This window comes from Moraxella porci DSM 25326, assembly GCF_002014855.1.
GTDB classification, from domain to species: domain Bacteria; phylum Pseudomonadota; class Gammaproteobacteria; order Pseudomonadales; family Moraxellaceae; genus Moraxella; species Moraxella porci.
This window is the reverse complement of record NZ_MUYV01000001.1, coordinates 57,672-115,342: the sequence shown is the minus strand read 5'-3', so window position 1 is coordinate 115,342 and position 57,671 is coordinate 57,672. Positions and strand designations below refer to the sequence as shown.

Here is a 57,671-nt window from a genome sequence, read left to right as displayed (position 1 = left end):
TGTGGCTGCACTGCTGCTGGGCGCTCGCCAAGTGCTTGCGGTGGATATCGACCCACAGGCTGTGCTTGCCACTCGTCAAAATGCCGCATTAAATGGCGTCGAAGATAAGCTTATTGCCTTCTTGCCTGATGAGTTTATCGCGTATCGTCAAGATCATCCTGAACTATGTGACACCATCACCGCCAATATTCTTGCCAAGCCATTGATTCACTTTGCCCCAATCTTTAGCGAGTTACTTAAGCAAGATGGTACGATTGTGCTGGCAGGTCTGATCCAAAACCAAACTCAAGATGTCATCGATGCCTACACCTCATATTTTGATATCGATGCACCATATGCCTATGACAATACCGAAGATCATCACTGGCATCGCCTAAGCGGCCATAAGCGCGCAAGCTAAATCACACCCATCACAAGCCCACATCAGGCAGACTTAAGACTTAAGTCTGCCTGATTCATTCATCATTTACAAAGTCACTACATGCCATAACATAACGGCAATGGCGAGATTTGTCATCGTTTGGTAAGATTTGGCCATATTTTGAGGTTGATATCGATAAGCGGTGCCATCTGACAGTCCCATATTGAGATCAACCACCCAAATTCAACCCTATCATTATAAGTCGCACTGCACCAACAGGTGTTCTATTTGTGCTCGTTTGTGGATTTATATACATGCACACCACCTCTTACATCGATGCCGACCCAAGCCTTCACGATTCTATGGATGCAGCCATCGAGACCAATGACAAAGATTCAATGCCGCTGCATGTGCATGTCGAGCTTGCGGTGCAGCGCTATTTTGATGCATTGGGCGATGAAGACGCCAGCAATTTATATAATCTTTTTTTGGCAGAATTTGAAAAGCCACTTTTGATGGCGACATTGCAGCACACCCGAGGCAATCAATCCAAAACCGCACAAATTCTTGGGCTTAACCGCGGCACCCTACGCACCAAGCTTAAAAGTTATGGACTACTCTGACTCCATCCTACGCCACCTCACCCAAGGCTGATCGCTTTGGGTTTTGTTTACCAATGCAGAAAATTTTGGATAAATGTACAATTTGACTTTATAAAAATCGCCATCAATGGTATCATTTTGTTTTTAAATTGTCGGTCGAGCATTGCTCGATTGTCATTGCCAATTTTATCCATTGTTAAGGGTGATTTATGAGTTCTAAGCGTTTTGCTTTATTGTCCGTATCTGACAAAGCAGGTATCGTTGAGTTTGCCAAAGGCCTAGTTGATGCAGGCTTTGGTATTTTGTCAACTGGTGGTACTTTTAAGCTATTGACCGACAGCGGTATCGATGCCATCGAAGTCTCAGCACACACAGGCTTTAGCGAGATGATGGACGGCCGCGTCAAGACCCTACACCCAAAAATTCATGGTGGCATCCTAGGTCGTCGTGGCGTGGATGATGCCATCATGGCAGAACATGGCATCGACCGCATCGACATCGTCGCAGTGAATCTATATCCATTTGCCGCGACCGTCGCCAAGCCTGATGTAACTATGGGTGATGCCATCGAAAATATCGACATCGGCGGCCCTGCGATGGTACGCTCAGCTGCCAAAAACCACGCCCATGTGGGTATCGTAACCAACCCTGCCGACTATGAACGTGTCCTTTCTGAGCTAAAAGCCGGTGGTGTACTGAGCTTTGCGACCCGTTTTGATTTGGCGGTCAAAGCCTTTGAACACACAGCTGCCTATGATGGTATGATCGCAAGCTGGCTGGGTGCTCGTCTGCCTGCAGACAGCGATGCACAGCCAACGGACGACGCTACTGCAAATACCCAATTCCCACGCACTTTTAATAGTCAATTCATCAAAGCCCAAGACCTACGCTATGGCGAGAACCCGCACCAATCAGCGGCGTTTTATGTTGAAAGCACTGCCCGTGAAGCATCTGTCTCAACTGCCAAACAGCTGCAAGGCAAAGAGCTGTCATACAACAACATCGCCGATACGGATGCTGCACTTGAATGTGTCAAATCATTCGCCAAGCCTGCTTGCGTCATCGTCAAGCACGCCAACCCATGCGGTGTCGCTGTCTCACTAGATGGTATCTTGGATGCGTACAATCTTGCCTACGCTACCGATCCTGAATCAGCCTTTGGTGGTATCATCGCCTTCAACCGTGAGCTGGATGTCGAGACCGCCAAAGCCATCGTTGAGCGTCAGTTCGTCGAAGTCATCATTGCACCAAGTGTCGCTGATGGTGTGCTTGAAGTCACCGGCGCCAAGAAAAATGTCCGCGTCCTAGTCTGCGGCGAACTGCCTACCATCGATGAGCGTGCTAGCCAGTTTGACTTCAAGCGTGTCAATGGCGGCCTGCTTGTCCAAGACCAAGACCTAGGCATGATTACCAAAGACGACCTAAAAGTCGTCACCAACAAAGCACCAACAGAAGCTGAGCTTGACGATTTGATTTTTGCTTGGAAAGTTGCCAAATACGTCAAATCAAACGCCATCGTCTATGCCAAAAACCGCCAAACCATCGGCGTGGGCGCAGGTCAGATGAGCCGAGTCAACTCTGCTCGTATCGCCGCCATCAAGGCTGAACACGCAGGTCTGGCGGTCGAAGGTGCTGTGATGGCATCGGATGCGTTCTTCCCATTCCGTGACGGTATCGACAATGCCGCTGCCGCTGGCATCAAGTGCATCATCCAGCCAGGTGGCTCAATGCGTGATGATGAAGTCATCGCTGCTGCCAATGAGCATGGTATTGCGATGGTATTTACTGGTATGCGTCATTTCCGTCATTGATTTTTGATTTTATGATAAGCACAGCCTTAGGGTTGTGCTTATTTTTTTACATCGGATAAGCCGATAAATTAAACCAAATTTTATATAAATAATAATTATAATAACCAAAAGTTAATAATTTGAACGGGATTTGAACCATTTTTCATTTGACGCTGTGGTCGGATTTACCTAATATAAAAACAGACACACAATAAGGACATTGTATGACCAACTATCACGCCCATACGCCAGATGCGTCAGGATTTATCAGCTATAGCGATGATAAACACGCCATTTGGCATGACTTATTTGTCCGTCAAAAGTTGAGTATCATTGGCAAGGCTTGCCAAGATTATCTTGATGGACTGGATAAGCTTGCACTGCCAACCACACAGATTCCACAACTTGCCGATATTGACCGAGTATTACAGCAGACGACAGGCTTTGCTACAGCTGCAGTGCCTGCATTGATTTCATTTTCCAAATTCTTTGGGCTACTTGCTGACCAAAAATTTCCTGTGGCGACCTTTATCCGCACTCGTGAAGATTTTGACTACATCCAAGAGCCTGATATTTTTCATGAAATTGTCGGTCATTGTCCGCTATTAACCCACCCTGCCTTTGCCAAATTCACCCACACCTATGGCAAGCTTGGGCTAAAGTCAGATAAGGCGACACGGGTATTTTTGGCACGCTTGTATTGGTTCACGATGGAATTTGGATTGATTGATACCACAGAAGGACTGCGTATCTATGGTGGCGGCATCCTAAGCTCGCCAGCCGAGACCGAATACGCGCTATCGGGCAAGCCTGAATATCGACCATTTAATCTCAATGATATTTTGCGCACACCCTATCGCATTGATAAGATTCAGCCAATTTATTATGTGATTGAGTCGCCTGATGTGCTATTCAGCCTAGATGAAGATACCCTACTATCCGCCATCAGCCAAGCCCAAAGTGATGGACTGTATGAGATGCACCCAAGTTTATTAGATAAATAATAGGAGATAACCATGGAAACCCCACTCAAAGACCAAACCTGTGAAGTCTGCCGCCTAGATGCACCCCTGTTGTGCGATGACCAACTGCCCGTATTGCTCGAGCAAATCCCTACTTGGCAGATGATCGAAGTGGATGGCATCAAGCGACTGACCAAGGTATTTAAGTTCAAAAATTATAAACAAGCACTGGCCTTTACCAACCAAGTCAGTGAGATCGCTGAGTCTGCCGGTCATCATCCTGCCATCTTACTTGAATGGGGCAAAGCGACGGTATCCTGGTGGTCGCACGAGGCCGGCGGACTACATAAGAATGACTTTATCTTGGCAGCGCGGACGGATGCATTGGTTCATGATTGAAATGTAAAAAAATACCCCAAAAAACAAAGCTTTGGGGTATTTTTATCAATCAAATCAGCGCTGAGCTTTTAGCGCGTCTTCGTTAATGATGACCTCTGAAGTGTCACGCAGATAGCGGACATAGTCCTCTAACTGATCGGCGCCGACATTATCACGGATGACTGCTACAGCTTGCGCGCGATCAGCGGCTGACAGCTGTGATTCTTGTGTTTTTTGGACTGGACCGCCAACGATGACGCTCGCGCCCTCTTCGGTCTGCACTGCCCAAACATCGTGATCGCCACTTTGATGCAAGAATAAGCTTGCTTTTTCTAGGGCGCTCAAGAGCGGAGTTGCGCGCGTGACCATGCCCAAATTGGCATTCGGCACTCTAAGTGCTGCTGAATCTGATGCCGCTGCTTTTTGAGCATCTGCCAGCGCAAGCTTGATGGCTTGTTCTTTTGCTAGAGTTTGGCGGATTTGTTCTTTGGCTTCCTCAAAAGTCAGAGGGCGCGATGCTTGGTAATTGCTAGGCTGCACCCAGACATTCTTATTACCCAAAGACACATTCGGACTTACCCCTTGATCTTGAATGGTAAAGTCATCAAAAGCCGCTGCGATCACTGCAGGCTGTGCCAATGCAGTGGTATTATTCACCTGCGGATAAGCATTAATCTGCTGTACAGTCAGACCAGTTTCTTTGGCAATATCAGCCACACCCATGCCATCGGTGGCCATGGTGTTAATGCGTGCTGACAGATCCTCAAAAGCTTGGCTGCGCTTAAATGCCGCTGCTCGATCCATCATCTGGTCGCGCATCGAGGCTAGATTTGGTGCATCATCACTGATTGAGGTGACCTTAAACAGATGCAAGCCAAAACCCGTCTGCACAGGCTGACTCACCTGACCCACGCCCACGCCTGCCAAGGTCTCTTCGACTTTGGCAGCGTCTTGGCCAAATACCGCAGGATTAAAGCTGCCGATGGCACCGCCGTTGCTGCCACTTGGATCATCAGAGTACTGTGCCGCCAAGCTTTCAAAAGACTCGCCAGCGGAGAGCTTTGTCTGAATCTCAGCTGCGCGCGCTTCAGCATCAGCACCTGTCAGCAGAATCTGTGCAAGCTGTCTGCCATCGCTGATGCCATTTTCGCGCATATAGGCCGTCTGCTGCGCGCTGATCTCTGCCTCAGTCGGCGCCTCGATCTTCAGTGCCATAGGATCCAGCTCGATATAGCTTAGATCCACTGTGGCAGGTTTAATCAGTGTATCTTTATTGGCATCAAAATAGGCTTGGATTTGTGCATCTGTGATTTGTACTTGATCGACATAATCCTGCCAGTGATAGCGCTGCACCCACACTTCGCGCGACTCCAGCTGCAAATCGATCAGATGGCCAATTTGGCTATTTGGATAGATCGCTGTGCCTACGATGCTGTTAATCAGCTGTCTTAGGCTTAGGCGCAAACGCTCAATACCAAACAACACATCTTTGGTCAAACCATTTTGCTGCAAATACGCAGCAAAGAGATCATTAGAAAACTGCCCATTGTCCTGAAACACTTCGTACTGCTGCAAAAGCTGTGTGATCATCTCATCAGAGACGGTCATGCCCAGACTCAATGCCTGATTTTCCAATAGCGCGCGGTCAGTTAAGCGCTTTAAGGTCATCTCAAACAAAGCCGATTCATTGATCAAACTGGCATCGATGCCACGCTCAATCAATGCATTGCGCTCAGCGTTCATTTCGGCTTGAAAGGTGCTGACATCGACGACCTGATCACCAACTTTGATCAGTTCATTGGGCTGAATGTTTGGGCCGCCAAATGTCCCCACGCCCAAAAAAGCCATGGGAATCAAAGTACCTATCAAAACCAACCGACCTGGCCAGCTTTTTAAGAAATTGCGCATGTTTTCCATTATTTTGTACTCTTATTCGTGTGCCAAAATTGAGGTGCCATGGGTGCAAAACGCAAAAAAGCGATGATGACTGCTTGGCTCAATGTTGGCTAAAACTAAAACCCTACTATGATACGCTAGTTTTGGTAAATTCTCAAAATACTTTTTGTAATTTGCCATAAATTTCCTAGCGATTAAAATCAGCACAAAACAAAAAAGCCGCTCAATGAGCGACTTATCGATTCGATAATTGATTTATCAAAAGTAACAATCAGTTTACAGAATCTTTTAGGCCTTTACCTGCTTTGAAGCTAGGTACTTTGCTGGCAGCGATTTGGATTTCTTCGCCAGTCTTAGGGTTGCGGCCAGTACGAGCTGCACGCTCTTTGACACTGAATGTACCAAAACCAACCAATACAACGTCATCACCACGTTGTAGTGCGCCTTGTACGCTTTCGGTGAATGCATTGACTGCTTTTGCAGCTTGCTCTTTGGTAAGGCCAGCGCTTTGTGCGATGCTATCTACCAATTCTGACTTATTCATAACTGATCCTCTTTACAATGGAACAATGGATGGAAAATTTCCAAAATGGGTTTGCTAGTGTTATAGCAGCTTTAATAAGGATGCATTTTAAAAGCATCATCGCGGTTTTACAAGTGCTAAATACAAAATTTTGCACAAAAATTGCAAAATTTTGTAGTTTTATGCTTAAAACTCACACAAATTTTAAAAATAACGCCAAAACACCGCAAACAATATCTACCTTTATAACAAGTGGCGCAACAATAAGCAAGTAAAATTACATATTTTTATGTAAAAGCTGCAAAAAACCGCTATTTTTCTTATCAAAGATACAGTAAGATGACAAGCATGCGTTAATGTGTCGGTGCAGGTCGCTGTCATACCCCTGAGAGCCATGCTGTTAAAGCCGTGCTATGTTTGCCTACTGGCAAAATTGTTGCAGATGTGCTATTTTATGACTGCTAGACGATGGTTTATGCGTTGGCATATTGGACAGTTAAATTACCATCAAGACCATACAGACAGCCATTAAGCGCTTAGAATAAAGTGATCGCTATGATCAAACAGATTGTGGATAATATCGATTAAAATAACTTTAGGAAAATTCAATGATTCAAGACAACTCCAATTCAGCACAAAACCAAGCACCAAAGCCTGCAGCTGAGAGCCATTCTGGTGGTGTCATCTCAAAAAGCCTGCTTAGCATTGTGCTGATTTTTATCGAATCGGCGCTGACTTTGATGCTGCGATTTGACCCAAAGCTGCGCCAACTGGCCTACCCATTGGCCAAAGCAGGTACTGTCGTTTGCATTCGCTCTTATTTGCCACATGTCACTGTGTATGCCACTTTCGGCTATCGCGGCGTGTTACTGGACAATGAATTGCCCCAAGACAAGCAAGCAGCAGATATCACCGTCAATGCTTACAGCTTTCAGCTGATCAATGCTTTGATCAACCACAATCCTGATCACATCGAAGCGTTGCAGATTCGAGGTGAAGCTGCTCAAGTTGAGAATCTCAAAGGCTTTTTGGTGCGCGTCGGTGTCGGTGGCGCGATTCAAAATGTCTTAGCCAAGTTTACAGGCGGCGACAAACAAAAACCAACGCCCGAAGAACGCGCCGAAAAAATCGCCAATTATCAAATCAAGATCAATGAACAAGCCGAACGCATCGATACTTTGACAATGGAAAATCAGCGTCTCGCCACCCAACTTATCGAAGCCAAAAGCAAACAAAAATCTGCGATCATTGCAGCCATCGTCGCTGCCGTCATCGCTTTGGTGAGCATTGTTTTGCATTTTGTGATCTAAGTCATCGTCGCATCACGCTTGGCCAGCACATCCAGCAGTGATGATCAGCTTGGCGTGATGAGCCATTGAGCAGCTGATCTGGCATTGACATTGCATTGATAATATTAATCCATCGAATTGAAAATTCTGATGGATTTTTTTATGCAAATAATCTTGACCTATTTACTCGGAATTATTATAATATGCGACATTATGAATAAGCCAAGTGATTGGCAAATTATTTATTTACCTAGGTTTGACTTGTTCAAACTCGGCAATATTTGGGATTTCGTATGCGTTTAACCACTCGTGGACGGTATGCCGTCACTGCCTTGCTTGATCTGGCTGTCCAAGAGAACCGCCATCAAGGTGCGGTGTCGTTATCAGACATTGCAAAACGCCAATCCATCTCCATATCTTACCTAGAGCAGCTATTTTCAAAGCTTCGCAAAAAAGGCTTGGTCAATAGCACACGGGGTGCATCAGGCGGTTATCATCTTGCCAAGCCACTTTCCGAAATTGACATCATGAGTATCATCACCGCTGTCGATGAGAGCATCAATGCGACTCAGTGCGGTGGCAAAGGCGACTGTCATGACGGCTCGATGTGCTTGACACATGATTTATGGCATGATTTATCTGCACACATCGAATCATACCTAAAAAATGTCACCCTAGCACAGTTATTAGAAACTAAAAACACACAAGCCATCGCCGACCGTCAAGAACATCGCGTCTGCGGGGCAAAAAAAGACTCACAAATCACAACAATCAATTTAATTGGAAATCTAGCATGAGCCAGACATCACTGATTTATCTCGACTACGCAGCCACCACCCCAGTCGCCAAAGAAGTGGCGGATAAGATGGTGCAATACCTCACTTTTGATGGTATCTTTGGTAACCCTGCTTCTCGCTCGCATGGCTTTGGCTGGCAAGCAGAAGAAGCGGTGGAAACCGCCCGTGACCAAATCGCCCAAACTGTCGGTGCCGACCCTCGTGAAATCGTCTTCACCAGCGGTGCGACCGAGTCGGATAACCTTGCCCTAAAAGGCGTGGCACATTTTTATCACAGCAAAGGCAAACACATCATCACCTCCAAGATTGAGCATAAGGCCATTTTGGACACTTGCCGTCAGCTTGAAGAAGAAGGCTTTGAGATTACTTATCTTGAGCCAGAGCAAGGCACAGGTCTGATTACTCCAGCTCAAGTCGAAGCAGCACTGCGTGATGATACCATCTTGGTTAGCCTAATGGCGGTGAATAACGAGCTTGGTACTGTCACAGACATCGCTGCGATTGGTGAGATTACTCGCGCCAAAGGCGTACTGTTCCATGTCGATGCCGCTCAAGCAGTCGGCAAAATCAAAATCAACCTAGCTGAACTAAAAGTTGATTTGATGAGTTTCTCAGCACACAAAATCTATGGCCCAAAAGGCATTGGTGCACTTTATGTCAGTCGCAAGCCTCGCGTACGCATCAAAGCAGAACAGCATGGTGGCGGTCATGAGCGTGGTATGCGTTCAGGTACCCTAGCGACACATCAGATCGTCGGCATGGGTGAAGCATTTGCCCTATCGGTTCAGCGTTTTGATGAAGATCATGCACATATCAAAGCATTGCGTGACAAGCTCTGGAATGGCCTACAAGACATCGAAGAAGTTTATCTAAACGGTAGCCTTGAGCATGGTATTCCAAATATCATCAATGTCAGCTTCAACTTCGTCGAAGGCGAAAGTCTGATGATGAGCCTAAAAGATTTGGCAGTATCATCAGGTTCGGCGTGTACTTCAGCGACACTTGAGCCATCGTATGTACTGCGTGCGATTGGTCGTCCTGATGAGCTTGCACATTCATCGATTCGCTTTAGTATCGGTCGCTACACCACCGAAGAAGATATCGACCGTGTACTTGCCCAAATTCATGAAGCGGTGGACAAACTGCGTGAACTGTCACCATTATGGGATATGTTCAAAGAAGGGATTGATTTATCCACCGTTGAATGGCAAGAACACTAAATCGTTATTTCTAGGGGCTGTTGCGTCGTTGGGCTTCGCTCAATGTACACAAGTACACCATCGCTCGCCCGCCTAGCACCAGCCGCCTATAAATAAACGATTACAAAGCGATACCTGCCTATCACTAGGCGATAACCACTTTGATAATGGCCGTTTTATAGGACTGATGCTCAATGTACACAAGTACACCATCGCTTACCCGCCTAGCACCAGCCGCCTATAAATAGCCGATTGCAATACAGATAAAAATTTAGTAGAAAATTTGGCAAATCCAGCCAACGCACGATTTGTCAATTCACCAAACTTAAAAGAGATACAGTTATGGCATATTCAGATAAAGTCATCGATCATTATGAAAATCCACGCAATGTGGGCAACCTAGACAAAAACGCCAAAAATGTCGGCACTGGCATGGTTGGTGCACCTGCTTGTGGTGATGTGATGCGCCTACAAATCCAAGTCAGCGATGATGGTATCATTGAAGATGCCAAATTCAAAACTTATGGCTGCGGCTCTGCCATCGCATCAAGCTCGCTCGTTACCGAATGGCTAAAAGGCAAAACCCTAGATCAAGCCGCTGCCATCAAAAATAAAGACATCGCAGAAGAGCTGGCACTACCGCCAGTCAAGGTACACTGCTCAGTACTTGCTGAAGATGCCATCAAAGCGGCGATTGAAGATTATCAAACCAAAGCACAAGCTTAATTTGACTACAATTCATCGTATCAATTAAATAAGCCAATCTTTAGAGAATTTTAAGGAATTGTCATGATTACCCTAACTGCCCGTGCTGCACAGCATGTCAAAGATTTCTTGGAGAACCGTGGAAGCGGCGAAGGTATCCGTGTCGGCGTGCGTACAGCTGGCTGCTCGGGATTGGCTTATGTGCTTGAGTTCGTCGATGAGCCGAACGATACCGATGAGAAGTTCTCAAGCGGTGGCGTAAATGTCTTTGTTGACCCAAAAAGCCTTGTGTACCTAAACGGTCTTGAGATGGATTATGTCACCGAAGGGCTAAATTCAGGGTTCAAATTCACCAATCCCAACCAAAAAGGTGAATGTGGCTGCGGTGAGTCTTTCACCGTCTAAGGCGTACCGATGAACGAGAATCATTTTTTTGCATTATTTGGTCTGCCGATCAGCTTTCGGATTGATGCAGATCAGCTCAAGGCGCGTCTGCTGGATCTCCAAAAAACACATCATCCCGACCGTCAAGACGGCGACAGTATCGCCATCACCCAAAACGCATCATTGATTAACCATGCTTATGATACCCTAAAGCGAGATGACAGCCGTGCCGCTTATTTGCTCAGTCTAAATGGCGAAGATATTGATTTGGATAAATCGATCAGCGATTGGGATTTTTTGGGTGAGATGATGGAAATTCGCATCACGCTTGATGATACTGATGACAAGGCAAGTCTGAATCAGATGGCGGATGAAATCACTCAAACCAGCCAAGCTTTGGCAGATGGTTTTGATCATGCATATCAAGCCCAAGACTGGATAAGCGCACGAGATCTTGCCCAAAAATTACAATTCGTCGGTAAGCTACATGACGATATCATCGCCAAAATTAGCGAAATCCTACAGCATCATACCGATGATGACGATTTGTATGTCTGATTGCATGATTTTAGGGAAAGTTAGAATTAACACGCCAGATTGATGCCTTTTGGCGTGTTTTTATGATGAACTATTTTGGATAACGCATCAAAATTTAGTATAATTAGCCACTGGAAAACACTTTCCAATCGCCACTTTTTTATTAATTTTAAGAATTTGCCATGTCATTATTACAAATCAGCGAACCAAATCAAAGCAAAAACCCCCATCAGCATCGTTTTGCCCTAGGCATCGACCTTGGCACGACACATTCTTTGGTTGGTGTGGTTCGCTCAGGCAAGGCACAAGTTTTGCCATTTAATGACACACCGCTATTACCATCAGTCGTGTATTATGGCGACCAAAGCGATACACCACTGACAGGCAAAGAAGCTTTGGCTTATGCAGATGACACGGCCAACACCATCATCTCCGCCAAGCGATTCATGGGGCGAGCTCGCAGCGATATTAAATTTTCACACCCTTATACATTAAGCGGTGATGATGCCAATATGCCTGCTTTTGTCACCGCTCAAGGGGATAAATCCCCAGTTGAGACATCAGCCCATCTATTGTCACGCCTATATCGCCACGCCGCTGCCGCACTACCTGATGACAGCATCCAAGGCGCGGTGATTACTGTGCCTGCGTATTTTGATGATGCACAGCGTACAGCCACTAAGGATGCAGCCACTGCGGCAGGTCTGACCGTCCTACGCCTACTCAATGAACCGACGGCCGCTGCCATTGCTTATGGCTTGGATAAAGCGACTGCTCATGGTACTTATTTGGTGTATGACTTAGGTGGTGGTACTTTTGATGTCTCCATCCTTCGACTTAGTGATGGCGTGTTTGAAGTGTTGGCTACCGGTGGCAATTCAGCCTTGGGCGGTGATGATATTGACCGCTTACTTGCCAACTGGCTCATTAAACAAGCCAAGCTTGATCCTGCTCACATTGACAATAGTGAAAAATCAACACTCGCCAAACTTGCCAAAGGCTATAAGCAAGCACTGACCGATGCAGATTCAATCACGATTGATACCATCATCGCAGGTACACAAGTTCAATTATCCCTTGATAATCAGACACTGGCACAGATTATTGAACCTGTCATTCGTCGTACACTACAAGCCTGCGAGCAAGTACTACTTGATGCCAAGATCGATCAATCAACACTCAATGATGTCATCTTGGTCGGTGGCTCGACTCGTATGCCTGTGATTATTAATGCGGTACAAGCATACTTTGACCGCACGCCACTGTGCAGCATTAACCCTGATGAAGTCGTCGCGCTGGGCGCTAGTATCGCTGCCGATCAGCTGATCAATAAAAAAGATGATGGCTTATTGCTACTGGATGTCACACCGCTATCATTAGGTCTTGAGACCATGGGTGGTCTTGTTGAAGTCATCATTCCACGCAATACACCAATCCCTGTGGCTCGTCGCCAAACCTTCACTACGCACCAAGATGGTCAGACAGGCATGGTGGTGCATATTGTACAAGGTGAACGAGATACCGTGGCGGATTGTCGCAGTTTAGCACGCTTTGAGCTGTACGGCATACCACCGATGAAAGCAGGCTTGGCGCGTATCGAAGTCACCTTTAGCATCGACGCCAATGGTCAGCTAACCGTTTCCGCCCAAGAAACCACCACTGGTGTCAAAAGCCATATCGAAGTCAGCCCAAGCTATGGACTGTCAGAAGCACAGCAAGAGCAGCTATTACTAGCAGGCTTTACGCACGCCAACGAAGACAAAAAAGCGCGTATGCTGATTGAAGCCAAAGTCGAAGCCGATCGAGAACTGATTGCATTGACTTCGGCACTGGCAGAATTTGGCGATCTATTAAGCGATGATGAAAAAAGCACGCTACAAGCACTGATGAATGATGTGCGTCATGCGATTGATGGCAATGATAAAGCTTCGCTTGATGATGCCGTCGCTAGACTAAAACCTGCCAGCGATCACTTTGCTGGCGTCATCATGGATAAGAATGTCAAAGATGCCCTTGCAGGCACACGCACCAGCGATTGGTAATGACGAATTTATTATAAATTTCAAATCATAAGAGATATTTATGACCACTGTAACCCTACTACCTCACCATGAGATCTGCCCAGAAGGTGCGACTGTCGAAATCAATGCTGGTGAAAATCTATGTGAAGCCCTACTAGATCGCGGCATCAAAATCGAACACGCCTGCGATATGTCAAAAGCCTGCACCACTTGCCATGTGGTTATCCGCAAAGGTTTTGATAGCCTAGAGGAGATGGATGACATCGAAGGCGATTTACTTGATCGTGCTTGGGGTCTTGAGCCTGATTCTCGACTGGCTTGTCAGTGTATCGTCGCGGATGAAGATTTGGTGATTGAGATTCCAAAATACACGCTCAATCACGCCAAAGAGAATCATTGATCATCCATAAAAGCCATTGAGGTATTTAACCAAGCATTCAGATTCAAAATTGACAATGCCAACTCCTTGGTTTTAGGCGCATCATTTAATTCGCCAAAACTCAAAAAAGTGCGATAAAATCACTTATCGCACTTTTTTATTTACACTTATGAATAATCAGCATTTTGAGCAGTATCTCGCCCAAATTAGACAGACAGATTCTATTTTGGACTTACCTAAGATTACCATTCATATCCATCGTCCTTTGTTGAACTTCAATGCCCTATTAGGTGTTGTTTTTGGGATTCCTCTGGCTGTGCTTGGCATTCATATCATCATTCATGATTGGCACTTTATTTTTGGTTGGGTTGTTCTATTGGCAGGACTTTTATTACTTGGTATGGTTTATGAACAAAAACAAAATCACAAGTTTAGCCTAAGCACAGACCCAAATTCTTATTTTCTACAGCTAACACCTGATGGCTTGACGCACCATCTTGATAATAAGACGATATATATTCCATGGCAAAATTTCTCATCCGTAGAAACGTTCGGCAGGCATAAAACGCAAGGCGCACACATTACGATTTTTGATAAATCTCTGAAAAACATTGAAATTTATCATGAAAATCTACCCATTCACTACAAAAAACTTGCCTTACTGATTCATGATTATCACCTTAAGGCAACTGGCAGACGAATTATCTTAATCAAATAACCCGCCCATCATTTACCAAAAGCCCACAACATTCCCCCAATTTGAATAAAATTCATGCTAAAATGAGAAGTTTTCATTATTACTTTTTATTTGGTAACGCTATCCATGTCCACCGCTTATAAACACCGCCAAACTGCCAAAAATATTTTAGATTATGATAAATATTGGGCAAGTTGTTTTGAACCTGCACCATTTTTACCCATGTCCAAAGCAGAAATGGATATGCTTGGTTGGGATAGTTGCGATTTTATTTTAGTGTGTGGTGATGCCTATATTGACCATCCATCATTTTGTTCAGGGGTGATTGGACGCACGCTTGAAGCACAAGGTTTTCGTGTTGGTATTATTGCCCAGCCCGATTGGACATCTGCTGATGCCTTTAAAGTGCTTGGCAAACCAAACATTGCCTTTGGCGTAACCGCAGGTAATATGGACAGTATGATTAACCGCTATACAGCTGACCGCAAAATCCGTTCTGATGATGCCTATTCCCCTGATAATGTGCCAAATAAACGCCCTGACCGTGCAGCGACGGTGTATTGTCAGCGTTGCCGTGAAGCCTTCCCCGATGTGCCGATTATTTTAGGGGGAATTGAAGGCAGTTTACGCCGTATCGCCCATTATGATTATTGGTCAGATAAAGTGCGTCGCTCCATTTTAATGGACGCAAAACCTGATATTTTGGTTTATGGTAATGGTGAGCGTGCAATTATTGAAATCATGCACCGCTTGGCTCGTGGTGAAACTATCAAAACGATTGTCGATGTGCGTGGTACAGCATTTATTTTAAATAAATCTAATCGCCATCTTAAAAAAGATTTTATTGAAATTGCCAGTAATGATGTAGATACGATTGGGCGAGTTGACCCAATTATCAATCCTTATGTGATGATGGAAGATGTTGCCGATTGTGAAATTGAGCAAAATAAAACAGAACAATATCAAAACTTTAATAAAGATGTGGTCGAAAATCCAATCGTAAAAGCAGGTGATGATTTGCCAAGTGATACGCAAATTGTCAGTCTGCAACCATCAAAAGCCATTAAACACAAATTACCACCACGAGAATTGGCAGTCATTCGTATGCCAAGTTTTGAACAAGTGGCAAATGACCGTGTGATGTATGCCCATGCCAATCGTATTTTGCACCTAGAAACCAACCCCGGCAATGCCCGAGCCTTGGTGCAACGTCATGGCGATAGAGATGTTTGGCTAAATCCACCAGCAATTCCACTCACCACCGAAGAGATGGATTATATTTTTGATTTGCCTTATGCTCGCTTGCCACATCCAAGCTATGGTAATGCTCGTTTCCCTGCCTTTGATATGATTAAGTTTTCGGTCAATATTATGCGGGGTTGTTTTGGGGGCTGTACCTTCTGTTCCATTACCGAACATGAAGGGCGAATTATCCAAAATCGTTCGGAAGAATCCATTTTAAGAGAAGTGGAAAAAATCCGTGATACCGCACCAAATTTTACAGGCATTATTTCTGACCTTGGGGGGCCAACAGCGAATATGTATCGCTTGCATTGCAAAGACCCTGAAATTGAAAAAAATTGCCGTAAACCATCGTGTGTTTACCCAGGGGTGTGTCAAAATCTGCATACCGACCATGCACCACTGACCCAACTTTATCGTAAAGCTCGTGAAATCCGCGGCATTAAAAAGATTTTGATTGGTTCAGGATTGCGTTATGATTTGGCGGTGTTAAATCCTGAATATGTCAAAGAATTAGTTACGCATCATGTGGGCGGATATCTGAAAATTGCTCCAGAGCACACCGAACAAGCCCCTTTATCTAAAATGATGAAACCCGGCATTGGTACTTATGACCGCTTTAAACAGATGTTTGACCGTTTTAGTAAAGAAGCAGGTAAAGAGCAATATTTAATTCCATATTTTATCGCTGCCCACCCCGGAACTAGTGATTATGATATGATGAATTTGGCAATTTGGCTAAAGAAAAATGGTTTCCGTGCTGACCAAGTGCAAACCTTTTATCCAAGTCCGATGGCAACCGCAACGACCATGTATTATTCTGCCAAAAATCCGCTGGCAAAAGTCTCTCGTACCAGTGAAGATGTGGATATTGTCAAAGGTGAGAAACGCCGCCGTTTACATAAAGCCTTTTTGCGCTATCATGACCCCAATAATTGGGAATTGTTACGAGCAGCCTTAAAAGAAATGGGTAGAAGTGATTTAATTGGCAATAGTAAACAGCATTTAATTCCAACTTATCAACCTGCTGGCACGGGCAGCTATCAATCAGCTCGTAAAAAGAACTCCAGTGCCAACGGTGATAGCATCAAGCGGACTGGCAACGCCGCTACAAAAGGTGCAAAAAGCCAAAATCAAGGCAAATCGCAACACCGTCAACCACCCAAAGGGCGAGTGCTGACCCAGCATACTGGACTACCACCACGCAAGACAGGTGAGCACAAGGCTCGTAAAGGCAAATAATGCTAGTTAAAGGCTAAATAATGACGGCGTATGGGCGTTTTGGGCAGGTGTATCGCCTACTGGCATGGCTTGGTCTGATTGCTTGGTGGGCGGCTGCTGTTTTGGTGGTGTATTCACTCATCACTTATCAAGTTGGCGTTTTGGCTCATGCCATCTTTTTGGGGCTGTTTTTTGGTTTTGGTGTGGTGAGTGACAAATTAGTTCTACTTTATTATACCAAACTAAAATACATCGGCGTTGTGCTGCTACTGATTGCTTTTTTGGTCGCATTATTGGCAATATCCGCTGAGCACCATCGGCTGTTTATAGAAGGTCTGCCGCTGTTTGACTAACTTTTTTTAAATCATTAGGAGATTTTATGAAACTTCCCATCATCATCACTTTGGGCTGTCTATTAACTGCCTGTGTCAGCGGTCAAACACCTGACCATGCTCAAAACAGCCAAACTAAGCCCACCCCAGCCCAAAACTTTCGCTTTAGCGATGCAGAAAATTTTGACATCGCCAACGAAAACAAATTGGCTTGGCGTGTGTTTTATGATAAGCCATCTACAGGTCCAGATGCAGCGTGGTTTGATGCGGTCAAACGCGGTGATTTGCCAACCGTCAAATACATGGTACAAAACGGTCAAAACATTGAAGCCAAAGATGTTGGTAGTCTTGAGCAGACGGCACTGGGCTGGGCGGCATTTATCGGCTATGAAGACATGGTGGATTATTTAATCGCTCAAGGTGCTGACCTATACGCCACCGACACAGGCGATGTGTATAATGTCATGAAATCGGCGGTACTGGGCAAAAATACCAACATCGTCAAAAAAGTCCACCAACAACTAAACGCCAAAAAGCCTGTGGATCTTAACGACCAAAGTGTTGAAAGCGATGGTGAAACTTTGGTGATGGTCGCCGCCAGTAACAACCGCCTTGAAACCGTCAAATATTTGGCGGCCCAAGGGGCAAATCTAAACTTGGTCGCCACCACCGACGATCCAAAAATGGGTTCATACAACCAATCCGCCTACTCTTATGCGTGTACCCGTGGTCATGTTGAAATGCAGAAGCTACTGGCAAGTCTAGGTGCCATCAACCACCGCACCGGCAAGGCAAGCTGTCAATAAATCTTAAAAACGCTGTGATGCATCGCAGCGGTTTTTTAGATAATACCCATTGTCTGTAGGTTAGCTTTGGCATCATCAGGCAGTTTGTCAAGCAATGCCAATTTCATATGCTCATCACCCTCTTTGAGCACAAGCTCAACCAGTGGTAAGCCATCAAAAGGCAAATCCTGCACCTGCATGGCAAAATTCGCCAAATAATACGCCCCATCGACATCACGATCCGCCATCACACGGTTGTACACCACTTGCCATGCCAGCTCGCCTGCACCGCCATGCTGAATGATGAGATGAATGGCTTGTAATGCGGTATTCGGCGACTCACACAGCGTTAGAATTTGCTCGGAGATTTGTTTGATTGGGTTCATGGGTTTGCCTTGTGGGTTTAATGGCTTGTTAATAAGGATAAACTCCATAAAATCAAGCAATGACTATCCATAAAAAACGACCGCCAAATAAGCAGTCGTTTTGTCATTGATCAAGGTGTATCAATTACACCGCTTGTGTATGCTCTTCGATCAATGGCTTAAGCTCGCCTGATTGGTACATTTGTAGGATAATGTCGCTACCACCAATCAGCTCACCATTAACCCACAGTTGTGGGAAAGTTGGCCAGTTGGCAATCAGTGGCAAGGTACTACGAATATCAGGATTTTCTAGGATATTGACGAACGCAAATGGACGACCGATTTGGGTCAATACTTCTACCGCACGAGCAGAAAAGCCACATTGTGGGAACTGTGGTGTGCCTTTCATGTACAGTAGTACAGCATGGTCTTTGATTTGGTTTTCGATCAATTCTTTGATTTGTGGATTGATGTCGGTCATGGATTTTTCCTTGATTGAGATAAATAAACTTTTGGCTATTATAAGGCTTGTTGGCGGATTTTTAAAGGTGGATTTGTGATATTGCTTGAGCTAAGTCAAATATTTGGTCAGTTAATCACCAATCATCGCCAAAATCTCATCGCTTTTCAATACAGTGGCAAATTCACCGTGCAAATTGGCAAGGCTGATGTCATGCACAAGCTGGCTGTCAAAGCGTTCGCCATTTGCTCCAATTCTATCAAAAGTCGCCGTGCCGTCCGATACCACAAAAGTAGTAAAACCCAAGTTACCCGCCATGCGTGCGGTGGTGGATACGCAGTGATTGGTTGTCAATCCCACCAAAACAAGTGTATCAATACCTGCATGATTTAACAAGCTTTGTAAATCTGTACCGATAAACGCACTATTTACCATCTTATCAATCACGCATTCATTTGCCATCGGTGCTGTCGCTGGTATAAAGGCAAAGCCTACGTGTTTTGGATTTAACGGTGAATCAGCTTCAGTGGAGTGATGGCGTATATGAAAAATTGGTAGCTTATGCGTTCGCCAATGGGCCAATAATTTTAAGCAGATTTGTTCGGTATTAGGATTGTTACGATTACCACCCCAATGTGTTTCATCAGAAAAGCCTTGTTGTAAATCTATCAATAGTAACGCAGGGTTTTGATGACTCATATTAAACCTTTTTATCCATTCATCTTTTGAAGTAGCACCACACTACTGGCAAAAATCCCTTCTTTTCGCCCCAAATAACCCATTTTTTCGTTGGTGGTGGCTTTGATGCTGATACAATCCACACTCACACCTAGCACGCCTGCGATACAGTCACGCATGGCAAGATTGTGCGGTGATAGTTTAGGTGCTTCACAAATCACCGTCATATCAGCATTAATGAGATCGTAGCCCTTTGATTTGACCAAGTCATACACATGAGCAAGCAAAACCTTGCTATCCGCCCCTTTATAGGCGTCATCAGTATCAGGAAAATGCATACCAATATCACCAAGTGCCAACGCACCCAAAAGTGCATCGCACAAAGCATGAAGCAGCACATCACCGTCTGAATGCGCCTTGATGCCATGCGTATGGGGAATTTGGATACCACCAAGCGTCACAAAATCGCCATCGGTAAATGCGTGTACATCCAAGCCCTGACCAATTCTTAGCATGATAATTCCTTAAAAATCTTGAATTATTCAATTATAACACAAAATAACTGGCTAAATTTGCTATAATAAATCATTCATTTTTATCAATTTAAGAACAACTATGACCACACCATTCACTCTAACCGATGTCGCCAAATCACTTGGTAAAGAACCCAAAGACATCAAAGTCATCGTCGGTATGTCTGGCGGTGTTGATTCTTCCGTTTCTGCGGTACTGCTCAAAGAAGCAGGCTTTGCCGTGGAAGGCTTATTTATGAAAAACTGGGAAGAAGACGACGGCACCGAGTATTGCACCGCCTTAGAAGACTTGGCAGATGCTCAAGCGGTCGCTGACAAAATCGGCATCAAGCTACACACCGCCAATTTTGCGATGGAATATTGGGACAGAGTATTTGAGCATTTTTTGGCAGAATACAGTGCAGGTCGCACGCCAAATCCTGATATTTTGTGCAATAAAGAAGTGAAATTCAAAGCCTTTTTGGATTATGCTTTGACTTTGGGTGCGGATTTTATCGCCACAGGGCATTATACCCGCCGCAGCTTTGCAGTAGATGGCAAGGCACAGCTACTTCGTGGACTAGATGGCAATAAAGACCAAAGCTATTTTTTACACGCTGTTGGTGGCGACAAAATCGCCAAAACGCTGTTTCCTGTGGGTGAGCTTGAGAAACCTGCCGTGCGTGCCATCGCCGAGAAATACGAACTTGCCACTGCCAAGAAAAAGGACAGTACGGGCATTTGCTTTATTGGTGAGCGTAAATTCAAAGACTTTTTACAAACTTATCTACCTGCCAAGCAAGGCGACATCTATACCGATGATGGTGTATGTATTGGCAAACACGATGGTCTGATGTACTACACCATCGGTCAGCGTGGCGGTATCGGTATCGGTGGCGTATCAGGTCGCCCCGAAGAGCCGTGGTTTGTCTTGCACAAAGACCTTGATAATAATCGTCTAATCGTCGGTCAAGGACATGAGCATCCCTATCTAATGTCCACTGAGCTGACCGCTTATAAGCTAGACTGGGTGGTTGCACCGCCTGCTGATGGGGCGAAACTGACCGCCAAAACTCGCTATCGTCAGCCTGACCAAGCTTGCACCTTGTATCACGATGGCGATAAAGTGCGTGTGGTATTTGATGAGCCGCAGCGTGCCGTTACGCTTGGGCAATCTGTCGTGTTTTATGATGGTGATGTGTGTCTAGGTGGCGGCGTGATTGATGGCTGCAATGTTAATATTGGCTAATGAGCTATCATCAATAAAAAGACGGTTATGAGCCGTCTTTTTGCTTTGTATCATATCAATTCACTAAAACTTTAAGCGTTTTTGCTGATAAATGCGTTCATAAAAATCCATCGCCGATACTACGCCAACTTGCTCAATCGGTATGATGGCAATAGATACACCAAGCTTAATGGTCAAATACCGCTCATCGAGTGCAAAATCACCCACCTTATGCCACGCCCACTGCTTAGTCTTGCCGCTCATCGTCTCTTGAATGCCAGTATCAGTGATTTCAATCACTGCAGGCTTGCACCAAAACGACAACAAGCCAATGATTAACGCATACACCATGACCATAGTCAGAGTCAATACGCCCACCCCAACCCAAGCAAATCCCGAACCTTGATTGATGGACTGCACGCCTACCACAATCGCACAGATTACCATCACCATGATTAGCCAATCAAATTTACGGGCGAAATATCGATTCAGCTCCCCAACTGTCAAATGATACTCAAGTTTCATGACGCATCTCCTTGATTTTATTTATCATATATTTACCTTATCAAACCCTGACAACTAAGTCAAACTTGTTCACCATTCATAAAATTTGTGCAACACAAGCACTTTTTGACCACAAATTCCCAAAACTGTGTAAACTTTTGTTATAATACGCCAAGCCCTTTTTCTTGATGATTTTAAGGATTATTCATGACCCTATCTACCCTGACCGCCCTATCACCACTTGATGGCCGCTATGCATCAAAAGTCGATGCACTTCGCCCTTATCTGTCTGAATTTGGCCTGATTCACGCTCGTGTCACTGTGGAAGTTCGTTGGCTACAAGCCCTAGCCAATCACCCACAAATCAGCGAAATCGCCCCATTTTCGGCCGAGACCAACGCTCGCCTTGATGCGATTGTGGCAAACTTTTCAGAAACTGATGCCGAACGCATCAAAGAAATCGAACGCACCACCAACCACGATGTCAAAGCGGTGGAATATTTCTTAAAAGAACAAATTGCTGACATCGCAGAGCTTGCCAATGCAGGCGAGTTTATCCATTTTGCGTGCACTTCAGAAGATATCAACAACCTATCTCACGCATTGATGCTCAAATCAGGCCGTGATGTCCTTGTGGCAAGTATGCAAAAAACCATCGATGAAATCGCCGCTTTGGCAGATAAGCACGCCGACCAGCCGATGCTATCACGCACCCATGGTCAAACCGCAAGCCCAACCACGCTAGGCAAAGAGATGGCGAATGTCGCTTATCGCCTACATCGCCAAATTCAGCAGTTCAAAGCAGTAGAATTGTTAGGTAAAATTAATGGTGCTGTCGGTAACTACAACGCTCATCTATCTGCTTATCCAAACATTGACTGGCCAAAACACTCACAAGCGTTTGTAGAAAGCCTAGGTCTGACCTTTAACCCATATACTACACAGATTGAACCGCACGACTACATGGCAGAGATGTTTGATGCCCTGCGTCGTTTTAACACCATCTTGATTGACTTTAACCGTGATGTATGGGGCTACATTTCACTGGGTTATTTCAAACAAAAACTAAAAGAAGGCGAAGTGGGTTCATCGACCATGCCACACAAAGTCAATCCAATTGATTTTGAAAATTCAGAAGGTAACCTAGGCATCGCCAACGCTGTACTTGCACACTTGGGCGAAAAATTACCTATCAGCCGCTGGCAGCGTGATTTGACTGACTCGACAGTACTTCGCAATATGGGTGTTGGTTTTGCCCAAAGCTTGATTGCATTTGATGCCTGCCTAAAAGGTATCGGCAAGCTTGAGCTCAATGCTGACCGCCTACTTGAAGATTTGGATAATGCTCAAGAAGTGCTAGCCGAGCCAATCCAAACCGTGATGCGTCGTTATAATGTCGAAAAACCTTATGAAAAGCTAAAAGCCCTAACCCGTGGTCAGGCGATGACTCGTGAGATGATGGTGAATTTTGTGGGTGGTGATGAGCTTGCGACCGTACCTGACGCAGACCGTCAGCGTCTGGCCGAGATGACGCCTGCGACCTACACAGGCAATGCCGCCGATCAAGCCCGTGCATTAAAAGAATACTTGTGATAATATTTATAAAATCAGATCTTTGCCATCAAATCCTTCTAGTAGTTGATGGCAAGGACATATTTCAAGGAGTTGCTTTATGAGAAGTAGTATTAAATCTATTTTTCCATCAAAAAACAATGATGATAACAGCTACTATGGATTTATAGCTTCAACCGATGGGCAAAAAGATTATTATTTTACATCTAAAAATTTCCAAGATGTTGCCTTTGAAGAGTTATCTGCAGGTTTGGAAGTTGAATTTACTCCATACGATAAGGATGATAAGCGATACGCAAATAGAATCACTTTATTGAACAAAGCAAATGAGCACGAGATTCCAGCAAGCCATGTTCATTCTGCAAGCTATCTTGATTATCAAAAACAAATTGTAGATAGTCTAAGCACTATTGACAAAATAAATGACTCAGGGGACTTTGAAGATGCAACCCATCTAATACTCAGACTACTTGGCATCCATTCAGCTTATCAATTTGATAGAAAAAAACAGGCAGGCAAAGCCGATGGTATTTTTACAATTGAAAATTTAATTGTAATGTATGATTGTACACTCAATGTTAATTTTACAGATTTCAAAAAAGACCAAATCGAAAACTACATCAACAAACTAAATCAAAAAGAACAATTAACTGTTGATGTTCTAAAAATTGATGGCAGCTCCACATCAAAAATGTTCAAAATTGAAAATAAAAAACGCCAAGTGTGGATTATAACTCGTGGAAAAACTCGAGAAATCAATGATTATGATAATATCAAAGTTAAAGAGATTTGCATATATGATTTGATAAGCCTGCTTTCAACTCGTATAAAAGACAGTTCTTATGACATTGATAGATTAACAAGTGAACTAATTTTGCTAGGTAACTAATACGCAGCAGCCACGCATTAAAGGACTACCTAAAATAATCCTTCAAAAAAAATCACCATCCAATCGGGTGGTGATTTTTTATGGCCATTAAAAATAGTTAAACCAAATGTCAGTCAACCATCTATCATTAAGCTTTAGGTGCGCGATTTGGGCCACCAGTCAAGGCACTGATTTTTTTGGTCACGACCAAAGCGACAGGCAAGCTAATCACCGCACCGATAACCACCGCACCGACGATGTGCATGGCCTTATCAAAACCAGTCACAAAAGCGATAATCATCAAAATACCAATAATCACTGTAAAGGCAATCGAAAAAATAGCACTGAATAATGGAAAATTCATCTTAACACCCCATTGATTGTGTGGAATACTATATTTATACACCTTTTTTGCCAAAATGTTAAGTACTTTTGCAAAAATTTCCATAAATTTTTTGTGGGTTTGATTGTTTAATCAAAAATTTGAGTAATTTTGAATGAATTGCCTGTTATTTACCAATTTTTATGCTAAAATTAGGCGTTTTTGGCAGACTATTTTAGCACCAAGCCAACAGATTGATTTGATTATTATGACCCAAACTTCGCCATCATCGGCCAAGGATTTTTTATGAAAACCATGCAGCTTAGCCAAGTTCGTCAAGCGTTTATTGATTTTTTTGTGAGTAAAAATCACACTCATGTGCCATCATCAAGCCTAATTCCACACAATGACCCAACCTTGCTATTTACCAACGCAGGGATGAACCAATTTAAAGACACTTTCTTAGGTCTTGAAAAACGCGACTATGTGCGTGCCGTGACTTCCCAAAAATGCGTACGCGCTGGCGGTAAGCACAATGACCTTGACAATGTCGGCTATACCGCTCGCCATCATACATTCTTTGAGATGCTTGGCAACTTTTCATTCGGTGATTATTTCAAGGCAAATGCCATCGCTTTTGCGTGGGAGTTTTTAACTTCAGAAGACTGGCTTGCCTTACCAAAAGATCGCCTGTATGTCACCATCTATCAGACCGATGATGAAGCCTTTGACATTTGGCACAAAGACATCGGGCTTGCACCTGAACGCATCATCCGTATCGGTGATAATAAAGGCGGCGAATATCAGTCGGATAACTTCTGGATGATGGGCGACACTGGTCCGTGTGGCCCTTGTACTGAGATTTTTTATGATCATGGCGACCATATCGAAGGTGGTCTACCTGGCACGCCTGAAGAAGATGGCGATCGCTACATCGAAGTGTGGAACTGCGTCTTTATGCAGTTCAACCGCCAAAAAGACGGCACGATGGAACCATTGCCAAAGCCATCGGTGGATACTGGCATGGGTCTTGAGCGTATCAGTGCCATCATGCAAGGTGTTCATGGTAACTATGAAGTCGATCTATTTGTCAATCTGATGAATGCCGCTGCCAAGCTACTTGGTATCGAAAACCAAGATCAGCCATCACTTAAAGTCATCGCTGACCACATCCGCGCGGTATCATTCTTGATCGCGGATGGCGTCCGTCCAAGTAATGAAGGCCGTGGTTATGTGCTACGCCGCATCATCCGCCGTGCCGTGCGTCATGGCAACAAACTGGGCGCAGAAGGTGCATTCTTCTATCAAATGGTACCAGCACTAGCGATCGAGATGGGTGCAGCCTACCCACAGCTGAATGAAAAACTGGCCGAAATTCAAGCCGTCATCCAAAAAGAAGAAGAGCAATTTGCCAAAACCCTTGCTCAAGGCCTACGCCTACTCTCAGGCGAGCTTGAAAAACTCAATAACGGCGATACGCTGGATGGCGAAACTGTGTTCAAGCTGTATGATACTTATGGTTTCCCTGTCGATTTGACCGCAGACATCGCTCGTGAGCGTGAGATTGGCGTCGATGAAGCAGGCTTTGAGACGCATATGCAGGCACAGCGTGAACGCGCTCGTGATGCTGGTAAATTTGATGTGGATTATTCTGCCGCCATTAAGGTTGATACCCCGACACAGTTTTTGGGTTATGACAGCTTGGCTGCTGACACCACCATCGTTGGCCTATACCAAGATGGTAAAGAAGTGGATACACTTGCCGAAGGTGATACCGGTGTCATCGTCCTGACTGCAACCCCATTTTATGCCGAAGGCGGTGGTCAGGTTGGCGAAACTGGTGAAATCAGCACCGAGTCAGGTGTATTTGCCGTCGAAGATACCAAAAAATCAGGTCAAGCCATCATTCATCATGGCACCGTAAAAATGGGTCAAATCACCAGCAAACAAGCTGCCGCAGCCCAAGTCATCGATGATGTGCGTGCTGCATCTGCCAAGAACCACTCAGCGACCCACCTACTACACGCTGCTCTACGCACCGTGCTTGGTGATGGCGTCGCTCAAAAAGGCTCATTGGTCTCAAGCGAAGTGCTACGCTTTGACTTCTCTTATGATGGCAGTATCTCAGTAGAGGAACTGGCTCAAGTGGAACGCTTGGTCAATGAACAAATCCAAAAGAACACCACTGTCAGCATTGAGCACATGGACATCGACAGTGCGATGAAAAAAGGTGCGATGGCACTGTTTGGTGAAAAATACGGTGAAACAGTCCGCGTCCTAACCATGGGCGAAAAAGCAGACAAAACACCATTTTCTATCGAGCTGTGTGGCGGTATCCATGTACTACGCACAGGCGATATCGGTATGTTCAAGATCACCTCCGAAAGCGGTATCGCAGCTGGTGTACGCCGTATCGAAGCCTTGACAGGCATGGGTGCACTACGCTATATCCAAGCTGGTGAACGCACTTTGGCAACCTTGGCAAACAACCTAAAAGCCAAACGCAATGAAATCTTGCCACGCATCACAAGCCAAAGCGAGAAGCAACGCGAGCTAGAAAAACAGCTAGAACAGCTAAGCCAAAAACTGGCAAGCCTACAAGCAGTCAGCCTACTAGATCAAGCAATCAGCATTGGTGAGTATCAGCTACTGATTGCCAAAGTTGCCGGCATCGATGGTAAGAGCATTCGTGGTCTGACTGATACGCTCAAATCTCGTCTGACCAATGGCATCATCGTGATTGTCGGCGAAACCGATGACCTGGCCATCACTGCCAGCGTCGCCAAAGGTGCTCAAGACAAAGTCAAAGCAGGCGACATCATTCGCCATCTAGCTTCCGAGCTTGGTGGTAAAGGCGGCGGCAAGCCTGACTACGCTCAAGGCGGTGCACCAAAGTCAGACAAATTGGCTGCTGTCTTAGAAGCATTACAAACCAAGCTTACTGCCGATTTGGCATAAGCTTATCCCAAAGCCATACAAGCAAATACCCAATTTTGTGGCAAAATATCGCAGACGATGGATTGTCCTTGGGATTTGCCTGATGGATTGGCAATTTCATGAGTGTAAATGCATCAGATGACCATCATTTGATGCCAAACACTTGACGACAAGCCCGTACTCGGGTGTTTTACAAGGCAACTATAAATGGCACTAATCGTACAAAAATACGGCGGGACTTCGATGGGCAACATCACCCGCATCAAAAATGTCGCTCAGCGTGTCAAACGCTGGCACGATAATGGTCATCAAGTCGTCGTCGTTGTCTCGGCGATGAGTGGTGAAACAAACCGACTGATCGGTTTGGCTCGTGAAATTACCACCGACCCAAGCCCACGCGAATATGATCAAATGGTCTGCACAGGCGAACAGGTTTCTATCTCTTTACTATCGATGGCACTACAAAGCATCGGTGTTGAAGCCAAATCAATGACCGGTGGTCAAGTTGCCATTCGCACGGATGATACCCATACCAAGGCTCGTATCCAAAGCATCGATACTGATGCCATCATGAACGAACTGAACGCAGGCCGTGTTGTGGTTGTTGCAGGTTTCCAAGGTATCAATGAGCATGGTGATGTCACCACTCTGGGCCGTGGTGGCTCAGATACCACTGGCGTTGCCTTGGCTGCTGCCCTAAAAGCCGATGAATGCCAAATTTACACCGATGTCGATGGCGTTTATACCACCGATCCACGAGTCACTTCAAAAGCCAAAAAACTCTCAAAAATCACTTTTGAAGAGATGATCGAAATGGCGAGCCTAGGCTCAAAAGTCCTACAAATCCGCTCTGTGGAATTTGCAGGTAAATACCAAGTGCCACTGCGTGTCTTATCAAGCTTTGATGATAATGCAGATGGTGTTTTTGATGATAACTTTAAACAAAATGTAGGCACACTTATCACGATTGATGAAGGAGACGATATGGAACGTGCAGTTATTTCTGGTATCGCATTTAACCGCGATGAAGCAAAAATCGTCGTGCGTGGCGTGCCTGACCGCCCTGGTATCGCATCGGCCATCCTAAGCCCAGTGAGCTCTGCCAATATCGAAATCGATATGATCATCCAAAACGCTTCACAAGAAGGCTATACCGATTTTAGCTTCACCGTACAGCGTGGCGACTTTGACAAAACTCTAAAAATCCTAAACGAGCGTGTCAAAGATGACATCGGTGCAACCGAAGTGTTTGGCGCTGACGATGTGGTCAAGGTCTCTATCGTGGGCGTTGGTATGCGTTCGCACGCAGGTGTGGCAAGCAAAATGTTTGACACCCTAGCAAGCAACAACATCAACCTACAAATGATCTCAACCAGCGAAATCAAGGTATCTGTCCTAATCCAAGAACAGCACCTAGAAAAAGCGGTCAAAGAGCTACATACCGCCTTTGGTCTGGATCGTGAAGATGGCGAAAGTAAAGTTGCTGGTCTATAAACAACCACCATCAGCATAGATTGAATTTTTCAAAGATTTTGTTAAACAAAATACAACGAAATCGACAGAAAAATTACTGACAAGATGCCTAATGCAGATTATAATATCGCATTAGGCATTTTTATGGGCAAAATTTATACAGCCCGCCCACCGATCAACTCAATTGATAAAACGGATATCAAGGCTAACAATAACGATTGAGTTGATGTGTATCTAAGGAGTATCTTATGCTAATCCTAACCCGCCGTGTCGGCGAAACCCTAATGATTGGTGATGAAGTCAGCGTGACTGTCCTAGGCGTCAAAGGCAACCAAGTCCGTCTTGGCGTCAACGCCCCAAAAGACATCGCTGTACACCGTGAAGAAATCTATCAACGCATTCAGCACGAACGCTCAATGCAAATGCACATGAGCCACCTAGAACAAGGCGGTAACTTTGCACCACCATCATTTGATGATGATGACTACTTTAACCGCTAATAGGTGCCCTATGCGTACAACAGACATGTCCCGCCTACTGGCTGGCGTTGCCAATGGCAGTCTTAAATTTGCCGATGTGATTGCTTTTATCGAAGCCAATTATCACTACACACCAGTCGAATTCAGTAATGGTGAAGTCGTTAATCCAGCTGGCACCAATGAAGGCAGTGCCAAAGTATTTAGCCTAGCCAAGCTACACGGTCTTAATCAAATCGACACCCTATCGCTATTTGCCGAACATTACCAATCGGTATTAGCCACGCCTGATGGCATTGACCATGCCAATATCCGCAACTTTATGCATTATGGCTGGCATGGCTTTGGGATGCCGACATTGGCGCTGAGCCCAAAAGTTTGAGTTAAGTTTATCTGCCCGCAAACTTGCAATCATCAACTTGAAAACACTTGTCAAGTGATTGTATTTCGTGTATAATTCGGGCTTTAATTTTTTCTGCTACTTCTTGATTGTCGTCGCCTTTAACGGTAAGCAAAGAGTGGCCTAACCATAAGAAGTCACACTTTATTTGTGCCGTGTCCATACCACAAATAAATAAGCACCAAAGCTGTGACTGGCACACCTGATACCGCTCAATATCCGTGCCGCTAAGATTAGGAGTTCACCATGTCTCGAGTCTGTCAAGTGACTGGAAAACGCCCACAAGTGGGTAACAATGTATCACACGCGAACAACAAAACTCGCCGTCGTTTCCTTCCAAACCTACACAACCATCGTTTTTGGGTAGAGTCTGAGAACCGTTTTGTTCGTCTACGCGTTTCATCTAAAGGTATGCGTATCATTGACAAGCATGGCATCGACAAAGTGCTTGCTGACCTACGCGCCCAAGGTCAAAAAATCTAATTTGACCCCACATACCATTAGTTAAAGGATACGATCATGAGAGATAAAATTAAACTAGTTTCTACTGCTGGTACTGGTTATTTCTACACCACCACTAAGAACAAGCGTACTATGCCTGGCAAAATGGAAATCAAAAAATTTGATCCAAAAGTTCGCCAGCACGTTCTATTCAAAGAAGCAAAAATCAAATAATCGCTTCTTAATCAAATGCCCATCGACTTCGATGGGCATTTTTGTACCTTCAAGCAATAAATTGATAAAAAATTAATTAAAATCAAACAGTTGCTTTATAAGATAGCAGTCATTATCCATTCAATCAACTTGAAAAATTTGCTCAATTTGGTATAATAAAGTTTCTGAAGTACTCGCCAGTGAAGCGTATTCCTGAGCCGATAATCTTATATTAGGATTTGGGTTCAATGTTTCTGTTGAGCAGGCCTGCATCCTTGTGATGAATCAGGAAGCCGTAATGAGCATTACCCTTATCCGCCTTGAACTTCACGGTTCATGGTCACCCCTTCACAGCGGTACTTTGGTTTTTTATTTTATGCGTATTTGATGGAAATTTTCGATTATTTTTTGAAAATTTATCAAAAAAGTGTTGACAGGTCAAAATAACCTGCTATAATACGCACCATCTTGAGCATACAGCGAAAGATACCGACATTCCCCAATAGCTCAGTCGGTAGAGCATCGGACTGTTAATCCGTGTGTCCCTGGTTCGAGCCCAGGTTGGGGAGCCATATTAAAAAAGCCCTTAGTCACAAGCTAAGGGCTTTTGCTTGTCTATGATCGCTCAGCAAAAGATCATCGGGATTTGACAGTCATCGTCATCGTGGTATAATCGCTCATATCGCTTTATTCGCGCTTGATAGATCAAGCCGACCCAACTAAAAAAGGATACTCATGCTTCCACCACGCATCAAGAATCGCTATTCTGACCATCCGCAGACCATCATGCGCCCTGTGCATTTGCGCTTATCTGAAGAAATCATCAAGCATCTGGAGGTAACTGCCCAAGATCATGGATTTGATCGTATCCAAGGTTTGATTCGTCTGTATATCCGCCAAGGGCTTGACCGCGATAATTCTGATTATACTTTGGCTGATGATGTGCTATTTATCGAAAAACTGCGTAAAAAAGGCGTCAGCCAAAAGATTATCGATGAGGCACTGGCCGATGTGAATCAAAAATGCGATTTAGGCTAGTCTGCCCTACTCTATCGCACTAAAAAAACCTGCCATCATCAAATGCGCAGGTTTTTTGTGGCTTAAGGTTATTTGATGCTCGTTGGCGTATCTTCGCCAAAGCTTAGCTTGACGCCCTCACCCAGACCTTTACCGATTTGCACCCCAAAGCGATCAAAAAATACATTCATTGGATTGACATAGCTATAGTCCACCGTCTCAAGCTCCAGCTGTTTTTTTAGTTGGCTGATGCCACCAGTTTTATCCGCCAAGCCCAGTGCCACTGCATCATCTCCTGTCCAAAACAGCCCGCTAAAAAGCTGATTTTCATCTGGATTTTTTAGCTTATCGCCACGGCCTTGTTTGACGGCATCGATGAAGTTTTGATGGGTATTATCAAGCAATTTTTGAACATGCGCCTCTTCAGCAGCGGTCATTTCACGCGTCATGCTTAAAATATCTTTATACTCGCCAGAGGTCAGCGTACGATCTTTGACGCCGATTTTATTCATCAGCTCCTCGATATTATAGCCTGACATGATCACACCGATTGAGCCAACCAGGCTTGAAGAATTGACCCAGATTTCATCAGCAGCAGAAGCGATGTAGTAGGCGCCCGACGCGCCCATATCGCCGATGATGGCGTACAGCTTTTTGTCAGGGTATTCTTGGCGCAGATCCATCGCCATTTGCCAAATCTCATCAGATTGAACTGGGGAGCCGCCGGGTGAATTAATGCTTAATACCACCGCCTGTGCTTGTTCATTTTCAAAAGCTTGTGCTAATGAATCATTGATATTTTGGGCATTGGTATCGCTATTTGGTGCGATGGCGCCACTGACATTAATCACAGCGATGTGTGGCTCGCTCATGCCAATGCGATCGAGCGAGCTGCCCGTAGTGCCGCTACAGCCGATGCCGATCGCCGTCAATAGGAACAATAAATAACAAAAGGTCAAAAGCTTAAAGAAGATCGACCAACGGCGGCTGGCCTTTTGTTCTTCGATGCTGGCTAGCAAAGTCTTTTCAAGCAGACGCCATTCCTCGCCTTGACGAGGTGGTGTCATCGGTGTACCAGCTGGCAGCTGATCATTGGATTTGTTGGGATTTGGTGGCCATGCCATGAAATATTACCTTTAAAAGATGATAAAATTAAGATAAAAGCGTTTGACTCAGTATTCTACCTCAAAAGATGGGTGAGCGATAGCACCAAGTGCATCTTAAAGCAGCCACAATCAAAAAAGTCACTCCAATATTATCTGTGAAGTCTCTGTCAGCTTTGTGTTGAGAGCATCGCTATTGGCAGTGCGGCTCGTGGATAGCCAGTATCGCTGATGGGTCAAATCTTCAGTAATTTTTAGCGACTCGTCGCTTGCGCACATCATCTCCCATAGCTGCCATAACAGCGGCTCGCTGCTGGTGTTAAAGATCAGCTGCGTTTTATTTTTGGTATCATCAGACTGCTCCATGATGTCTGGCAGCGCATCCGATGCCATCGGCATGCCCATCACAGTCAGCGACTGATCACTCAAAAGCTCAATCTCGCAGTGCTGTACGCGCTCATCATCGATCTCATGCCAGCCTGTCAGCGCGCGCAGCATCAGCCCATCAGCTTGCCAAGTCATGCCCGCTTGACACGGCTCATGTCGTAATGATGCCAGCGGCTGATGATCGCCCGCTTGCCAGTAGCGATGCACAGGCATTCTTGTGGCCAGCTCAGCGACCATTGGCATAAATATCGCACTGGTGGACTGTACAATGACACCATCCAAACCAGATCGCGCCACACCTTGACGATGCAGCTGATCGATAAGGGTGTTTGCGTGGTTGGCGCGTAGTGATTTAGCACCCAAGTCATTTAATATCAGCCAATGGCGCTTTTTTTGACCATCGGATTGAATCAATAAGAGTTGGCTCGTCTGTTGGCTATCGGTGGGTAGATGCATCAATACCAATGACGGCTGTGAATGATCCGATGCCAAAAACACGATGGCAAGTATTGGCATCATCATCAGTGATCGCGGCAGCACTTTTGGCAAAATCAGCAGTCCCACCAACAAAAAACACAACAAAAATCCTGCCATGGTAAACGGTGCATACCACCAAGCACTGATCGCACCCAGTTGATGACCAAGACTAAAATTCAGTGCCTCGTGCAGCGCATACAGCAGTGATGATGCCAAAAACCACAGGCCATCGGCCAGCTGGGGCAGCAGCCAAAATAACGATCCTGCCAATAAATTTAGCGGCACAACCACAAAACCAAATAAACCAATGGCAAATAAATTGACCACAAGACCCCAAATGGATATTTTCCCAAACAACAAAATCGACAGCGGCAACATCGCAAAAAACAGCCAAAACTGCAGCTTGGCCAACTGCCACACTGCTTGCGGCCACAATTTGGGCTGCCAAAGCACGCTGTCACCAGAAGCCAGCTGCGCCTCTGATAACTCATATCGCATCAACACCAGTACCGCAATGAAGGACAGCCAAAACCCTGCCTGCCATAGCACATAAGGATCCAGCCAAATCATCAATAAGGCCACCCAAGACAGCGCTGAGACCATCCCAATCGGCAGCACAAAATAACGAATCAGCCAGGCTGCCATCAAAAGATACACCGTACGCACCGCTGGTACCTCAAATCCTGTAAATAGTGCGTACAGCACGCTTGCTGCAACCATAACCGCCATACGAATTTGCCATCGCGGCAGTGTTTGATAGATATTAAGCGCAAATCGATCCGTGATCCCCGTCACCACGGTGGATAAAATCATCGCCAAAAACAGCACATGCGTCCCAGAGATCGCAAGCAAATGCGAAATACCAGCCAGCTGATACAGATCCTTGGTGCTTTTATCGATCAAAGCGCGATCACCCGTCATTAGGCTCAAGGTCACAGCATCCGCTTGTGCCTGCGCGTAAGTTTTCGTGCTCCAATTCTGATAAAAATGCGTCCGAAGTCGTTGCCGATACTGCTCAAGCTTTAAGCCAAGCTGCGCTCGTCGTGATTGAGCTGATCTTGGTTTTATCTCGTCTATTGATAATATCTGTGCATTTGCATGAACATGGCGCGTCTTAAGCCATTGATTGGCATCAAACCCATCAGCACTGACCGTACGATCGATGGGCGTGATCAACAGCTGCATCGATACCGCCATAGCTGGCTTAAGATTGCTTAGCTCATCAAGATTTGTTTTGGTAAAATTCGGGTGCGCGCTTAGCATCACGGTCGCCCCCTCCATCGCCTGATGTGCTGACGAATCTAAAGCGGGCACAGTCATCGCACCATCATTAAATGGGTTAAATACATCCAAAGCCTGCATCTTTGATGCAGATGCAGGCTTGATATGATGAATGGTGGCGACTTGACGATACGCACTGCCCATCACAGGATCATAGACGCCATCGCTGATGGTATCTATGTACGCTGTGGCGCTGATGATATGACGCGATTTGGGCGTGAGTTTTTCATAAGCCACATAGGCGGTCAGTGCTTTTATGATAAATAAACCCAGCATCAGCACGCCAAAGACCAGCTTTGCCGCCCTGGGCAGTCGCTTATCAAGTTTCGGCCATAACAATGTCGATCCCATCGTCAGCAGCAAAGCAGCTGTCAAGCCAATGCTTAGGCGATCATCACCAAAAATCTGCAGCCAAAACTCATCAAACCAAAAACCCTCAACCGTACCCAGTAGCACCAAAAGCACTGCCGAGATCAACCCAAACAGCCAAATTGCCATCACAGCGCCCTACCAAAGAATCTCACGCATCACTCTGGGTGATCAAAGCCTGAATCAATGGCAGATCCTCTGGATAAGTCAGCTTAATATTCATGCGCGAAGCTGCGATGATATCTACGGCCACACCCATCGCCTCGCATGCAGCCGCCTCATCAGTGATGTGAATGTCATTTGTCATCACATAGTCAAAGGCAGCTTTAAGCGTCTTGATTTGAAATGCCTGCGGTGTCAGCGATTGCCACAGATTCTCACGATCGACAGTATGACTGATACGGCCATCTTTGGCGTATTTGAGCGTATCGACAACTGCGCTGGCCAAGATGATGGCACACGCATCGTTAGAGTGGATCTTATCAATGATTTTTTGTAAATCAGATCGTGGCAAACAAGGGCGCGCCGCATCATGGATCAACACCCAGTCGTCTGCTTTGGCGCCCAGTTGACAGATGCTGTTAAGGCCATTCATCACCGACTGCCAACGCTCAGCACCTCCAATCGCCAAATGTATTGGCAATGAATATGACGCCTCAATATCCACACACGCATCCTTAATCCAAGCATCCTGTGCAGAGACCACCAAAGTCAATGCCGAAAGCGCAGGATGGTTGAGCCTCTCGACACTGTGCGCCAAGATGCTTTTATTTAAAATTCTAAGGTACTGCTTGGGCAGATCGCCACCGAATCGAGATCCGGTACCAGCGGCGACGATGAGTGGATAAATCGTACTCATATCAATAAGGTCTTTGGATTAATGATATTAAATGGCTGTCTTTCAAAGAGTGATCGTATCACAATGCATGCAGGCCATCCAACCATAACTAAAAATAAAATCGCCAAGTTGATCAGCTTGGCGAAGGATGTTGCGTATAAAGCATGAGCCGATAAAAAGCGTGATGTACTGCATTCATTGATAATCAAATGCCATCATCAAAGCTTATTGCGCTTGATCGGTCACAGCAGGCTCTGGTAAGGCATCGACAGCCTCAACATCCGCTTGCACTTCAGGCAGAGGCTGACGAGAGTAGGTAATTGGCGCATTAGACAACTGTACAAAAGTCTCACCGCGCTTAATCAAGCCCAAATCCAGTCGTGCATGCTCTTCGATGGCAGACAGTCCAGATTTTAGGTCTTTAACATCCGCCAATAAGATGCTGTTTTTATAGCTTTGCTCTTGATTGAGACGAGTCTGTTCGGCCAGCTGGCTTTTGACTTCAGCCAAATTGGCATGGCCATATTCACCATACCAATATTGATACTGCATCATGGCCAATATCACTGCGGCGATCACAATGGCTAATATATAGCTAAAGTTAGCTCCCCTCAATCGATGTGCATTTTTGATGATTTTCACCGCAGTGTTACCCCGCCTTAACTCATCCATCAGCCACGCAGGCCAATGAACTCTTCGCGACCACGATAAGCCGCGCGTACTTGCTGTTCAATACGCAGCAGCTGGTTGTATTTAGCGACGCGATCAGAGCGGCACAGCGAGCCAGTTTTGATTTGGCCAGCAGCTGTACCAACTGCCAAATCAGCGATGGTTGAATCTTCAGTTTCGCCAGAACGATGGCTGATGACGGTGGCATAGCCGTTTTGTTTGGCCAAATAAATCGCATCCAAGGTCTCACTCAGCGTACCGATTTGATTGAACTTAATCAAAATGGCGTTGGCAATGTTTTTGTCGATGCCTTCTTGTAGGATTTTTGGATTGGTGACAAATAGGTCATCACCCACAAGCTGCACTTTATTACCCAACTGCTTGGTCAGATAAGCCCAACCCTCCCAGTCACTCTCATCCAGACCATCTTCGATTGAGATGATCGGGTATTGGTTACACAGACCAGTCAGATAATCACTAAATCCTTGGCTATCAAAGGCTTTATTGCCTTCGCCCGCTAGGATATATTGACCATTTTTATAAAACTCTGAAGAGGCACAGTCTAGCGCAAGGAAGATGTCTTGGCCTGCTTTATAGCCTGCTTTGTCGATCGCTTGCATGATGACAGTGATGGCTTCTTCGTTTGAGCGTAGATTTGGTGCAAAACCACCCTCATCGCCGACTGCGGTGTTTAGACCTTGAGATTTTAGCACTGATTTTAGGCTATGGAAAATCTCAGTACCTGCACGCAGCGCTTCAGAGAATGAATCAAAGCCCACAGGCTCGATCATAAACTCTTGGATATCTACCGTGTTATCAGCGTGCGCACCACCGTTTAGGATGTTCATCATTGGCACAGGCATGGTCAAGCTGGTTTGGCCGCGCAGATTGGCGATGTATTGATGCAGTGGCAGATTTTGAGACAGTGCTGCAGCTTTGGCAGCTGCCAAAGAGACCGCCAACATGGCATTGGCACCCATATTGCCCTTATTTTCAGTGCCATCAAGCTCGATTAAAATCTTATCAATTTCGCTTTGTTGGGTGACATCCTGATCCATCAAAGCGGTGCGAATTTGACTGTTGGCGTTGGCGACGGCTTTTTTGACGCCTTTGCCCAGATAGCGATTAGCATCACCATCACGCAGTTCAAGTGCTTCGCGAGAGCCTGTTGATGCGCCACTTGGGGCTGCTGCACGACCGCAGATGCCATTGGCCAAAATCACATCGGCTTCAATGGTTGGGTTGCCGCGCGAATCAAGAATTTCACGGGCGATGATGTCTTTGATTTCTACAACATTTTTGGTATCTTCAGCGTACATAACAGCTCCTATATTTATGTGAATTTAAAATTAAAAACCTAACTTTCAGTCCATTAAAACCATCCATCAACTTGCATAAGCAGTCTTGGATTATTTGGTGTCTAGCACCTCAAAGCCTTTGACAAGATCATCAATTTGCTTTAACTGGGTCAAAAACGGCTCAAGCTGATCCAAACGCAGCGCACAAGGGCCATCGCATTTGGCTTTATCAGGATCAGGGTGTGCCTCCAAGAACAAGCCCGCCAGCCCTGTCGCCATACCCGCCTTAGCAAGCGTGGTGATTTGATGGCGACGACCGCCGGCACTGTCTGAGCGCGCGCCAGGCTCTTGCAGCGCATGTGTCACATCAAAAAACACCGGTACATTCATCGCTTTCATGGTGTCAAAACCCAGCATATCGACGATCAGATTATTATAGCCAAATGCCGATCCGCGCTCACAAAGGATCACTTGGTCATTCCCCGCTTCAAGGCATTTGTTGATAATATGACGCATCTCGTGCGGCGCTAGAAACTGTGCTTTTTTGACATTGATGACTTTACCAGTGCGCGCAATGGCGCTGACCAAGTCAGTTTGACGCGACAAAAACGCAGGCAACTGTAAGACATCAGCGACTTTTGCCACAGGGGCGGCTTGATATGGCTCATGCACATCTGTAATGATGGGTACATTATAAGCTTCTTTGATGTCATTTAGCCAAGTCAAGCCCGTTTCAAGACTTGGGCCACGAAACGAGTACAGACTTGAGCGGTTCGCCTTATCAAAGCTTGCCTTAAATACATAGCCAATACCCAAACGATTACAAATATCAATATATCGCTCTGCAATCTCAAAAGCCAATTCGCGGCTTTCAAGCACATTCATACCGCCGAACAAGACGAATGGCTTATCATTGGCAATCTCAATCCCAGCAACGCTGACGGTAGATTGAGCAGCTGTCATTGGCTGTGTCATGTCAAAATCCTTAGAATCAAGTAAAGACCATTAAGATGGACTTGCTTATTATACTACCAACCGATCATAAAAACACGCGCATTCACAAAAAAGCACACCAAACGAACATGGCTTGATGTGCTTTGAATGTCAGTCTTTTTTCAAATCAATGGCTGCTTTGATAAAGCTATTAAACAACGGATGGCCACCGCGCGGTGAACTGGTAAATTCTGGGTGATACTGCACCGCGACAAACCAAGGATGGCTGTCAATCTCCACCGCCTCCACCAGATGCTGTTTGGCAGAATAGCCTGAGATTTTCATACCAGCATTTTCAAGTGGCTCGACATAGCGATTATTCATCTCATAGCGATGACGATGGCGCTCGGTGATGTTGTTCGCTCCATAGATTTTGGCAAGTTTTGATCCTGCCACCAGTTCAGCTTCTTGAGCGCCAAGACGCATCGTGCCACCCAAGTCTGAATCATCTGAGCGAATTTGCAGCTCGCCTTTTTCGTCAAACCATTCGGTGATCAAGCCAATGATCGGATCAGAAGTTTTGCGGTCAAATTCGGTTGAGTTGGCTTCAAGTCCAAGTACATTACGAGCAAATTCGATCACCGCCAACTGCATGCCCAGACAGATGCCCAAAAACGGCTTGCTGTTCTCACGCGCGTATTGGATGGCTTTCATTTTGCCCATCGTGCCGCGCTCACCAAAACCGCCTGGCACCAAGATGGCATCAGCGCGCATCAGATCATCCATCGCTGTGCTGTCTGTCTCCAAGGTCTCAGCATTGATGTACTGGATACGGACTTTAGTTTTGTTGTGGATGCCAGCGTGTAGTAGCGCTTCGTTGACTGATTTATAAGCATCAGGCAACTCGACATATTTACCTACCATCGCCACGACGATTTCACCTTGAGAGTTAAACAGATCATTAACCACCTGATCCCAATCTGACAGATCAGCTTCAGGTGCTGTAATACCAAAGCGCTCACAAATTAAATCATCCAAATCCTGCTCATAAAAACGGCGTGGGATTTGATAGATGGATTTGGCATCTTCGCACAAGATAACGCCACGAGTCTCAACATTGGTAAATAGTGCGATTTTTTGGCGGTTGTCTTCTGAGATTGGCTGCTCTGAACGGCAAATCAGCACATCAGGCTGTAGGCCGATTGAGCGCAATTCTTTGACCGAATGCTGTGTCGGCTTGGTCTTAGATTCGCCAGCTGAGGCGATATAAGGCACCAAAGTCAAATGCATCAGTAGTGAATTGTTGCGACCAAGCTCCACTTGCATCTGGCGTACCGCTTCCATAAATGGCAAGCTTTCGATATCACCGACTGTACCACCGATTTCGATGATGGCAATGTCGTAGCCCTCGCCACTGGCGCGGATCTTATGTTTGATTTCATCGGTGATGTGGGGAATGACTTGTACAGTACCACCAAGATAATCACCACGACGCTCTTTGGCAAGTACGGTTTGATAGATGCGGCCACTGGTGAAATTGTTGGCTTTACTCATCTTAGAGTGACGCAGGAAACGCTCATAATAGCCTAGGTCAAGGTCGGTCTCAGCGCCATCTTCAGTGACAAAGACTTCACCATGCTGAAACGGGCTCATCGTGCCAGGATCGACATTGATATAAGGATCCATCTTAGTCATGGTCACTTTTAGACCACGGGCTTCTAAAACAGCTGCAAGAGATGCGGCAGCGATGCCTTTGCCAAGTGATGACACGACGCCGCCGGTTACAAAGATAAATTTAGTCGTCATAAGAATAAATCTGTTGCTGGTAAAATAGAATTTTACTAAAAATTGGTGAAAAAATATAGGGGGCAGGCTAAATTTTTATATAAAAAAGAGCCACACTTGGCGGCTCTTTTTTACCAATTGCAATTATTGCGCTTGGTTTTGAGACAGTGAGCGCACATATGCTGCAAGTAGCATCACGCGTTCATTACCCAGCTTGGTTTGCCATTCAGGCATCACACCAGCACGACCATGACGAATCGTCGTCTCGATGGTAGCGCGATCGCCACCAAACAACCAGATATCATCGGTCAGATTCGGTGCGCCCATGGCGATTTGGCCTTTTGCGTCTGCACCATGGCATAGTGCACAGTTTTGAGGATTCTCAAAAATGGCCTTACCTTGAGCAACTTTGGCTGGATCTAGTTCATAGCCATTTTGGTTGCCAGAAATGCTCAGCACATATTCAGCGGTCGCTTTGACGCCTGCTTCACCGATTTTTGGTTGCCATGCTTCCATCGCACCCACACGGCCATTATGAATGGTCAACAGTACTTGTTCAGCATCGCCACCATACAGCCAATCATTATCCGTCAAATCAGGATAGCCAGTCGCACCTTTGGCGTTTGAACCGTGGCAAAGTGCGCAGTTTTGTAGGAATAGACGGTTACCGATTTTTTGTGCTTCAGGATCGGCAGCCAGCTTATCTACATATGGCGCTAGCAGTTTGATTTGATCATTGATCTGCGTTTGTAGTGCAGGATCATCTTCGCCCGGCTGACGGCTGGCTTGTAGCTCATTAAGCTTAGCCAATACAACGGTGGCTTCTGATGCGCCCGCATTTGCCAAGATATTTTGTTCAAAGTTTTCGGTAAAGACGCGGTTGTTGGCTTGTAGTTGGCTATTCAGCTCATTGGCTGAAGTCCAAGGTACTTGCTGGCCATCGACCTCTACCGTCGTCACACCTTTCCATGCATTTGGCTGAATCGCTGGGAACAAAATGAAGTAACCCAAGCCCCAAATCAAGGTGCCAAAGAAAATCACCAACCACCATTTTGGCAGTGGTTTGTCATACTCTCGGATGCCATCGTATGAGTGGCCTGTGGTTTCATCTTCTTCAAGTACTGGCTTAGATCTCAAGGTCCACACCAATACGCCAAAGATGAATAACCAGCAGCCTAGTGACAAGATGGTAATCCAAGAACTCCAAAAAAAGCTCATTGTGTATCCTTAGTGCGCTGTTTTGATGACAAAGCAGTTAGATCTTTGTCATCCAGCGCAAGTTGTGCATCTTCTTCAAAGCGTTTTTTATTTTTGGGTGAATATGCCCACCATGCGATACCGATGAAGGCAATAAATGCCGCTACGGTCGCAATGCTATGTAAAACGCCCCAATTCATTAGCGTTGACCTTGCATGGCGATACCCAGCTGTTGCAGATAAGCAACAAGGGCGTCAAGCTCGGTGGCACCTTGAACTTGGTCAGGTGCAGCTTCAATGTCTGCTTCTGTATAAGGCAAGCCAAAACGATCTTTAAACAGACGCATTTTTTCTTGAACCTTAGCGCCATCAACTTCATTCTTAGCAAGCCAAGGATAAGCAGGCATCACAGATTCAGGCACAACAGAACGCGGATCGATCAAATGATCAATGTGCCATTGGTCAGAATAGCGACCGCCCACACGAGCTAGGTCAGGACCAGTACGCTTCGAGCCCCATAGGAATGGGTGATCCCACGCTGATTCTGCCGCACGGCTGTATGGTCCATAGCGTTCAACTTCTGCACGCAGTGGACGAACCATCTGCGTATGGCAAACATGACAGCCTTCACGAATATAAATATCGCGACCTTCCAGCTCAAGTGCAGTCCAAGGACGCATATTTGGCAATGGCTTGTTCACACCGCCTTCTTCTGGCGCTGTGCGATCGAAAATCAATGGCACAATCTCAACCAAAGTCGCAAAGCTGATCGCGATCACGATAAAGATGACAAGCAAGCCGGTGTTTTTTTCAACTAGTTCATGAGTGAATTTAGACATCATTAACCCCTTATGCTTGCACGGTAGCGGTATCGCTGCCAGTGTTCACTTCTTCTGGCTCAGCAATGTGTTCAGGAACGCTAGGCATCTTGATGGTGCGATAGCAGTTATAAGCCATCACAAACATACCTGCCACATACAGCGCGCCACCCAATGCACGAACCACATACGGCCAGTGCGACACCACAACAGTTTGGATAAAGTCATATGCCAAAGTACCATCTGGGTTCGTCGCACGCCACATCATACCTTGGGTAATGCCCGAGATCCATAGCGCAACGATGTACAGTACCGTACCAGTAGTCGCCAACCAAAAATGCAATGTGATCAAGCTGGTTGAATACATTTTGGCTTTATTATAGATGCGTGGCAATAGTACATAGATCGAACCGATGGTGATCATACCTACCCAGCCTAGTGCGCCTGAGTGTACATGACCAACTGTCCAGTCGGTGTTATGGCTGATGGCGTTGACTGCTTTAATAGATAGCATCGGACCTTCAAAGGTACTCATCGCATAGAATGACAGTGCAACGATCAAGAAGCGAATGATTGGGTCAGTACGCAATTTATCCCAGCTGCCTGATAGCGTAAGCACACCGTTGATCATACCACCCCACGATGGAGCAAATAGGATCAATGAGAATACCATACCCAAAGACTGAGTCCAGTCAGGTAGTGCTGAATAATGTAGATGGTGACCACCTGCCCACATATATGACGCGATCAATGCCCAGAAGTGAACGATCGATAGACGATATGAATACACTGGACGGCCGACTTGCACAGGAATGAAGTAGTACATCATGCCCAAGAATGCAGCAGTCAAATAAAAACCAACCGCATTATGACCATACCACCATTGAACCATCGCATCAGTCGCACCACCAAATAGTGAGTATGATTTAAGCGCACCAACTGGGATCGCAAAACTGTTCACGATATGTAGCAACGCGATGGTAATGATGAATGCAGCAAAGAACCAGTTTGCTACATAGATGTGTGAAGTTTGGCGCTTGATGATGGTGCCAAAGAAGACGATGGCATAAGCTACCCATACTAAGGCGATACCGATGTCGATTGGCCATTCAAGCTCAGCATATTCTTTAGCTGATGTAAAACCAAGCGGTAAAGTAATTACTGCAGCGACAATAATCGCCTGCCAACCCCAGAAAGTGAACCACGCCAAATACGGAGCGAACAATCTGGTTTTACAAGTACGCTGTACGATATAGTAAGATGTTGCAAAAAGTGCCGATCCCCCAAACGCAAAAATCACCGCATTGGTATGTAGCGGTCTTAAGCGTCCAAAAGATAGCCAAGAAGTGTCAAAGTTCAATGCTGGCCATGCCAACTGCGATGCAATGAATACACCGACAGCCATGCCAATGATGCCCCAAACCACAGCCATGACAGTAAAAAATCTCACGATGGTGATTTCATACTCATGATCAACGGATAACGGGGCTACTGCTGATTTATATAGACTCATTGGATATTTTCCTGTGCAGCCCGATTTAGTTAGCGTCGCAGTTTATCAAAAAATTTAAAAACTACGCTTGCTTTGATCTTGTGTGTCTATTGTAACGCAAAGTTAGGCAAATATCATCAAGTCAGGCCAGCAAAAATGAAAAAATCCTTATTTTTTCTATGGAATAAGGGCAAATCACAAAATTTTTTGAGATGTTGCTGCTGTTTTGCTCGCTTGGCTTGTATTGCGCTTGGCTTGCGTCAGACGGCATGGCAATACGCCTCTGCCAAATATATCCCTACTGGCAACATGGTATTGCCAGCAGCTTTCACCTTTTATTATACAACACAAATGTAATTTTTGGGTATATTTTGTAAAAATATTGAAATTTTTTGGCAATATTTAATCGGATTCATCATCTTTTTTTAGTTTTTATAAAATTTTGATCGTTTTTGTGTGCCATTTTATGACCAAGTCGTCAAATTTTATCCAAAAATCTTCTGACAAGCCGCTTGCTTTTGCTTTATAATAAAATCCATGCGCCCTCGCGCTATTTTTATTAATGAACCACATTGATCAAGTTGATCATTTGTGTTTATATTTTTTTAAGTTATTTACAAGGAATCTGTCATGGCAAAATTTTTGAGCCAAGCTTGGTTTGATCAAGTTAATGAATTAAACGCCCAAGCTGGCGATCTGAATCTGCCACCAAATCTTGCTTCGATCATCCTAAATGCCTCAGTTACTGGTGAACAAGGTGCAAATCTGTACCTAAAAGAAGGTAAGATCCATCAAGGTAGCACCCCTGATGCCATCAGCAGTGTCGTCATCGATGATGCCACCTTGTCAAATATCATCAGCACAGGCGATGTCAATCAAGCGATCGAAGCCTTTATGATGGGTAAAATTCGCATCGATGGCGATATGACACAGGTGATGGCGCTACAGTCAGCCAAACCAAGCCAAGAACAAAAAGCCTTATTTAAGCAGATATTGGCGATCACCGAGTTTTGATTTGGTGTTGATCTGAAATTATCGCCATCATACGAGCCGATGGGTGGATAATAGTCCGCCCATTTTCTTTGGCTATTAATAATCCGTCCATTGTTTGGTTATTGATGCCACTGATTCGTCAATTTTCCATCATTTGTCTTCTTTGATTGATAATTTACAAATTTTCGTACAAAAACCCCACAAAAAATGGTAGTATAATATCAATTTGTCTTATGAAATTTTGTCATCAGCTTTGAACGATTTTTACTAAGCCGCTGATTTCACTTATCATCACCCAGCTGCATCAAGTCATATTCAGCCAGCTGCCTTGCCTAAAATGCGATCGATGATCGTGATTTTGATTTATTTAGGACGAAAGCAGCCACAGCCAGAGTTAACTTGCAGCAAGCCAAGGTCACTACCATGTCAGAGCAAGAAAAACCAAAGAAAAAGCCGCGTCCTGCGCCTGAGAAAATCATTCCCACCTCTAAAGATATGGATGCCACCAAAAAACGCGTGCATCCTCGTTTCGTCACTGGTAAATACCAAAACATCCGCTTGGTGAGCATGTATGCCATCTTGATTGGCTTTTTGATTTTGCCTTGGCTTAGATGGAATGGTCGTCAGGCGATTTTGTTTGATGTGATCGAACCGAAGTTTTTTATCTTTGGGGCGACTTTTATGCCTCAGGATTTTTATTTCTTTGCCTTTGTATTCATCATCGCAGCGATGATGTTGTTTATGGTGACGGTTTATGCTGGCCGTGTATGGTGCGGTTATGCCTGCCCACAGACCATCTATGTACACCTGTATCAGCAGGTTGAGAAATTGGTGCTGGGTGAGCGCAATAAGCGCATCAAGTTCGATCGTGAGCCGATGAGCGGTAGCAAATTTGCCAAGCTTGCACTGATCCACTTAATCTGGGGCGTGTTTTCTATCATCACTGCCTTGACCTTTATGTCATTGGTCGTCGGTGTCGATACGCTGATCCTAAATGGCAATCCCCTATTCTTTATGGAATGGGGCAAGATGAGCTGGATTTTCTTTTTGATCATCACTTTCGTTACCCACATCAACGCAGGCTACATGCGTGAACATATGTGCGTATATATCTGTCCGTATGGTCGATTCCAGTCGGTGATGTTTGACAAAGATACCTTGATCGTCTCTTATGACTATGAGCGTGGCGAACCGCGTGGTGCGCGCAAAAAAGACAGCCACCCTGAGGGCTATGGCGACTGCGTGGACTGCACCATGTGTGTACAAGTCTGTCCGACCGGTATCGATATCCGCAATGGCTTACAAGTCGAGTGTATCCAGTGCGCTGCCTGTATCGATGCGTGTAATGAGATCATGGATAAGGTCGGCTATCCGCGTGGCTTGATCCGCTACACCACCGAGCGTCAACTGGTCGAAAAACAAAAAACCAAAATCATCGGCTGGCGTATCTTTGCTTATATCGCTGTGCTGAGCGTGGCCATCATCGCCGCCGCTCTCATCGCTGTCGGCCGAGCGCCACTTGAGATGGAGATTCGCCATGACCGTAAGCAGCTCTCCAGCATCGGCCGTGATGGCATGGTTGAGAATAGCTATGTGCTAAAAATCGTCAATAAAACTGACGAGCGCCAAGTCTATCAAGTGCGCTTAGATGGCGATAATACCGCTGGCATGACGCTGCGTTCACGCTTTAAAGAATTGCCGCTACAGGCCAATGAACCTTACGATCTGCCAGTTAGCATCATCGGTGATCCTAATGTCGTGCCCGTGGGCAGCACACCGATCACCATTACGGTATTTAGCAAAGATGGCACTTATAGCGCCTCAGCTCAAGATGTGTTCATTTACACACCAAAAGATGCCAAATAATACCATTTACCAAAAACAGGTTGCATTGTGTTACAATGGAGCCTGTTTTTGAATTTGCTCTTTGGTAATTTGCTTATGCATCACACTTCATCAAATCAACCAAACAACCTTTGGTACAAAAACTACATGGTATTGGTTTTCGTCATCGGTCTGCCTGCCTTGGTGGTGATTGTCTGCTTGTTTTTTATTTATTATTCCATCAAAATCCAAGACTCTACCGTCCGCGATGACTGGTACATGGATGGCAAAGCACTGTACCAAGACGCCTCGCGTGATCAGATGACCTACGATCTGGGCATCAGCGGTGTGATGCGATTTGAGCAGCAAGACGACAAAACTCGCCTGCGCTTTGAGTTGAATTATCCTGCCGACAATCTAACAACTCATACTCTAAACGATGGTACGCCTTTGGTCTATCCCAAAACCCTAAGCGCCAAAATCTCGCATGCCACCGACATCTCCAAAGATCGCGATGTCGCTTTGGTACATCAGTCTGACAATGTGTATTATGGGGAAGTCGTGATGGATCAAAGCCCTGCCAAATATTATGTGCAAATTGAAAATGATGGCGCGCATAATTGGCGTTTGGTGCAGCACGAAACTTTTCCCATCAACAATATCAGCTTTCATCCCCTGACAAGCTTCGATCATACTGGCAATCACCTGCCTGATCAGCGCAATAAACGCGCTGATGTCAGTGACAAAGTCGAGTGAGTTAATTGTCAAAAATTCATCTTCCATCCAACCAAAAAAAGATTATGCATGCACATAATCTTTTTTATTTGTCGTGTTATTTGTCAGTGTGTTTTGCCGCCTGCTCTTCTTCGGCGATGACTTGACGCGCCACATGCAAAATCAGCTGCCGTAGCCAGCGATGTGCAGGATGATGCTGAAGCAGCGGTGACCACGCCATTGTTAGCTCAAATTCGGGAATAAAAAACGGCGGTTCTTTGACGACGATTTGCGGGTTGTTATCCGCCTGTAGCTTTGCCACACGAGTGGGTAGTGTCGCTATCAGATCCTTATTAGCCGCAAGCATCGCAGGCATCTGATAATGACGGGTAAAGACGCTGATTTGGCGTTTTTGGCCGAGGCGTTGTAATGCTTGATCGATCGAGCCAAGGCCGCCTGATTTTTCGGGATTGACCCCAAAGCCGACACCCATGCCTGTCTTTGAGACCCAGACATGCTGCGCTTTTAGGTAGTTTTTTAGATTAAAGCGATGGGCATAAGGGCTATCAGCAGACAACAGGCAGCTGAATGTATCACGCCATACCAAGACCTGATGAAAGCTTTGGGGGATTTCATTAAAGCGGTTAATCGCCAAATCCACCCGTCCTTGTTCCATATCACGATATGACACATCCGATGGTGTCAAAAAGTCCAAAATGACATTGGGTGCTTCTGAACGCAGTGCCTTGACCAGTCGTGGCACAAGCGTCGCTTCGGCATAGTCACTTGTCATAATGCGAAACACACGAGAAGTGCTATATGGACGAAACTCGGTGCGAGGCTCAAGTAAAGTCGTGATGTCTGACAGCACTTCTCGCACTCGCGGCTGCAGCTCAAAAGCACGCTCGGTCGGCGTCATACCTTCGGACGAACGCACCAACAATGGATCGTTGAGCAGTGAACGCAACCGGCGTAAAATATTACTCATCGCAGGCTGGGTGATGCCCAGCTGTTCAGCAGCACGAGTGACATTTTTTTCTCTGAGTAACACATCTAAATAAAACAGTAAATTGAGATCGACTTTTTGTAAATTCATAAAAACAACCTTGTAAGTATTATGCCATCATCGTAGCGTCATTGTGACTCTGACGGCGTCGGCAAGCCAATCTTTTGCACCGTATCACGCTGTACGCTTAGCACGCCTTTTAGCTGTTGATAAGCACTGATGGTAGCATCTACAGGATGATACATTGGACGAATGGCGATGCCGTTAAAATTCTCATAGCTATAAATCAGCTCATCGCCACGGCGTTTGACCATCTCAAGCACTGACGCCTTGGCCGATGGCTCAAAAAAGATCATCAGATTACCTGTTTCGGCGGCGTTTTGGGTGACTTGTGGGGCATATTTGAGTGCATGATCCGCAGGCAAGCTATGCTTAGGTGCAGTGTTTGGTACGGCGGTGGTCATGCCATCTTTTTTGGTGATAACAAGGCCTTCGGTGCTTTGGCAGGCACTGATAACACTGACAGCCGCTACGATTATTGCGAATTTTTTCATCTGAGTTTCCCCTAAGTATCCAATGATTATCTAATAATCACTTCGCAGCCGACAGCGACTTGATCATATAACCAAACCAGCTCTTCATTACGCATACGCACACAGCCATGCGACATCGGCACACCCATCGGCTCTGTATCAGGCGTACCATGAATATAGACATAGCGAGACTTGGTATCGACGCAGATGCCATCAGCATCACAGCCTTTATTGATACCCTCTTCGCAGCCATCTAGCCATAATATCCGACCCAAAATCCAATCACGCTCAGGGTGCTCACAGGCAAGATTGTCATCATACAGCTCACCGGTGAATCGACGCGCGACAAACACTGCATTATTTGGCAATCCATCACCAAATTTTTCGCTAATCTGATGCTTACCAAGCGGTGTGCAGCCACTGCCTTCAGCTTGCCCTGTGCCGTTTTTGGCAGTTGAAACCAAAAAACTTCGCACCATCTGACCATCACGCATCAAGTACAGCGCCTGTGTCTGAGTGTCGATGTGTAGTTGAATTGTCATGCCGCCCCCTTACAGATAGCATGCGTAGATCGTATAGATGACATGTTAAGAAATAATCATCATATTCAAAATTGATAGTATAGCAAAGCTTTGGGTATTTTGGTGATATTTCTATAAAACTTGTCCTAAAATTTGTCATTTTTTAAGAAAATCTCACTAAAAATTCCCACATCGCTTGCCAAAATGTTATAATCAGCCATGACCTTATTTCTTTTTGTGATAAATCAAGGATTATGCAATGAGTAATGCAACCATTTTACAAAATTTGCCAACTGGCAAAAAAGTTGGTATCGCTTTTTCTGGCGGTTTGGACACTTCTGCAGCACTGCTTTGGATGAAGCAAAAAGGTGCTGAACCTTATGCTTATACTGCCAACCTTGGTCAGCCTGATGAAGATGATTATAACGCCATCCCTGCTAAGGCTGAACAATACGGCGCGATCAAGGCGCGTTTGGTGGATTGCCGCTTACAGCTTGCCCAAGAAGGTATCGCTGCCATTCAGTGTGGTGCATTTCATGTGACGACAGGCGGTATGCCATACTTTAACACCACGCCACTCGGCCGTGCGGTGACTGGCACGATGCTGGTGTCAGCGATGCGTGAAGATGATGTCAATATCTGGGGTGATGGCTCAACTTATAAGGGCAATGATATTGAGCGTTTTTATCGCTATGGCCTACTTGCCAATCCTGAGCTAAAAATCTATAAACCATGGCTTGACCAAACTTTCATCGATGAGCTTGGCGGCCGTGCTGAGATGAGCCAATTTTTGATTGATAATGGCTTTGATTATAAGATGAGTAAAGAAAAAGCCTACTCAACTGACTCAAATATGCTTGGTGCGACGCATGAAGCCAAAGACCTAGAATATCTAGATGCCAGCCATAAAATCGTCGAGCCAATTATGGGCGTACGCTACTGGGATGAGACAGTTGAAGTCAAAGCCGAAACTGTCAGCGTCACTTTTGAAGAAGGTGTACCTGTCGCCATCAATGGTGAGAAATTTGACAGCCCAGTCGATCTAATCCTAAAAGCCAACGAAATCGGTGGTCGCCACGGTCTAGGCATGACTGACCAAATCGAAAACCGCATCATCGAAGCCAAATCTCGTGGCATCTATGAAGCACCAGGTATGGCGCTACTTCACATCACTTATGAGCGTCTGGTGACTGGTATCCACAACGAAGACACCATCGAGCAATACCGCATCAATGGTCTGCGTCTGGGTCGCCTACTGTATCAAGGTCGCTGGTTCGACTCACAAGCACTGATGCTGCGTGAGACCGCTCAGCGTTGGGTTGCCAAAGCCATCACAGGCACAGTCACTGTTGAGCTACGCCGTGGCAATGACTACAGCATCCTAAATACCGAATCACCAAACCTAACTTACGAAGCGGATCGTCTATCGATGGAAAAAGTCGAAGACGCAGCATTCACACCGCTAGATCGTATCGGTCAGCTAACCATGCGCAACCTAGACATCGCCGACACTCGCCAAAAGCTGGGTCTGTATGTCCAATCAGGTCTGCTTGGTCTAGGCGGTGGTAATGCCGTACCACAGCTTGAAAACAAAGGTAAATAAGGTAATTAGGGCAAATCAGCCTAGTATAAACCTATCAAATTCCCAATCGTTATCGGTTGGGAATTTTTTTGGCAAAGCATCACTGATGCCAAAAGCGCCTTTGTTCAGCAAATTTATCCTGCAAACACCTTGACAAAACCGCCCCATGCTAGAATAATGACAAGATATTGATTTTCAGCCATTTCATTGAGAAATATTGTATAATTTATCAATCATTACTCAATAGATTATCAGCCAAGCGAGCCTTTTATGACCACCACTCTGACCCTAATCCAACCTGACGACTGGCATATCCATCTGCGTGATGGCGATGCTCTAGCCACCACCGTACCACACGCCGCTGGTAGCTTCAACCGTGTGATTTGTATGCCAAATCTCGTACCACCAGTCAAAACCACAGAACAAGCCATGGCTTACCGTGAGCGTATCTTGGATGCACTGATGGCAAGCGATTTGGCTCAAGCTCGTAAAGATGCCTTTGACCCACGCATGGTATTGTACCTGACCGATCACACCACCAGTGATGACATCCGTGCGGCAGTCGCATCAGGTGTCGTGTCAGCGGTCAAGCTATACCCAGCAGGCGCAACCACCAATTCAGCCGATGGCGTGACCGACATCAAAGGTCGTTACAGTATCTTTGAGACCATGCAAGAGATTGGTCTGCCGCTACTGGTGCATGGCGAAGTCACTCACAGTGAGATTGATATTTTTGATCGCGAAAAACGATTCTTGGATGATGTACTAAGCGATATCATCACGCATTTCCCAACATTAAAAGTCGTCTGTGAGCATATCACCACCGCTGATGCTGCTGACTTTGTACTTGCTCAAGCTAACAATGTCGCTGCTACCATCACGCCACAGCATCTACTATTTAACCGCAATCATCTACTGGTCGGCGGTGTCAAGCCGCATTATTACTGCTTGCCAATCCTAAAACGCCAAAGCCATCAACAGCGTCTGCTTGAAGTCGCCACCAGCGGCAATCCGAAGTTTTTCTTGGGCACAGATTCTGCACCACACGCGACGCACACCAAAGAGTCTGCCTGTGGTTGCGCTGGCTGTTATAGTGCGGTACACGCCCTACCTTTGTATGCCGCCGCCTTTGAACAGATGAATGCACTGGATAAGCTTGAAAACTTCGCATCGGTATATGGTGCCAATTTTTATGGCCTGCCTGTCAACACCAGCACCATCACGCTCATCAAGCAAGCCCAAACCGTCCCATCGCATTATGACTATTTGGGTGACAAGACCTTGACGCCACTACTGGCGGGTACGGAAATTGACTGGCAAGTGGTGAGCTGATGAGTGATGCTGTAACACCAACGATTGCCAATCGTTTTCGTGGATTTTTGCCTGTGGTGGTCGATGTTGAGACCGCAGGGTTTAATGCCACCACCGATGCACTACTTGAGATTGCCTGTGTGCCGATTTTGATGGATGAGCATGGCAAACTCTACCAAGGCGAAGCGCTCAATGCACATATTGAGCCTTTTGCAGGGGCAAATCTTGAGCCTGCCGCGCTCAAATTTACTGGCATCAATCCTGATAGCCCATTTCGCAAAGCCATCAGCGAAGACGAAAAAGTCGCCTTGCGTCGTATTTTTAAGCAACTAAAAGCACTCAAAAAAGAACATGGCTGTCGTCAGTGCATCCTTGTTGGGCATAATGCACATTTTGATTTGGGATTTTTGAATGCGGCGATCGCCCGCACCAATAGCAAAAATCACTCACCTTTTCATGCCTTTAGCGTGCTAGATACCGCAAGCTTTGCCGCTCTTGCCTATGGGCATACAGTGCTGGCTCGCACTTGCATCATGGCAGGGATTGAGTTTGATAATTCACACGCCCACTCTGCCTTATACGACACCCAAAAAACCGCCGAACTGTTTTGCCATATCGTCAATCACACGCCGCTACTATCACCAGTCGCCTTTGATGATACATCAACCGATGATGCTGATGATAATGATGTAGAGTGTTGATTTTAAAGAGTTTAATGAATAAATTGGAGTAAAAAATATGCCATCTTTTGATATTGTTTCTGAATTAAATGTTCAAGAAGTCCGCAACGCCATCGGCAATGCTGACAAAGAAATCGCCACTCGCTTTGACTTTAAGGGCAGCGACATCAGCATCGAGCTGAACGAAAAATCCAAAACCATCACCATCACCACGGATAATGAGCTACAAGCGGACAACGTCTATGCCATCTTGGAAAAACAGCTGATCAAACGCGGCGTGGACTTACAGTCGCTTGACCCACAAGACAAAGCCCAATCAGGCAAGCACACCAAGCAAGTCATCAACCTAAAAGACGGTCTGGATGCCGACAGTGCCAAAAAAATCGCCAAAGCACTCAAAGAATCTGACCTAAAAGTCGCTGCCAGTATCCAAGGCGACAAAGTGCGTGTCAGCGACAAGAAAAAGGACAATCTGCAAGCAGCGATGGCATTTTTGAAAGAAAAATCGTTTGGTGTACCGCTTCAATTTAATAATTTTAAAGATTAATTAGCATTACACGACTACAAACCGTTCATGTTAGGCTTAGGCTTCACCCAGCTAAAGGATGAACGGTTTTTTATTGGCTGCAAATCTAGCAAATAAATTAACAATGCGAAATCTTCATTCGGTCAAGTGGATGAATTACATAATAAAATATTGATAAATCAATGACTTATAAAAATATTCTGAATTTTTGCAAAATTTTTAGAAAAAACGCTTGACCACCATCAAAACTGTGCTATAATGTGCGCACTTTCGGAACAACGGTGAAAGCGCCGAAAGTTGGTAAAGCAAACTGATTCAGATTGACTTTACAACCTAGTGTCCCATTCGTCTAGAGGCCTAGGACACCGCCCTTTCACGGCGGTAACAGGGGTTCGAATCCCCTATGGGATGCCAATATTCTAAAACACGCTTGAGCGATTTGCTTGAGCGTGTTTTTCTTTGTGGGGGCTTATATGGCTAGGTGTATGATGTGCGCCCCATGCGCTACGCAGACGCCAAGTTTATAGGAGTAAAACTAATTAACAGCCCTGTTTTTAGAATACAGGCTATTTCATAAATTAAATACACCTTGTGCAAAACCTTATTATTTGGATTAATGCAAATAAAATCATATAGAATTTTTCCCAACGCTTCAAAATCCTTAAAAAAAATCAATTCATCTTCGTAATCACCGACCAATACATCCAGTTGTTTATTGATTTCAGCAAATACTCCTGTTTTCAATAAAGAATCAAATTCAGATTCTTCAATAATCATTTCAAGCAAATCTCCACTCTCGCAAACATCGTAATTTAATCTATTTAAAGCATCCATAGATACAGGTATGGAAATTTTTCTTATTTTAGCCATATTTAATTATCCGCTCACCTTGAAATGAGTAACTTCATGATACTCAGGTTTTGTTTCGCCAGTACGTAGGGTACGCACGGCGCACCATCAAAACCATTCAATCAATAGTGCGTGGTACGCACCCTGCTGGACTCAATTTGTTTTAAGTCTGATGTCGTAGGTATGGTTATCACATCACTTGGTGTATATCTATTTCCGTTCAAATCCTGCAAAAATCCACAGGTTCTGCACTCATAAACAAGTGATTTTTCTTTAACCACAATCAGTCCACCTATACCACAATTGGCGCAATCAAAGTCTGTTTCCACAAAAAATAACTCTTCTAAACAATCTCTAAATAACATGGCTAATGTTTCGGTGTGCGTCTTAAATTTCAAGAAATTTTTCAGTCTACACATAAGATTTGCATGATTGGTACAGGAAACGGGATAATCCAAAACGCTCAAATCTTTAAATCGAAAAATACCATAAACTTCATCAAAAATTGTATCCGCCAATTCGGTCTGATGATTATTAATCCATTCTGTCAACCGCTCAGCAATTATTTGATTGCTGGCATTGTTTTGAATTAGCAATTCTACACATTGTATAAGACTGCTAATCAGCGTCTTTTTAACCTGTTTACGAGCTTGATATTTTTTTATCATAACTTCTCTTACAAATGCATAGGATATGCACGGCACACCATACACCATTTATCCAAAATATCTTTTTAATAGCGTGATATGCACAATGCACTTTTATCGATATTATAAGCGGTATCGCCAAGTTTGCCTATAGTGCGGTGGTAGTTTCGCTCAAATCATCGAAATGGATTGTCCGGCAAGTTTTTTGATATGACCAATCTGTTGACAAGTCATTATCTTGTCAGATCATACATAAAAAAAGCCCTGCCATCGCAGAGCTTTTGAGTTACTAAAAGGCTTATAAAAAGTTGGTCAATAGCAAGAATGAGATGGCACTGATCGCTGCCGCCGCAGGCAGTGTAATCACCCACGCCAGACCGATCGGCTTCATCAATCTCCAGTTGGTGTTCTTATTCACCATACCAATACCCAATACTGCACCCACTAGGATGTGAGTACTCGATACAGGAATGCCCAAACTTGATGCGCCCATCACGACCGCAGCAGCAGCCAATTCCGCTGCAAATCCTGAGGCAGGATGCATCTCGGTCAGATTGGTACCAACGGTTTGGATCACTTCTTTACCGATAAACCATAGACCCACGATCAAAGCCACGCCAAAGGTAATCATCACAGGGCCTGGAACAGTTGCTTTAGCCTCGATGGCATTGTTTTTGATCACATCCATGATGGCGACGAACGGGCCAACCGCATTGGCGATGTCATTAGAGCCGTGACTAAACGCGAATGCACACGCGGTAAATACCTGCATCCAGCTGAACATGACGAAGGTCGCCTTGCCCAAATCTTCTTTATGCTTGCCGCGAATGGTTTTGGTGTAAATAAAGGCCGTCAGCCATACCATCGCACCCAGCATACCCATCACCAGTCCTGCCTGCAGTGTCGATAGCTCAAGACCAGTATTAGACAGACCTTTAAAGACCACCATTGCGGTCATGATCACGGCACCGAGCGCTGCAATCAAAGGCACCCAAGTTTTAAGGGCTTTTAGCGTGTCCAGATTCTCGCGCTTACGCTCAAGCTCAAACAATGAACGATAATATTCTGTCTCCAGATCTTCACGCTGACAATCGCTGTCCTGATACACCTCTTGGTCGCGCAGCATGGCGTTGGTATATGGCAACTTCTCATGCTCTGAAAGCGTGTCGAAATATTCTTTTTGTTGGCGCTTGAGGCTTTTCTTTTGGGCTTTGATGGCCTTGACTTCGATCTCGGCTTTATCATTATAAGCCAAGATGTTTTTCTTAATGATGCTATATAAAATATACGACAACAAGCCACCCAGTACTGGTGATAGTACCCACGACATAGCAATGTCACGGATCTTCGACCAACGCACCGTCTCAAATGCCAACTCAGTACCGCCAATGCTGATGCCAAGCACGATTGAGCTACCGACGATACCACCAATGATGGCATGCGTCGTCGATACTGGCAAACCGCGCTTGGTGGCAAACAACAGCCAAAAAGCCGCAGCAATCAATGCTGACAGCATCAGATAAATGAATTGGTTGGGTGTCACGCCCAATCCGCTGATATCAACGATGCCACTGCGAATCGTGTCGGTCACTGCCGCACCTGCCAGCACCGCGCCTGATACCTCAAAAATCGCAGCAACTGCCAACGCTTGCGTTACTGTCAAAGTACCAGCACCAACAGAGGTACCAAAAGAGTTGGCAACATCATTACCACCGATGTTGAACGCCATAAAAATACCAAAGAAACTTGCCACCATGAACAGCATCACTTGTTGATGCATGGTGTAGTTCAAGCCCCATTGGATAAAATAAATGCTCATACCTGCCAACAACAAGCCAAAAAACACATTGGCTGCCATTGGCGTGCTTTGCTTCGCTGAATTTACCATAAATCCGCCAAAATATACAAAAAAACCACCATCCAGAGCGCTTTCTCCCTAAGGTGGCCGTCTAACGATTTGATCTGTGCAGATTATAAATTTACAATATGACAGTTTGATGACATTTTAACACAGTTAAGCAAGTTTCGCTAAAATTTTTGAGGATGCTATCATCAAATCACTTGCCGTTTGCATCATTTTTTTGATTGGTTCAATGATAAGATTATGCCATACTGCTCATATTCAGCAGTGTCAGAGCAACGATCACCGCAAACACATAACGCCCCACCCACGCATTGTGACGAAATGCTGCAAAGCACGCCAAGCGCTCACGGTCTTTGATCAAGCGATATTGAATCCCAAAAAACATCACAAGCACCGGCACCAAAGACAG

Annotated in this window: 60 protein-coding genes, 2 tRNA genes, 1 other RNA gene and 1 pseudogene (2 of these 64 cut by a window edge); 38 read left to right on the top strand and 26 right to left on the bottom strand. The window is 45.3% G+C overall.

The genetic code is table 11. The annotated features are described in order from the left end of the window. The 5 genes from prmA to B0681_RS00565 form a co-directional block, all read left to right on the top strand. Positions 1-400, top strand: partial view of a 50S ribosomal protein L11 methyltransferase gene (gene prmA / locus B0681_RS00585; protein ID WP_078316811.1) — the end only. The gene continues 530 nt to the left of window position 1, outside the view; only the last 400 of its 930 coding nucleotides appear in the window; its start codon lies off the left edge, out of view; its stop codon occupies positions 398-400. A gap of 323 nt (positions 401-723) precedes the next feature. After that, positions 724-984, top strand: a complete 261-nt coding sequence (locus tag B0681_RS00580; RefSeq protein WP_199174072.1) for a helix-turn-helix domain-containing protein — start codon at positions 724-726, stop codon at positions 982-984. A gap of 188 nt (positions 985-1,172) precedes the next feature. Beyond that, positions 1,173-2,774, top strand: a complete 1,602-nt coding sequence (gene purH / locus B0681_RS00575) for a bifunctional phosphoribosylaminoimidazolecarboxamide formyltransferase/IMP cyclohydrolase (protein ID WP_078316809.1) — start codon at positions 1,173-1,175, stop codon at positions 2,772-2,774. Between the two features lie 203 nt (positions 2,775-2,977). Next, positions 2,978-3,757 carry a phenylalanine 4-monooxygenase gene (gene phhA, locus B0681_RS00570; protein WP_078316808.1) on the top strand — a complete coding sequence of 260 codons (780 nt, stop codon included), beginning with the start codon at positions 2,978-2,980 and terminating at the stop codon, positions 3,755-3,757. A 12-nt stretch (positions 3,758-3,769) separates the two neighbouring features. Continuing rightward, positions 3,770-4,114 carry a 4a-hydroxytetrahydrobiopterin dehydratase gene (locus B0681_RS00565; protein ID WP_078316807.1) on the top strand — a complete coding sequence of 115 codons (345 nt, stop codon included), beginning with the start codon at positions 3,770-3,772 and terminating at the stop codon, positions 4,112-4,114. 54 nt (positions 4,115-4,168) lie between these two features. Here the strand turns inward: B0681_RS00565 and B0681_RS00560 are convergent, their stop codons facing one another. Both B0681_RS00560 and B0681_RS00555 read right to left on the bottom strand, forming a co-directional pair. Further along, a complete protein-coding gene (locus B0681_RS00560; RefSeq protein ID WP_228143813.1) occupies positions 4,169-6,001 on the bottom strand; it encodes a SurA N-terminal domain-containing protein in 1,833 nt (610 codons plus the stop codon). Between the two features lie 259 nt (positions 6,002-6,260). Then, the gene (locus tag B0681_RS00555; protein ID WP_078316805.1) at positions 6,261-6,533 is read right to left on the bottom strand and encodes an HU family DNA-binding protein; all 273 of its coding nucleotides are present in this window, start codon (positions 6,531-6,533) and stop codon (positions 6,261-6,263) included. Between the two features lie 29 nt (positions 6,534-6,562). On the opposite strand from B0681_RS00555, the gene B0681_RS00550 reads away from it, so the two are divergent. The 13 genes from B0681_RS00550 (at position 6,563) to B0681_RS00490 (ending at position 18,121) form a co-directional block, all read left to right on the top strand. Then, a complete protein-coding gene (locus B0681_RS00550) occupies positions 6,563-6,787 on the top strand; it encodes a hypothetical protein (protein WP_078316804.1) in 225 nt (74 codons plus the stop codon). Between the two features lie 333 nt (positions 6,788-7,120). Continuing rightward, positions 7,121-7,822, top strand: a complete 702-nt coding sequence (locus tag B0681_RS00545; protein WP_078316803.1) for a hypothetical protein — start codon at positions 7,121-7,123, stop codon at positions 7,820-7,822. A 272-nt stretch (positions 7,823-8,094) separates the two neighbouring features. Further along, entirely contained in the window at positions 8,095-8,598 is a 504-nt protein-coding gene (locus B0681_RS00540) for an Rrf2 family transcriptional regulator (RefSeq protein WP_078316802.1), read from the top strand. Beyond that, entirely contained in the window at positions 8,595-9,818 is a 1,224-nt protein-coding gene (locus tag B0681_RS00535; protein ID WP_078316801.1) for an IscS subfamily cysteine desulfurase, read from the top strand. The genes B0681_RS00540 and B0681_RS00535 overlap by 4 nt, the downstream gene beginning before the upstream one ends. Before the next feature lie 321 nt (positions 9,819-10,139). Beyond that, positions 10,140-10,523, top strand: a complete 384-nt coding sequence (iscU, locus tag B0681_RS00530; protein WP_078316800.1) for a Fe-S cluster assembly scaffold IscU — start codon at positions 10,140-10,142, stop codon at positions 10,521-10,523. A gap of 63 nt (positions 10,524-10,586) precedes the next feature. After that, a complete protein-coding gene (iscA, locus tag B0681_RS00525) occupies positions 10,587-10,907 on the top strand; it encodes an iron-sulfur cluster assembly protein IscA (RefSeq protein WP_078254323.1) in 321 nt (106 codons plus the stop codon). Between the two features lie 9 nt (positions 10,908-10,916). After that, a complete protein-coding gene (gene hscB / locus B0681_RS00520) occupies positions 10,917-11,444 on the top strand; it encodes a Fe-S protein assembly co-chaperone HscB (RefSeq protein ID WP_078316799.1) in 528 nt (175 codons plus the stop codon). A 161-nt stretch (positions 11,445-11,605) separates the two neighbouring features. Continuing rightward, entirely contained in the window at positions 11,606-13,465 is a 1,860-nt protein-coding gene (gene hscA / locus B0681_RS00515) for a Fe-S protein assembly chaperone HscA (RefSeq protein WP_078316798.1), read from the top strand. A gap of 40 nt (positions 13,466-13,505) precedes the next feature. Then, positions 13,506-13,844: an ISC system 2Fe-2S type ferredoxin gene (gene fdx / locus B0681_RS00510; RefSeq protein WP_078316797.1), complete on the top strand. Its 339-nt coding sequence runs from the start codon at positions 13,506-13,508 to the stop codon at positions 13,842-13,844. Between the two features lie 148 nt (positions 13,845-13,992). Next, a complete protein-coding gene (locus tag B0681_RS00505; RefSeq protein ID WP_078316796.1) occupies positions 13,993-14,541 on the top strand; it encodes a hypothetical protein in 549 nt (182 codons plus the stop codon). Positions 14,542-14,646: 105 nt separating this feature from the next. Next, complete coding sequence (locus B0681_RS00500) at positions 14,647-17,004, top strand: YgiQ family radical SAM protein (protein WP_078316795.1); 2,358 nt, start codon at positions 14,647-14,649, stop codon at positions 17,002-17,004. Between the two features lie 20 nt (positions 17,005-17,024). After that, complete coding sequence (locus B0681_RS00495; RefSeq protein WP_078316794.1) at positions 17,025-17,336, top strand: hypothetical protein; 312 nt, start codon at positions 17,025-17,027, stop codon at positions 17,334-17,336. Between the two features lie 26 nt (positions 17,337-17,362). Then, entirely contained in the window at positions 17,363-18,121 is a 759-nt protein-coding gene (locus B0681_RS00490; RefSeq protein ID WP_078316793.1) for an ankyrin repeat domain-containing protein, read from the top strand. Positions 18,122-18,156: 35 nt separating this feature from the next. On the opposite strand, the gene B0681_RS00485 is transcribed toward B0681_RS00490, so the two are convergent. From B0681_RS00485 to ispF, 4 genes are all read right to left on the bottom strand, one after another. Then, positions 18,157-18,486 (bottom strand): hypothetical protein, encoded by a 330-nt coding sequence (locus tag B0681_RS00485; RefSeq protein ID WP_228143812.1) that lies wholly within the window; start codon positions 18,484-18,486, stop codon positions 18,157-18,159. A gap of 124 nt (positions 18,487-18,610) precedes the next feature. Then, on the bottom strand, positions 18,611-18,946 hold the full coding sequence (gene grxD / locus B0681_RS00480; protein WP_078316791.1) for a Grx4 family monothiol glutaredoxin: 336 nt from the start codon (positions 18,944-18,946) through the stop codon (positions 18,611-18,613). 111 nt (positions 18,947-19,057) lie between these two features. Then, entirely contained in the window at positions 19,058-19,624 is a 567-nt protein-coding gene (locus B0681_RS00475) for a cysteine hydrolase family protein (protein WP_078316790.1), read from the bottom strand. 11 nt (positions 19,625-19,635) lie between these two features. Next, positions 19,636-20,118: a 2-C-methyl-D-erythritol 2,4-cyclodiphosphate synthase gene (gene ispF, locus B0681_RS00470; RefSeq protein ID WP_078316789.1), complete on the bottom strand. Its 483-nt coding sequence runs from the start codon at positions 20,116-20,118 to the stop codon at positions 19,636-19,638. A gap of 100 nt (positions 20,119-20,218) precedes the next feature. On the opposite strand from ispF, the gene mnmA reads away from it, so the two are divergent. Continuing rightward, positions 20,219-21,364 (top strand): tRNA 2-thiouridine(34) synthase MnmA, encoded by a 1,146-nt coding sequence (gene mnmA, locus B0681_RS00465; protein WP_078316788.1) that lies wholly within the window; start codon positions 20,219-20,221, stop codon positions 21,362-21,364. Positions 21,365-21,427: 63 nt separating this feature from the next. Here mnmA and B0681_RS00460 read toward each other — a convergent pair whose 3' ends face one another. After that, a complete protein-coding gene (locus tag B0681_RS00460; protein WP_078316787.1) occupies positions 21,428-21,868 on the bottom strand; it encodes a hypothetical protein in 441 nt (146 codons plus the stop codon). A gap of 186 nt (positions 21,869-22,054) precedes the next feature. Between B0681_RS00460 and purB the strand changes: the two genes are divergently transcribed. Then, positions 22,055-23,440, top strand: a complete 1,386-nt coding sequence (purB, locus tag B0681_RS00455) for an adenylosuccinate lyase (protein WP_078316786.1) — start codon at positions 22,055-22,057, stop codon at positions 23,438-23,440. A 79-nt stretch (positions 23,441-23,519) separates the two neighbouring features. Then, the gene (locus B0681_RS00450; protein ID WP_078316785.1) at positions 23,520-24,308 is read left to right on the top strand and encodes a cold-shock protein; all 789 of its coding nucleotides are present in this window, start codon (positions 23,520-23,522) and stop codon (positions 24,306-24,308) included. Between the two features lie 127 nt (positions 24,309-24,435). Here the strand turns inward: B0681_RS00450 and B0681_RS00445 are convergent, their stop codons facing one another. Then, positions 24,436-24,651, bottom strand: coding sequence for a hypothetical protein (locus B0681_RS00445; RefSeq protein ID WP_078317197.1), 216 nt, complete (start codon positions 24,649-24,651; stop codon positions 24,436-24,438). 264 nt (positions 24,652-24,915) lie between these two features. On the opposite strand from B0681_RS00445, the gene alaS reads away from it, so the two are divergent. The 9 genes and pseudogenes from alaS to B0681_RS00400 all read left to right on the top strand — a co-directional run bounded on the left by alaS (position 24,916) and on the right by B0681_RS00400 (position 31,587). After that, positions 24,916-27,567, top strand: coding sequence for an alanine--tRNA ligase (gene alaS, locus B0681_RS00440; protein WP_078316784.1), 2,652 nt, complete (start codon positions 24,916-24,918; stop codon positions 27,565-27,567). Positions 27,568-27,753: 186 nt separating this feature from the next. Then, a complete protein-coding gene (locus B0681_RS00435; RefSeq protein ID WP_078316783.1) occupies positions 27,754-29,040 on the top strand; it encodes an aspartate kinase in 1,287 nt (428 codons plus the stop codon). A 227-nt stretch (positions 29,041-29,267) separates the two neighbouring features. After that, a pseudogene (csrA, locus tag B0681_RS00430) lies at positions 29,268-29,435 on the top strand (carbon storage regulator CsrA); the annotation flags it as partial. A gap of 94 nt (positions 29,436-29,529) precedes the next feature. Next, the gene (locus tag B0681_RS00425; protein ID WP_078316782.1) at positions 29,530-29,877 is read left to right on the top strand and encodes a HopJ type III effector protein; all 348 of its coding nucleotides are present in this window, start codon (positions 29,530-29,532) and stop codon (positions 29,875-29,877) included. Positions 29,878-30,141: 264 nt separating this feature from the next. Continuing rightward, a complete protein-coding gene (gene rpmB / locus B0681_RS00420) occupies positions 30,142-30,378 on the top strand; it encodes a 50S ribosomal protein L28 (RefSeq protein ID WP_076554403.1) in 237 nt (78 codons plus the stop codon). A gap of 36 nt (positions 30,379-30,414) precedes the next feature. After that, entirely contained in the window at positions 30,415-30,570 is a 156-nt protein-coding gene (gene rpmG, locus B0681_RS00415; protein ID WP_078253122.1) for a 50S ribosomal protein L33, read from the top strand. 158 nt (positions 30,571-30,728) lie between these two features. Further along, positions 30,729-30,921, top strand: a non-coding RNA gene (gene ssrS / locus B0681_RS00410) — 6S RNA. 124 nt (positions 30,922-31,045) lie between these two features. Next, positions 31,046-31,121, top strand: a tRNA-Asn gene (locus B0681_RS00405). A gap of 163 nt (positions 31,122-31,284) precedes the next feature. Then, a complete protein-coding gene (locus tag B0681_RS00400) occupies positions 31,285-31,587 on the top strand; it encodes a CopG family transcriptional regulator (protein WP_078316781.1) in 303 nt (100 codons plus the stop codon). 68 nt (positions 31,588-31,655) lie between these two features. Here the strand turns inward: B0681_RS00400 and sppA are convergent, their stop codons facing one another. The 11 genes from sppA to ccoN form a co-directional block, all read right to left on the bottom strand. Beyond that, a complete protein-coding gene (gene sppA / locus B0681_RS00395; RefSeq protein WP_078316780.1) occupies positions 31,656-32,690 on the bottom strand; it encodes a signal peptide peptidase SppA in 1,035 nt (344 codons plus the stop codon). Between the two features lie 120 nt (positions 32,691-32,810). Then, a complete protein-coding gene (locus B0681_RS00390) occupies positions 32,811-35,312 on the bottom strand; it encodes a ComEC/Rec2 family competence protein (RefSeq protein ID WP_078316779.1) in 2,502 nt (833 codons plus the stop codon). Between the two features lie 22 nt (positions 35,313-35,334). Continuing rightward, complete coding sequence (gene ispD / locus B0681_RS00385) at positions 35,335-36,042, bottom strand: 2-C-methyl-D-erythritol 4-phosphate cytidylyltransferase (RefSeq protein ID WP_078316778.1); 708 nt, start codon at positions 36,040-36,042, stop codon at positions 35,335-35,337. Between the two features lie 204 nt (positions 36,043-36,246). Further along, on the bottom strand, positions 36,247-36,576 hold the full coding sequence (locus B0681_RS00380; protein ID WP_227525140.1) for a septum formation initiator family protein: 330 nt from the start codon (positions 36,574-36,576) through the stop codon (positions 36,247-36,249). A 116-nt stretch (positions 36,577-36,692) separates the two neighbouring features. After that, positions 36,693-38,009, bottom strand: a complete 1,317-nt coding sequence (gene eno / locus B0681_RS00375; RefSeq protein ID WP_078316776.1) for a phosphopyruvate hydratase — start codon at positions 38,007-38,009, stop codon at positions 36,693-36,695. Positions 38,010-38,099: 90 nt separating this feature from the next. Then, complete coding sequence (kdsA, locus tag B0681_RS00370; RefSeq protein ID WP_199174073.1) at positions 38,100-38,951, bottom strand: 3-deoxy-8-phosphooctulonate synthase; 852 nt, start codon at positions 38,949-38,951, stop codon at positions 38,100-38,102. Between the two features lie 141 nt (positions 38,952-39,092). Continuing rightward, entirely contained in the window at positions 39,093-40,727 is a 1,635-nt protein-coding gene (locus B0681_RS00365) for a CTP synthase (RefSeq protein WP_078316774.1), read from the bottom strand. A 123-nt stretch (positions 40,728-40,850) separates the two neighbouring features. Then, on the bottom strand, positions 40,851-41,924 hold the full coding sequence (ccoP, locus tag B0681_RS00360) for a cytochrome-c oxidase, cbb3-type subunit III (protein WP_078316773.1): 1,074 nt from the start codon (positions 41,922-41,924) through the stop codon (positions 40,851-40,853). Then, positions 41,921-42,103 (bottom strand): cbb3-type cytochrome oxidase subunit 3, encoded by a 183-nt coding sequence (locus B0681_RS00355; protein ID WP_078316772.1) that lies wholly within the window; start codon positions 42,101-42,103, stop codon positions 41,921-41,923. Before B0681_RS00355 ends, ccoP begins: the two co-directional genes overlap by 4 nt. After that, the gene (gene ccoO, locus B0681_RS00350) at positions 42,103-42,741 is read right to left on the bottom strand and encodes a cytochrome-c oxidase, cbb3-type subunit II (protein ID WP_078316771.1); all 639 of its coding nucleotides are present in this window, start codon (positions 42,739-42,741) and stop codon (positions 42,103-42,105) included. The genes B0681_RS00355 and ccoO overlap by 1 nt, the downstream gene beginning before the upstream one ends. A gap of 10 nt (positions 42,742-42,751) precedes the next feature. After that, positions 42,752-44,233, bottom strand: coding sequence for a cytochrome-c oxidase, cbb3-type subunit I (ccoN, locus tag B0681_RS00345; RefSeq protein ID WP_078316770.1), 1,482 nt, complete (start codon positions 44,231-44,233; stop codon positions 42,752-42,754). 609 nt (positions 44,234-44,842) lie between these two features. Here ccoN and B0681_RS00335 point away from each other — a divergent pair. The 3 genes from B0681_RS00335 (at position 44,843) to B0681_RS00325 (ending at position 47,785) form a co-directional block, all read left to right on the top strand. Continuing rightward, positions 44,843-45,226 (top strand): SCP2 sterol-binding domain-containing protein, encoded by a 384-nt coding sequence (locus tag B0681_RS00335; protein ID WP_078316768.1) that lies wholly within the window; start codon positions 44,843-44,845, stop codon positions 45,224-45,226. A gap of 402 nt (positions 45,227-45,628) precedes the next feature. Further along, the gene (gene ccoG / locus B0681_RS00330; RefSeq protein WP_078316767.1) at positions 45,629-47,071 is read left to right on the top strand and encodes a cytochrome c oxidase accessory protein CcoG; all 1,443 of its coding nucleotides are present in this window, start codon (positions 45,629-45,631) and stop codon (positions 47,069-47,071) included. A gap of 126 nt (positions 47,072-47,197) precedes the next feature. After that, positions 47,198-47,785, top strand: a complete 588-nt coding sequence (locus tag B0681_RS00325) for a FixH family protein (RefSeq protein ID WP_369803845.1) — start codon at positions 47,198-47,200, stop codon at positions 47,783-47,785. Between the two features lie 76 nt (positions 47,786-47,861). Here the strand turns inward: B0681_RS00325 and B0681_RS00320 are convergent, their stop codons facing one another. Genes B0681_RS00320 through B0681_RS00310 form a run of 3 tightly spaced genes read right to left on the bottom strand, consistent with a single transcriptional unit; the run spans position 47,862 to position 49,824 of the window. Beyond that, the gene (locus tag B0681_RS00320; protein WP_078316766.1) at positions 47,862-48,839 is read right to left on the bottom strand and encodes a LysR family transcriptional regulator; all 978 of its coding nucleotides are present in this window, start codon (positions 48,837-48,839) and stop codon (positions 47,862-47,864) included. A gap of 38 nt (positions 48,840-48,877) precedes the next feature. After that, positions 48,878-49,303: a hypothetical protein gene (locus B0681_RS00315; RefSeq protein ID WP_078316765.1), complete on the bottom strand. Its 426-nt coding sequence runs from the start codon at positions 49,301-49,303 to the stop codon at positions 48,878-48,880. A 26-nt stretch (positions 49,304-49,329) separates the two neighbouring features. Further along, positions 49,330-49,824 (bottom strand): L,D-transpeptidase, encoded by a 495-nt coding sequence (locus tag B0681_RS00310; RefSeq protein WP_078316764.1) that lies wholly within the window; start codon positions 49,822-49,824, stop codon positions 49,330-49,332. Positions 49,825-50,062: 238 nt separating this feature from the next. Here B0681_RS00310 and argG point away from each other — a divergent pair, with 238 nt between their 5' ends. The 5 genes from argG (at position 50,063) to B0681_RS00285 (ending at position 54,316) form a co-directional block, all read left to right on the top strand. Beyond that, positions 50,063-51,406, top strand: a complete 1,344-nt coding sequence (gene argG, locus B0681_RS00305; protein WP_078316763.1) for an argininosuccinate synthase — start codon at positions 50,063-50,065, stop codon at positions 51,404-51,406. 249 nt (positions 51,407-51,655) lie between these two features. Continuing rightward, the gene (gene pyrC / locus B0681_RS00300; RefSeq protein WP_078316762.1) at positions 51,656-52,717 is read left to right on the top strand and encodes a dihydroorotase; all 1,062 of its coding nucleotides are present in this window, start codon (positions 51,656-51,658) and stop codon (positions 52,715-52,717) included. Continuing rightward, positions 52,717-53,397 (top strand): ribonuclease T, encoded by a 681-nt coding sequence (gene rnt / locus B0681_RS00295; RefSeq protein ID WP_078316761.1) that lies wholly within the window; start codon positions 52,717-52,719, stop codon positions 53,395-53,397. Before pyrC ends, rnt begins: the two co-directional genes overlap by 1 nt. Before the next feature lie 37 nt (positions 53,398-53,434). Continuing rightward, positions 53,435-53,923 (top strand): YajQ family cyclic di-GMP-binding protein, encoded by a 489-nt coding sequence (locus tag B0681_RS00290; protein ID WP_078316760.1) that lies wholly within the window; start codon positions 53,435-53,437, stop codon positions 53,921-53,923. A 317-nt stretch (positions 53,924-54,240) separates the two neighbouring features. Continuing rightward, positions 54,241-54,316: transfer RNA gene (locus B0681_RS00285), tRNA-Glu, on the top strand. Between the two features lie 90 nt (positions 54,317-54,406). On the opposite strand, the gene B0681_RS00280 is transcribed toward B0681_RS00285, so the two are convergent. The 4 genes from B0681_RS00280 to ubiA all read right to left on the bottom strand — a co-directional run. Beyond that, positions 54,407-54,772 carry a hypothetical protein gene (locus tag B0681_RS00280; RefSeq protein ID WP_078316759.1) on the bottom strand — a complete coding sequence of 122 codons (366 nt, stop codon included), beginning with the start codon at positions 54,770-54,772 and terminating at the stop codon, positions 54,407-54,409. A gap of 101 nt (positions 54,773-54,873) precedes the next feature. Then, the gene (locus tag B0681_RS00275; RefSeq protein WP_228143811.1) at positions 54,874-55,419 is read right to left on the bottom strand and encodes a hypothetical protein; all 546 of its coding nucleotides are present in this window, start codon (positions 55,417-55,419) and stop codon (positions 54,874-54,876) included. Between the two features lie 277 nt (positions 55,420-55,696). Continuing rightward, positions 55,697-57,286, bottom strand: coding sequence for an inorganic phosphate transporter (locus B0681_RS00270; RefSeq protein WP_078316758.1), 1,590 nt, complete (start codon positions 57,284-57,286; stop codon positions 55,697-55,699). A gap of 214 nt (positions 57,287-57,500) precedes the next feature. After that, positions 57,501-57,671: the final stretch of a 4-hydroxybenzoate octaprenyltransferase gene (gene ubiA, locus B0681_RS00265; RefSeq protein ID WP_078316757.1), read on the bottom strand. It continues 744 nt past the right edge of the window; the window shows 171 of its 915 coding nt (coding positions 745-915); its start codon lies beyond the right edge, outside the window; it ends in the stop codon at positions 57,501-57,503.

Excerpts from the sequence above, each read along its gene's own strand:
- sppA (WP_078316780.1), bottom strand. The coding sequence starts at position 32,690 with ATGGCATGGCCACCAAATCCCAACAAATCCAATGATCAGCTGCCAGCT.
- B0681_RS00555 (WP_078316805.1), bottom strand. The coding sequence starts at position 6,533 with ATGAATAAGTCAGAATTGGTAGATAGCATCGCACAAAGCGCTGGCCTT.
- phhA (WP_078316808.1), top strand. The coding sequence starts at position 2,978 with ATGACCAACTATCACGCCCATACGCCAGATGCGTCAGGATTTATCAGC.
- hscB (WP_078316799.1), top strand. The coding sequence starts at position 10,917 with ATGAACGAGAATCATTTTTTTGCATTATTTGGTCTGCCGATCAGCTTT.
- iscA (WP_078254323.1), top strand. The coding sequence starts at position 10,587 with ATGATTACCCTAACTGCCCGTGCTGCACAGCATGTCAAAGATTTCTTG.
- B0681_RS00565 (WP_078316807.1), top strand. The coding sequence starts at position 3,770 with ATGGAAACCCCACTCAAAGACCAAACCTGTGAAGTCTGCCGCCTAGAT.
- B0681_RS00335 (WP_078316768.1), top strand. The coding sequence starts at position 44,843 with ATGGCAAAATTTTTGAGCCAAGCTTGGTTTGATCAAGTTAATGAATTA.
- mnmA (WP_078316788.1), top strand. The coding sequence starts at position 20,219 with ATGACCACACCATTCACTCTAACCGATGTCGCCAAATCACTTGGTAAA.
- ccoN (WP_078316770.1), bottom strand. The coding sequence starts at position 44,233 with ATGAGTCTATATAAATCAGCAGTAGCCCCGTTATCCGTTGATCATGAG.
- B0681_RS00320 (WP_078316766.1), bottom strand. The coding sequence starts at position 48,839 with ATGAATTTACAAAAAGTCGATCTCAATTTACTGTTTTATTTAGATGTG.
- ispF (WP_078316789.1), bottom strand. The coding sequence starts at position 20,118 with ATGCTAAGAATTGGTCAGGGCTTGGATGTACACGCATTTACCGATGGC.
- B0681_RS00390 (WP_078316779.1), bottom strand. The coding sequence starts at position 35,312 with ATGGCAATTTGGCTGTTTGGGTTGATCTCGGCAGTGCTTTTGGTGCTA.
- kdsA (WP_199174073.1), bottom strand. The coding sequence starts at position 38,951 with ATGACAGCTGCTCAATCTACCGTCAGCGTTGCTGGGATTGAGATTGCC.
- B0681_RS00490 (WP_078316793.1), top strand. The coding sequence starts at position 17,363 with ATGAAACTTCCCATCATCATCACTTTGGGCTGTCTATTAACTGCCTGT.
- ccoP (WP_078316773.1), bottom strand. The coding sequence starts at position 41,924 with ATGAGCTTTTTTTGGAGTTCTTGGATTACCATCTTGTCACTAGGCTGC.
- ispD (WP_078316778.1), bottom strand. The coding sequence starts at position 36,042 with ATGAGTACGATTTATCCACTCATCGTCGCCGCTGGTACCGGATCTCGA.
- B0681_RS00280 (WP_078316759.1), bottom strand. The coding sequence starts at position 54,772 with ATGGCTAAAATAAGAAAAATTTCCATACCTGTATCTATGGATGCTTTA.
- B0681_RS00505 (WP_078316796.1), top strand. The coding sequence starts at position 13,993 with ATGAATAATCAGCATTTTGAGCAGTATCTCGCCCAAATTAGACAGACA.
- B0681_RS00485 (WP_228143812.1), bottom strand. The coding sequence starts at position 18,486 with ATGAACCCAATCAAACAAATCTCCGAGCAAATTCTAACGCTGTGTGAG.
- B0681_RS00365 (WP_078316774.1), bottom strand. The coding sequence starts at position 40,727 with ATGACGACTAAATTTATCTTTGTAACCGGCGGCGTCGTGTCATCACTT.
- purH (WP_078316809.1), top strand. The coding sequence starts at position 1,173 with ATGAGTTCTAAGCGTTTTGCTTTATTGTCCGTATCTGACAAAGCAGGT.
- grxD (WP_078316791.1), bottom strand. The coding sequence starts at position 18,946 with ATGACCGACATCAATCCACAAATCAAAGAATTGATCGAAAACCAAATC.
- B0681_RS00535 (WP_078316801.1), top strand. The coding sequence starts at position 8,595 with ATGAGCCAGACATCACTGATTTATCTCGACTACGCAGCCACCACCCCA.
- pyrC (WP_078316762.1), top strand. The coding sequence starts at position 51,656 with ATGACCACCACTCTGACCCTAATCCAACCTGACGACTGGCATATCCAT.
- B0681_RS00475 (WP_078316790.1), bottom strand. The coding sequence starts at position 19,624 with ATGAGTCATCAAAACCCTGCGTTACTATTGATAGATTTACAACAAGGC.
- rpmG (WP_078253122.1), top strand. The coding sequence starts at position 30,415 with ATGAGAGATAAAATTAAACTAGTTTCTACTGCTGGTACTGGTTATTTC.
- B0681_RS00435 (WP_078316783.1), top strand. The coding sequence starts at position 27,754 with ATGGCACTAATCGTACAAAAATACGGCGGGACTTCGATGGGCAACATC.
- hscA (WP_078316798.1), top strand. The coding sequence starts at position 11,606 with ATGTCATTATTACAAATCAGCGAACCAAATCAAAGCAAAAACCCCCAT.
- eno (WP_078316776.1), bottom strand. The coding sequence starts at position 38,009 with ATGTACGCTGAAGATACCAAAAATGTTGTAGAAATCAAAGACATCATC.
- B0681_RS00325 (WP_369803845.1), top strand. The coding sequence starts at position 47,198 with ATGGTATTGGTTTTCGTCATCGGTCTGCCTGCCTTGGTGGTGATTGTC.
- ccoO (WP_078316771.1), bottom strand. The coding sequence starts at position 42,741 with ATGTCTAAATTCACTCATGAACTAGTTGAAAAAAACACCGGCTTGCTT.
- rnt (WP_078316761.1), top strand. The coding sequence starts at position 52,717 with ATGAGTGATGCTGTAACACCAACGATTGCCAATCGTTTTCGTGGATTT.
- B0681_RS00400 (WP_078316781.1), top strand. The coding sequence starts at position 31,285 with ATGCTTCCACCACGCATCAAGAATCGCTATTCTGACCATCCGCAGACC.
- alaS (WP_078316784.1), top strand. The coding sequence starts at position 24,916 with ATGAAAACCATGCAGCTTAGCCAAGTTCGTCAAGCGTTTATTGATTTT.
- B0681_RS00315 (WP_078316765.1), bottom strand. The coding sequence starts at position 49,303 with ATGAAAAAATTCGCAATAATCGTAGCGGCTGTCAGTGTTATCAGTGCC.
- ccoG (WP_078316767.1), top strand. The coding sequence starts at position 45,629 with ATGTCAGAGCAAGAAAAACCAAAGAAAAAGCCGCGTCCTGCGCCTGAG.
- B0681_RS00275 (WP_228143811.1), bottom strand. The coding sequence starts at position 55,419 with ATGATAAAAAAATATCAAGCTCGTAAACAGGTTAAAAAGACGCTGATT.
- B0681_RS00450 (WP_078316785.1), top strand. The coding sequence starts at position 23,520 with ATGAGAAGTAGTATTAAATCTATTTTTCCATCAAAAAACAATGATGAT.
- B0681_RS00270 (WP_078316758.1), bottom strand. The coding sequence starts at position 57,286 with ATGGTAAATTCAGCGAAGCAAAGCACGCCAATGGCAGCCAATGTGTTT.
- B0681_RS00540 (WP_078316802.1), top strand. The coding sequence starts at position 8,095 with ATGCGTTTAACCACTCGTGGACGGTATGCCGTCACTGCCTTGCTTGAT.
- B0681_RS00550 (WP_078316804.1), top strand. The coding sequence starts at position 6,563 with ATGGAAAATTTCCAAAATGGGTTTGCTAGTGTTATAGCAGCTTTAATA.
- B0681_RS00310 (WP_078316764.1), bottom strand. The coding sequence starts at position 49,824 with ATGACAATTCAACTACACATCGACACTCAGACACAGGCGCTGTACTTG.
- B0681_RS00460 (WP_078316787.1), bottom strand. The coding sequence starts at position 21,868 with ATGAAACTTGAGTATCATTTGACAGTTGGGGAGCTGAATCGATATTTC.
- iscU (WP_078316800.1), top strand. The coding sequence starts at position 10,140 with ATGGCATATTCAGATAAAGTCATCGATCATTATGAAAATCCACGCAAT.
- B0681_RS00545 (WP_078316803.1), top strand. The coding sequence starts at position 7,121 with ATGATTCAAGACAACTCCAATTCAGCACAAAACCAAGCACCAAAGCCT.
- B0681_RS00380 (WP_227525140.1), bottom strand. The coding sequence starts at position 36,576 with ATGATGCAGTATCAATATTGGTATGGTGAATATGGCCATGCCAATTTG.
- B0681_RS00425 (WP_078316782.1), top strand. The coding sequence starts at position 29,530 with ATGCGTACAACAGACATGTCCCGCCTACTGGCTGGCGTTGCCAATGGC.
- argG (WP_078316763.1), top strand. The coding sequence starts at position 50,063 with ATGAGTAATGCAACCATTTTACAAAATTTGCCAACTGGCAAAAAAGTT.
- B0681_RS00500 (WP_078316795.1), top strand. The coding sequence starts at position 14,647 with ATGTCCACCGCTTATAAACACCGCCAAACTGCCAAAAATATTTTAGAT.
- B0681_RS00495 (WP_078316794.1), top strand. The coding sequence starts at position 17,025 with ATGACGGCGTATGGGCGTTTTGGGCAGGTGTATCGCCTACTGGCATGG.
- B0681_RS00560 (WP_228143813.1), bottom strand. The coding sequence starts at position 6,001 with ATGCGCAATTTCTTAAAAAGCTGGCCAGGTCGGTTGGTTTTGATAGGT.
- B0681_RS00355 (WP_078316772.1), bottom strand. The coding sequence starts at position 42,103 with ATGAATTGGGGCGTTTTACATAGCATTGCGACCGTAGCGGCATTTATT.
- purB (WP_078316786.1), top strand. The coding sequence starts at position 22,055 with ATGACCCTATCTACCCTGACCGCCCTATCACCACTTGATGGCCGCTAT.
- rpmB (WP_076554403.1), top strand. The coding sequence starts at position 30,142 with ATGTCTCGAGTCTGTCAAGTGACTGGAAAACGCCCACAAGTGGGTAAC.
- B0681_RS00445 (WP_078317197.1), bottom strand. The coding sequence starts at position 24,651 with ATGAATTTTCCATTATTCAGTGCTATTTTTTCGATTGCCTTTACAGTG.
- B0681_RS00290 (WP_078316760.1), top strand. The coding sequence starts at position 53,435 with ATGCCATCTTTTGATATTGTTTCTGAATTAAATGTTCAAGAAGTCCGC.
- B0681_RS00580 (WP_199174072.1), top strand. The coding sequence starts at position 724 with ATGGATGCAGCCATCGAGACCAATGACAAAGATTCAATGCCGCTGCAT.
- fdx (WP_078316797.1), top strand. The coding sequence starts at position 13,506 with ATGACCACTGTAACCCTACTACCTCACCATGAGATCTGCCCAGAAGGT.